The sequence below is a fragment of the uncultured Bacteroides sp. genome (assembly GCF_902491285.1).
Lineage (GTDB): Bacteria > Bacteroidota > Bacteroidia > Bacteroidales > Bacteroidaceae > Bacteroides.
Window position 1 is genome coordinate 1 of sequence record NZ_CABUHK010000028.1, and the last position, 55,918, is coordinate 55,918.

47 protein-coding genes, 1 tRNA gene, 2 pseudogenes and 1 riboswitch are annotated in these 55,918 nt (G+C 41.4%); of the genes and pseudogenes, 15 read left to right on the top strand and 35 right to left on the bottom strand.

Annotated features, from left to right (window positions below):
• Positions 1 to 2: 2 nt before the first annotated feature.
• Positions 3 to 75: transfer RNA gene (locus RDN93_RS09410), tRNA-Gly, on the bottom strand.
• A gap of 118 nt (positions 76 to 193) precedes the next feature.
• Positions 194 to 1,333, bottom strand: coding sequence for a carboxynorspermidine decarboxylase (gene nspC / locus RDN93_RS09415; RefSeq protein ID WP_308745273.1), 1,140 nt, complete (start codon positions 1,331 to 1,333; stop codon positions 194 to 196).
• Positions 1,334 to 1,511: 178 nt separating this feature from the next.
• On the opposite strand from nspC, the gene RDN93_RS09420 reads away from it, so the two are divergent.
• The gene (locus RDN93_RS09420; protein WP_308745274.1) at positions 1,512 to 2,069 is read left to right on the top strand and encodes an NAD(P)H-dependent oxidoreductase; all 558 of its coding nucleotides are present in this window, start codon (positions 1,512 to 1,514) and stop codon (positions 2,067 to 2,069) included.
• A 50-nt stretch (positions 2,070 to 2,119) separates the two neighbouring features.
• Here RDN93_RS09420 and RDN93_RS09425 read toward each other — a convergent pair whose 3' ends face one another.
• From RDN93_RS09425 to RDN93_RS09560, 28 genes are all read right to left on the bottom strand, one after another.
• Complete coding sequence (locus RDN93_RS09425; protein ID WP_308745314.1) at positions 2,120 to 5,365, bottom strand: efflux RND transporter permease subunit; 3,246 nt, start codon at positions 5,363 to 5,365, stop codon at positions 2,120 to 2,122.
• 27 nt (positions 5,366 to 5,392) lie between these two features.
• On the bottom strand, positions 5,393 to 6,892 hold the full coding sequence (locus tag RDN93_RS09430) for a TolC family protein (RefSeq protein ID WP_374047386.1): 1,500 nt from the start codon (positions 6,890 to 6,892) through the stop codon (positions 5,393 to 5,395).
• 18 nt (positions 6,893 to 6,910) lie between these two features.
• Complete coding sequence (locus RDN93_RS09435; protein WP_308745275.1) at positions 6,911 to 10,033, bottom strand: efflux RND transporter permease subunit; 3,123 nt, start codon at positions 10,031 to 10,033, stop codon at positions 6,911 to 6,913.
• Positions 10,034 to 10,133: 100 nt separating this feature from the next.
• Entirely contained in the window at positions 10,134 to 11,228 is a 1,095-nt protein-coding gene (locus RDN93_RS09440) for an efflux RND transporter periplasmic adaptor subunit (protein ID WP_308745276.1), read from the bottom strand.
• A 34-nt stretch (positions 11,229 to 11,262) separates the two neighbouring features.
• Positions 11,263 to 12,411: a hypothetical protein gene (locus RDN93_RS09445; RefSeq protein WP_308745277.1), complete on the bottom strand. Its 1,149-nt coding sequence runs from the start codon at positions 12,409 to 12,411 to the stop codon at positions 11,263 to 11,265.
• A gap of 148 nt (positions 12,412 to 12,559) precedes the next feature.
• Positions 12,560 to 14,179, bottom strand: a complete 1,620-nt coding sequence (locus tag RDN93_RS09450) for an O-antigen ligase family protein (protein WP_374047387.1) — start codon at positions 14,177 to 14,179, stop codon at positions 12,560 to 12,562.
• Between the two features lie 30 nt (positions 14,180 to 14,209).
• Positions 14,210 to 15,085, bottom strand: coding sequence for a signal peptidase I (gene lepB, locus RDN93_RS09455; protein ID WP_308745279.1), 876 nt, complete (start codon positions 15,083 to 15,085; stop codon positions 14,210 to 14,212).
• Positions 15,082 to 16,962 carry a glutaminase domain-containing protein gene (locus tag RDN93_RS09460; RefSeq protein ID WP_308745280.1) on the bottom strand — a complete coding sequence of 627 codons (1,881 nt, stop codon included), beginning with the start codon at positions 16,960 to 16,962 and terminating at the stop codon, positions 15,082 to 15,084. The genes lepB and RDN93_RS09460 overlap by 4 nt, the downstream gene beginning before the upstream one ends.
• Complete coding sequence (locus tag RDN93_RS09465) at positions 16,953 to 18,908, bottom strand: transglutaminase domain-containing protein (RefSeq protein WP_374047388.1); 1,956 nt, start codon at positions 18,906 to 18,908, stop codon at positions 16,953 to 16,955. Before RDN93_RS09465 ends, RDN93_RS09460 begins: the two co-directional genes overlap by 10 nt.
• A gap of 51 nt (positions 18,909 to 18,959) precedes the next feature.
• Entirely contained in the window at positions 18,960 to 19,835 is an 876-nt protein-coding gene (locus RDN93_RS09470; RefSeq protein WP_308745282.1) for a DUF1573 domain-containing protein, read from the bottom strand.
• A gap of 2 nt (positions 19,836 to 19,837) precedes the next feature.
• Complete coding sequence (locus tag RDN93_RS09475; protein ID WP_308745283.1) at positions 19,838 to 20,845, bottom strand: hypothetical protein; 1,008 nt, start codon at positions 20,843 to 20,845, stop codon at positions 19,838 to 19,840.
• Positions 20,842 to 21,834, bottom strand: coding sequence for a BF3164 family lipoprotein (locus tag RDN93_RS09480; protein WP_308745284.1), 993 nt, complete (start codon positions 21,832 to 21,834; stop codon positions 20,842 to 20,844). The genes RDN93_RS09475 and RDN93_RS09480 overlap by 4 nt, the downstream gene beginning before the upstream one ends.
• Positions 21,835 to 21,911: 77 nt before the next feature.
• Entirely contained in the window at positions 21,912 to 22,175 is a 264-nt protein-coding gene (locus RDN93_RS09485; protein WP_308745285.1) for an NVEALA domain-containing protein, read from the bottom strand.
• Between the two features lie 207 nt (positions 22,176 to 22,382).
• Positions 22,383 to 23,438 (bottom strand): BF3164 family lipoprotein, encoded by a 1,056-nt coding sequence (locus tag RDN93_RS09490; protein WP_308745286.1) that lies wholly within the window; start codon positions 23,436 to 23,438, stop codon positions 22,383 to 22,385.
• A complete protein-coding gene (locus tag RDN93_RS09495) occupies positions 23,428 to 23,661 on the bottom strand; it encodes an NVEALA domain-containing protein (protein ID WP_167965461.1) in 234 nt (77 codons plus the stop codon). Before RDN93_RS09495 ends, RDN93_RS09490 begins: the two co-directional genes overlap by 11 nt.
• Positions 23,662 to 23,821: 160 nt before the next feature.
• Complete coding sequence (locus tag RDN93_RS09500) at positions 23,822 to 24,940, bottom strand: helix-turn-helix domain-containing protein (protein ID WP_308745287.1); 1,119 nt, start codon at positions 24,938 to 24,940, stop codon at positions 23,822 to 23,824.
• 581 nt (positions 24,941 to 25,521) lie between these two features.
• Entirely contained in the window at positions 25,522 to 25,962 is a 441-nt protein-coding gene (locus RDN93_RS09505) for a hypothetical protein (RefSeq protein ID WP_308745288.1), read from the bottom strand.
• Positions 25,963 to 26,185: 223 nt separating this feature from the next.
• Complete coding sequence (locus RDN93_RS09510; RefSeq protein ID WP_308745289.1) at positions 26,186 to 26,455, bottom strand: hypothetical protein; 270 nt, start codon at positions 26,453 to 26,455, stop codon at positions 26,186 to 26,188.
• Positions 26,456 to 26,461: 6 nt separating this feature from the next.
• Positions 26,462 to 27,073 carry a DUF1573 domain-containing protein gene (locus RDN93_RS09515; protein ID WP_308745290.1) on the bottom strand — a complete coding sequence of 204 codons (612 nt, stop codon included), beginning with the start codon at positions 27,071 to 27,073 and terminating at the stop codon, positions 26,462 to 26,464.
• Positions 27,074 to 27,336: 263 nt separating this feature from the next.
• Positions 27,337 to 28,392, bottom strand: coding sequence for a BF3164 family lipoprotein (locus tag RDN93_RS09520; protein WP_308745291.1), 1,056 nt, complete (start codon positions 28,390 to 28,392; stop codon positions 27,337 to 27,339).
• Between the two features lie 167 nt (positions 28,393 to 28,559).
• Entirely contained in the window at positions 28,560 to 28,799 is a 240-nt protein-coding gene (locus RDN93_RS09525) for an NVEALA domain-containing protein (protein ID WP_024988901.1), read from the bottom strand.
• Between the two features lie 155 nt (positions 28,800 to 28,954).
• The gene (locus RDN93_RS09530; RefSeq protein ID WP_308745292.1) at positions 28,955 to 29,998 is read right to left on the bottom strand and encodes a helix-turn-helix domain-containing protein; all 1,044 of its coding nucleotides are present in this window, start codon (positions 29,996 to 29,998) and stop codon (positions 28,955 to 28,957) included.
• 723 nt (positions 29,999 to 30,721) lie between these two features.
• Positions 30,722 to 31,645, bottom strand: coding sequence for an Rpn family recombination-promoting nuclease/putative transposase (locus RDN93_RS09535; protein WP_308745293.1), 924 nt, complete (start codon positions 31,643 to 31,645; stop codon positions 30,722 to 30,724).
• 61 nt (positions 31,646 to 31,706) lie between these two features.
• Positions 31,707 to 33,269, bottom strand: a complete 1,563-nt coding sequence (locus tag RDN93_RS09540; protein ID WP_308745295.1) for an ATP-binding protein — start codon at positions 33,267 to 33,269, stop codon at positions 31,707 to 31,709.
• 276 nt (positions 33,270 to 33,545) lie between these two features.
• Positions 33,546 to 33,893 carry a type II toxin-antitoxin system HicB family antitoxin gene (locus tag RDN93_RS09545; RefSeq protein ID WP_308745296.1) on the bottom strand — a complete coding sequence of 116 codons (348 nt, stop codon included), beginning with the start codon at positions 33,891 to 33,893 and terminating at the stop codon, positions 33,546 to 33,548.
• Between the two features lie 2 nt (positions 33,894 to 33,895).
• Positions 33,896 to 34,189, bottom strand: coding sequence for a type II toxin-antitoxin system HicA family toxin (locus RDN93_RS09550; protein WP_308745297.1), 294 nt, complete (start codon positions 34,187 to 34,189; stop codon positions 33,896 to 33,898).
• Between the two features lie 464 nt (positions 34,190 to 34,653).
• Positions 34,654 to 35,349, bottom strand: coding sequence for a glycine zipper family protein (locus tag RDN93_RS09555; RefSeq protein WP_308745298.1), 696 nt, complete (start codon positions 35,347 to 35,349; stop codon positions 34,654 to 34,656).
• Positions 35,350 to 35,376: 27 nt separating this feature from the next.
• Entirely contained in the window at positions 35,377 to 37,758 is a 2,382-nt protein-coding gene (locus tag RDN93_RS09560; protein WP_308745299.1) for a UvrD-helicase domain-containing protein, read from the bottom strand.
• A gap of 147 nt (positions 37,759 to 37,905) precedes the next feature.
• Here RDN93_RS09560 and RDN93_RS09565 point away from each other — a divergent pair, with 147 nt between their 5' ends.
• From RDN93_RS09565 to RDN93_RS09605, 9 genes are all read left to right on the top strand, one after another.
• Entirely contained in the window at positions 37,906 to 39,645 is a 1,740-nt protein-coding gene (locus RDN93_RS09565) for an RHS repeat protein (protein ID WP_308745300.1), read from the top strand.
• 75 nt (positions 39,646 to 39,720) lie between these two features.
• Positions 39,721 to 40,338: a superoxide dismutase gene (locus RDN93_RS09570; protein ID WP_308745301.1), complete on the top strand. Its 618-nt coding sequence runs from the start codon at positions 39,721 to 39,723 to the stop codon at positions 40,336 to 40,338.
• Between the two features lie 217 nt (positions 40,339 to 40,555).
• A riboswitch (TPP riboswitch) is annotated at positions 40,556 to 40,649 on the top strand.
• A 60-nt stretch (positions 40,650 to 40,709) separates the two neighbouring features.
• Positions 40,710 to 40,910: a sulfur carrier protein ThiS gene (gene thiS / locus RDN93_RS09575; RefSeq protein ID WP_308745302.1), complete on the top strand. Its 201-nt coding sequence runs from the start codon at positions 40,710 to 40,712 to the stop codon at positions 40,908 to 40,910.
• Between the two features lie 4 nt (positions 40,911 to 40,914).
• The gene (locus tag RDN93_RS09580; RefSeq protein WP_308745303.1) at positions 40,915 to 41,532 is read left to right on the top strand and encodes a thiamine phosphate synthase; all 618 of its coding nucleotides are present in this window, start codon (positions 40,915 to 40,917) and stop codon (positions 41,530 to 41,532) included.
• A gap of 33 nt (positions 41,533 to 41,565) precedes the next feature.
• Complete coding sequence (locus RDN93_RS09585; protein ID WP_308745304.1) at positions 41,566 to 42,342, top strand: thiazole synthase; 777 nt, start codon at positions 41,566 to 41,568, stop codon at positions 42,340 to 42,342.
• A gap of 34 nt (positions 42,343 to 42,376) precedes the next feature.
• Positions 42,377 to 44,071, top strand: coding sequence for a phosphomethylpyrimidine synthase ThiC (gene thiC, locus RDN93_RS09590; RefSeq protein WP_308745305.1), 1,695 nt, complete (start codon positions 42,377 to 42,379; stop codon positions 44,069 to 44,071).
• Positions 44,072 to 44,075: 4 nt separating this feature from the next.
• On the top strand, positions 44,076 to 45,200 hold the full coding sequence (gene thiH, locus RDN93_RS09595; protein ID WP_308745316.1) for a 2-iminoacetate synthase ThiH: 1,125 nt from the start codon (positions 44,076 to 44,078) through the stop codon (positions 45,198 to 45,200).
• 4 nt (positions 45,201 to 45,204) lie between these two features.
• The gene (locus RDN93_RS09600; protein WP_308745306.1) at positions 45,205 to 45,897 is read left to right on the top strand and encodes a HesA/MoeB/ThiF family protein; all 693 of its coding nucleotides are present in this window, start codon (positions 45,205 to 45,207) and stop codon (positions 45,895 to 45,897) included.
• A gap of 61 nt (positions 45,898 to 45,958) precedes the next feature.
• Positions 45,959 to 46,567, top strand: coding sequence for a thiamine phosphate synthase (locus tag RDN93_RS09605; RefSeq protein ID WP_308745307.1), 609 nt, complete (start codon positions 45,959 to 45,961; stop codon positions 46,565 to 46,567).
• Between the two features lie 89 nt (positions 46,568 to 46,656).
• Here RDN93_RS09605 and RDN93_RS09610 read toward each other — a convergent pair whose 3' ends face one another.
• Both RDN93_RS09610 and ppdK read right to left on the bottom strand, forming a co-directional pair.
• Entirely contained in the window at positions 46,657 to 47,169 is a 513-nt protein-coding gene (locus RDN93_RS09610) for an outer membrane beta-barrel protein (protein ID WP_308745308.1), read from the bottom strand.
• Between the two features lie 222 nt (positions 47,170 to 47,391).
• Positions 47,392 to 50,112, bottom strand: coding sequence for a pyruvate, phosphate dikinase (gene ppdK, locus RDN93_RS09615; RefSeq protein WP_308745309.1), 2,721 nt, complete (start codon positions 50,110 to 50,112; stop codon positions 47,392 to 47,394).
• Between the two features lie 247 nt (positions 50,113 to 50,359).
• On the opposite strand from ppdK, the gene rlmD reads away from it, so the two are divergent.
• Together rlmD and RDN93_RS09625 are read left to right on the top strand one after the other, a co-directional pair.
• Positions 50,360 to 51,730 carry a 23S rRNA (uracil(1939)-C(5))-methyltransferase RlmD gene (gene rlmD / locus RDN93_RS09620; RefSeq protein WP_308745317.1) on the top strand — a complete coding sequence of 457 codons (1,371 nt, stop codon included), beginning with the start codon at positions 50,360 to 50,362 and terminating at the stop codon, positions 51,728 to 51,730.
• 12 nt (positions 51,731 to 51,742) lie between these two features.
• Positions 51,743 to 52,663 carry an RluA family pseudouridine synthase gene (locus tag RDN93_RS09625; RefSeq protein WP_308745310.1) on the top strand — a complete coding sequence of 307 codons (921 nt, stop codon included), beginning with the start codon at positions 51,743 to 51,745 and terminating at the stop codon, positions 52,661 to 52,663.
• A 66-nt stretch (positions 52,664 to 52,729) separates the two neighbouring features.
• On the opposite strand, the gene RDN93_RS09630 is transcribed toward RDN93_RS09625, so the two are convergent.
• The gene (locus RDN93_RS09630; protein ID WP_308745318.1) at positions 52,730 to 53,128 is read right to left on the bottom strand and encodes a hypothetical protein; all 399 of its coding nucleotides are present in this window, start codon (positions 53,126 to 53,128) and stop codon (positions 52,730 to 52,732) included.
• Between the two features lie 120 nt (positions 53,129 to 53,248).
• Between RDN93_RS09630 and RDN93_RS09635 the strand changes: the two genes are divergently transcribed.
• Entirely contained in the window at positions 53,249 to 54,889 is a 1,641-nt protein-coding gene (locus RDN93_RS09635) for a DUF4080 domain-containing protein (protein WP_308745311.1), read from the top strand.
• A 34-nt stretch (positions 54,890 to 54,923) separates the two neighbouring features.
• Here RDN93_RS09635 and RDN93_RS09640 read toward each other — a convergent pair whose 3' ends face one another.
• Both RDN93_RS09640 and RDN93_RS09645 read right to left on the bottom strand, forming a co-directional pair.
• Positions 54,924 to 55,226 carry a hypothetical protein gene (locus RDN93_RS09640; protein ID WP_308745312.1) on the bottom strand — a complete coding sequence of 101 codons (303 nt, stop codon included), beginning with the start codon at positions 55,224 to 55,226 and terminating at the stop codon, positions 54,924 to 54,926.
• Positions 55,223 to 55,486: a hypothetical protein gene (locus RDN93_RS09645; protein WP_308745313.1), complete on the bottom strand. Its 264-nt coding sequence runs from the start codon at positions 55,484 to 55,486 to the stop codon at positions 55,223 to 55,225. Before RDN93_RS09645 ends, RDN93_RS09640 begins: the two co-directional genes overlap by 4 nt.
• Positions 55,487 to 55,679: 193 nt before the next feature.
• Here RDN93_RS09645 and RDN93_RS09650 point away from each other — a divergent pair.
• Positions 55,680 to 55,778: pseudogene (locus RDN93_RS09650) on the top strand (DUF4858 domain-containing protein); the annotation flags it as partial.
• Between the two features lie 52 nt (positions 55,779 to 55,830).
• A pseudogene (locus tag RDN93_RS09655) lies at positions 55,831 to 55,918 on the top strand (methionine aminopeptidase); the annotation flags it as partial.

Genomic DNA, 55,918 nt, shown 5'->3' on the forward strand with positions numbered 1-55,918 from the left:
TGAGCGGAAAACGAGACTCGAACTCGCGACCCTAACCTTGGCAAGGTTATGCTCTACCAACTGAGCTATTTCCGCATTTTTTCGTTTGCGGTTGCAAAGGTAGGGATTTTCCGTAAACCTGCAAACATTCTGCGCACTTTTTTTTAAGAAATCTGCACACTCTGCCCCCGCCACGAAACAATCTTTTTGATTATCAACTCATTCGGTTACGATAATCTTCGTAAGAAAACTGCTTGTAAATTTCAGCTTTTCCCTCTTTTGTCCACAAAGCGATGGCAGGATGATGGATTCCGTTAAACATATTCGTCTTTACCATCGTATAATGAATCATATCTTCAAATACTATCCGCTCTCCGATTTGCAGCTCGTGGTCGAAACTCCACAGCCCCATATAGTCGCCGCTCAAACAGGAGTTTCCCCCGAGACGGTAAATGTATTTCCCTTCATTTCCCATCTCCGCACCCCGAACGGCAGGCTGATAAGGCATCTCCAGACAATCGGGCATATGGCAGGTAAAGCTGACATTCAAGATGGCTGTCCTGATTCCACGGCTCTCTACAATATCCACGACTTCGGAAACCAATACTCCCGTCTGCCAGGTAAAAGCCGAACCGGGCTCCAGGATAATCTGCAAATGCGGATAACGTGCTTTCAATCCTTGCAACAGCTTTATCAGATGTTCCGTATCATAATCTTTACGGGTCATCAGATGTCCGCCACCAAGATTCAACCATTTAATCTGCGGGAACCAGCGGGCAAACTTTTCTTCCAAGTGTTCTAAAGTACGCTCCAGTTCATAAGAAGAAGATTCGCAATGGCAATGGCAGTGAAAGCCTTCAATTCCTTGCGGCAGCGTCTCCGGCAACCAATCAGCCGTTATGCCGAAACGGGTGCCGGGAGCGCACGGATTATAAAGCTCCGTCTCCACCTCCGAATATTCGGGATTCACACGGACACCACAGGAAATACCGCTTCCTCCAGCTACCGTCATCGGATAGAAACGTTCAAACTGCGCCATTGAGTTGAACGTGATATGGCTGCTGCAACGCATGATTTCCGGAAAATCCTGTTCTGTATAGGCAGGAGAATAGGTATGCGCCTTACTACCGAATTCTTCCAATGCCAGGCGGGCTTCATATACCGAACTGGCTGTTGAATGATTGATATATTCGCGGAATATAGGGAAAGAGCGCCACATGGCGAACGACTTGAAAGCCAGGATAATCTCCACTCCCGCCCTGTCGGCTACGCTTTTTATCAAACTCAGGTTCTTTCTTAAAAGTTCTTCTTCCATAATGTAGCAGGGAGAAGGAAACCGGGTAAAATCTATCATATACAATCTTATTATCTAAAGTAACGTTTTACGAACGTGGATGCAAAAATACAAATTCAAAAGCAAAGAGGGATTGTTTTATTTTTAATTAAGATATTGCTTTTCGAGAACTTTTTCCTATTTTTAAACCTTATTATATAATACACGTAATTGTTTCATCCTAAATACCTGATTGAATATGAATAAAGATTTAAGAAAAGTAGTGATTTTGCTGGCACACCCCAACATGAAAGAATCACAGGCAAACAAAGCATTAATCGACGCTGTAAGTGACATTGAAGGGGTGGCGGTTTTCAACCTTTACGAACTGTCGGAGGAAATCGCCTTCAATGTGGACGAATGGAGTAAAATCATTTCTGATGCTTCGGCTGTCATCTATCAGTTTCCTTTCTATTGGATGGCTGCCCCGTCATTACTGAAGAAATGGCAGGACGAAGTATTCACTTACTTGTCCAAGACTCCGGCTGTTGCGGGCAAGCCGCTGGCAGTAGTAACAACTACCGGTTCCGAATACGATGCTTATCGCAGCGGCGGACGAAACAAGTTCACAATCGACGAACTTCTGCGTCCGTATCAGGGCAGTGCGATTCATTCGGGTATGGCGTGGCAGACTCCCATTGTCATTTACGGAATGGGAACCGCAGAGGCAGGAAAGAATATTGCCGAAGGAGCGAACTTATACAAACAACGGATAGAAATGCTTGTCAATAGCAGTAATGCAGGTAATAATTGGTAAGACAATGAAAAGCGTAGCTTTAGACCGGATAAAGCTACGCTTTAGCATCCTTAAAGCATAGCTTTAGATGTCGCAAAGCTATGCTTCTTCAACGTCAGCACCGGCAGGAAAATAAATACCCCGATTACAGACATTATCAATCCCCCGATAGTGCCTGCCGCCAATGGAAACCAGAAACCTTCTTTCTCCGCTCCCACCATGAAAGGGATAAAGCCCAGGATAGTGGAAGCCACCGTCAGGAAAATAGGAATCACTTTCGTATTCCAAGCCTTCACATAAGCCCGGAGCGGCGATAGACGCGGGAAACGCTTGCGAACGGAATTATATTCATTCAGGATATAGATACTCGCATTCACCGTAATGCCGCAAAGCAGGACAAAGGAAGCAAAACCGCCCTGGTCGAAGTTCAGTTTGAACCAGTAGAATGTAAGGAACACGCCGATATAGGATACCGGAATCACAAAGATTATTGCCAACGGCTGTTTCAGAGAATTGAACAGGATACTTGTGATAAAGAAGATGATGGCAATCACTATCAGGAGCAGACGATACTGCTTGTTGGCCTTTCCACCCCATGACCAGTTGTTTTCTTCCGATTTGGCGGTATATCCCATCGGAAGAAGTTCGTTAAACTCTTCCAGGTCTTTCTTCAACAGTTTGTTTCCCTGTTCCGAAGAGCCGATATACTCATATTGCAGGCATAATCGGTACTGCTGGTTCTCCTTCGCCACTTCCTGCGGCATCTGTCCTTTCTCTACCGTTGCCAGTTCCGAGAGCTTATATTCCTTACCGCCCGCCTCGAAAGGATAATACTGCATCGCCCATACATCCCTCTCTTCCGACTGCCGCGAAGAAAGTTTTATCTTTTCCGTACCCTCTTCCGTCACCACCGAACCGATTTCCATATTCCGCCCGTATACCGGACGGATAGCGGAAAACAGTCTCCCGGCTCCAATTCCTTCCTCTGCCATCCGTCGTTTATCCAGGTTGAAATAGAATTCCATATAATCATCCTTCCACCAGGAGAAATCGGAACCGATGGTCACTTCTCGGATACGGCGGTGGGACAACAACTTTTCTTTCAACTTTTCCGCTTGTGCATACAATTCATCATAATTGTACCCGTACATCTTCACCCGGAAAGAGCCCGCATTCTCACGTACATTATTGCTGAATCCCTGGTCCTGCAATCCGTATATGCTCCAGTCACCGCCGCCCAGTTGGAGTGCCTTGCCAATCATATTGGCTTTCAGCGTATAAGGAAAACCGCTTTTCTGATGTTCTTTCGTGAAATAAATATGAATGGATGCCCTGCGGGCGCTTTCCACAGAAGTCTGAAACTGCTTGATTTCCTTAAATCCGCTCAGATAAGTTTCCATCTTCTTAACCAGTGTGTTCATCTGTTCCAGTGTACTTCCATTCGGCAGATTGGCATTGGCATGGAGCACCACCTCTTCATTACGGGTAAAGTAACTCCCCTCATATACCTTCTGTACAAACAGCCTTAAAGTTCCCCCCAACGCCTTGTCCACCACCGGTTTCACTTTTTCCTTATAAGTGGAAGTGCCCAGCGTCTTATTATATGCTTCCGCCCACTTGTCATCCCCTTTCATCTTTTCCGGCAACAGGAACACCGGTAATCCGAAAGCCAGCAATAACAGTATGCAGACCGCCACTCTCCAACGACAGAGAATCCGTACCAGCCACCCGTAAAAACGGCTGAAATAAACCGGAACACGCCGCATCTTAGAACGTATCCACATAAAGGAACGCACGCTCCCCATCCGCCTTCCCGGTTTTGAGAGAGACGTTTTCTTCCGACGTTTCAGCCCGATTTTGTCAATCAGGGAAGGGACAAAAAACAGGGCGACCAGCAAGGAAACTCCCAGATTAATAATTACCACAGCAGCAAAATCCTGCAAATTGAGACGTATCTTCTCATCCAGAAAGAAGATGATAGCCAGTGCCCCTATCGTCGTCAGCGTAGCTGCCAGCACGGACATGAACGCTTTCCGGTTCCCGCGCCTCAGATAGTGGTCGCTCATCACAATAGTATTGTCAATCACAAGATTCAAAGAGACGGTGATGCCTGCCAAAGAGTACAATTGCATTTCCAACCCGAACGCATAATAAAAAATAACGGCTATCGCCATATTGACGGACAGGCTGACTACAATCAAAAACAGATATTTGGGACTGAAAGTAATCAGCAACACAAACAGCAGCAGAATGGCTACTGTCACTCCCGTACGCAGATAAATCTTGTCTAGTTCTTCCTGAATAAACTCCGTCGCGTCATAACTGGTGTGAATCTCATACCCTGCCGGAAGCAGCGACCGGATACCATCCATATACGCTTTCACTTCCTTGCTCAATGCCAACTGGTTGGCCGTTTCTTCCGCCACGATCGACAGATAAATCGAGTTCAGCCCGTTAATCCGGTAGTAGCTCTGCGGCTGCTCTTCCACACGGGAAACCTTCACCAGTTCATTCAGGCCGATAATTCTCCCGTCTTTCATCTTTACCTGTATCCGTGTTGCGTCAAACTCACGGCTCTCATATTCGGGAACCAGTGCCAGACGTATCCACTGCTTGTCCAAAGCACCCTGCTCTACATCGTAAGTACCCATGAACTCTTTCTGATAATGCAACCGGACTGCCTCACGGATATCATCCGTACTTATCCCGAGCGTGCGCAACTGTTCGGAATCATACTCCAACCGCCACTCCATCGGGGTAGCACCGCTGAGGTTAATCTTATAAATCCCCGGAAGTTGTGCCAGGCGTGTTTTTATATGTTCTTCCGCGTACTGCTGAATCAATACAGGCGTAGCAGGCGCATTAATTGTAAACGCCATGAAAGGAGACTGGCTGCTCTGTCCGGGACTCTGCATCTGAATATATGGATAGCTCACCCCGTCCGGCAACTCCGGCCACGTCTGGCGGATAATGGTGGAAGCCTCGAAACGGGCGACCGCCGCATCCACATGCTTGTCCAGGTTCACGCTGATACTTCCCCACCCGTTTCCCGAAGTGGAGTAAATTCCCCGAATCCCCTTTACGCGGGCAAGCATCGCTTCCAGTTTGCTGGTAGCCGTCATCTCCACCACACGTGCCGAAGTGCCGGGCATACTGAAACGCACCGTGAAGCCGGGCAGCGTCCGTGACGGGTTCAGTTTGACAGGCAACAGAGGAACAAGTGCCAGCCCGACCAACGCCACACAGACAAAAGCCACAATCAGCGTAAAAGCGGAAGCCTTCGGAGATTTATTTATTTCAGAATCCATACTTTGCATTATCATCATTCATATAAACGGGAATCATCATTTAACCAACTTCCCCCCATTAAAATCGAACCTATCCGAAAGAGAAAGCTTCGCAGCGAAATCGAACAAGGTAAGCCGGCGTATCTTATAATAATTCAGCCAGTAGTTCTGCAAGGCTGAAATATAATTCCGTTGTGCCTGCTGCTGCCTGTTGAGTGAAAGTGTCAGGCTGTTTATATCCGCCTTGCCGATGATAAAACGCTGTTTCGTCTCATTATAAGCAAGTACGGACAAATCCAGCGCCTCTTCCGCGCTTGCTATCAACTGCTGCTGGATATTGAAATCGCTCACTGTCATAATCACTTCTTCCTCAATACTTATCTCGTCCTGACGTGCCGAAATCTTCACCACGTTCAGATTATTGCAAGCCATATTATACTTGCCCTTGCGGACACCCCAGTCCAGTAACGGGATGGAAACACTGACCGCCACCAAGTCCTGCTGCATCGGCTTATGATAGACGTCCCCGAAATTATCCGCCACCTGGTTAAAACCGATGCTCGCATTCACACTGGCGTTGAAACGGGATTCTTTCTTAGTCTTGTCCACATTCCGTTCCGCTTCCAATACATTCTGCTTCAATTCCAGTAATTGTGGATTGTTGCTTCTTCCCCAACTCAAAGCCTCATCCACCGGAATATCCATCATGCCCGGACGGGAAGGGAGTTTCAGCTCGATTTGCGTATTCTTATCCAGATTGAGGAAGGACGCTAAAGAGAACATCGCCCGTTTCAGGTCGCTTGCCTTGTTCTGTAAAGTGTTCTGCGCGTTTACACGGTCCAGTTTCAACGTCAGCAGGTCGGCTTGTGAGATGGCGGCTATCCGGTGGCGTTGCTGCCCGATACGGTAAAGCGTATCCGTGGAAGCCAGATTGTCCTTTGCCAGTTTATACTCAGCTTGTGCCATGGCAAGGGAAAAGAAATAATTCGTGGCCGTTTCCGAGACTTTCTCCACGTTATAAAGGAACTCCTTCTTCACACGCTCGTATTTCAACGGTTCTATTTTCCGCTCCCACTTGAAAGGGTTGTAGCCTACCAGGCTCTGCGAATATCCAAGCCTTATCGGGACACTGGTGAGTTGTGTCGCGCTATTATCCCCGAAGTTGCGCATATAGGCAAGATTCGATTCCAGATAGAATGTACCCCCGGTCAGGTCGAGGTTCTGTCTCACGCTCAGTCCGCCGTAGGCATAATAAGATTGCTGCGTGCGGTACACGTCCAGGTTGGAGCCCGAATCATAACGTTTCGTGATATCCCGGTTATATTGCGCCGGGGTAAGGTCCAGCGTCAGGCTGGGCAGGCGGTTCGCCTTGTATGTCCGGTATTCCCAGTAACCGGAGAGATACATATTCTGTGTGCGGAATGATTCCAGCGAACTGTCGTTAGCCAAAGCAATCGTCTGATTCAAGTCCAGTATCAGATGTTTCTGTGCGTACAGCGGGGAGAAACATACGCCCGACATTGCCGCCACTATAAAAAGAGTAGATAGTTTCTTCATAACTCAACTTGTTTTCGTTCAATCTGTTGTTGTCATCTGTTTGTTTCCTGCCGCTTTCCTGCCGCCTTCTTTTTCCCGGTAAATGAACCAGTAAAGCAACGGTATGATAAACAGGCTCACTGCCGTGCCTATCGACATCGTCCCTATCATGGCAATGGACAACGGCTTTTGCAGTTCCGAACCCATATCCGAAGAGAACAAGAGCGGAACCATGGCGAAAATCGTAGTCAGCGAGGTCATGATAATGGGACGCAGGCGCCTGCGTCCGGCCTCATGGATGGCTTCCAACAAAGGGACGCCTGCCTTGCGCAGTTCATTGATTGCGTCCAGTTTCAGGATAGAGTCATTGATTACGATACCGCAGGTGACGATAAGCCCGATGGCTGACATCAGGTTCAGCGTATGCCCGCAAATCCAAAGCAGCAAAAGCGCGAATGCCACGTCTATCGGAATTTCCGCCAGGACAAGCAGGGGTTGCAGAAAGCTCTCGAACTGTGCCGCAAGGATGAAATACATCAGCAACAGGGAAATCAGAAGTATCACTACCAGTTCGTCCAGCATTTCCCGGTTCGAGAAGAAGCTGCCGGAAAAGCCGGCATCCCACTCCCCTGTATTTCCGACTACCTGCTTCACGTCTTTTACCAGCCTGTCCGCATCCCGCACTCCATAAAAATCGAAAGGCACAAACTCCCCGTTACGCCCGGCGGTAATACTTTTCAGGTCTTCGGCAGGAGTCACCTTTACCAGTTCCCGGAGCGGGATATATTCTATATTGCCTTGGTTATCCGGCTGTGTCTGTACCAATGTCTCCTGCAAGACCCTGTTCACTGTTTTCTCATTCCCCGCAATATTAATCGGAAGATACTGCTGGTAGGAATGTAGCATAGTCACGCTGTTTTCGCGGAAAGCCGTTTTCAGGACACGGTAAAGTTCATTATAGGATACACGGTAAAGCAACAGTTTTTCCTTGCTGATGCTCAGGTTCAACTGATTTTCAAAAGCGATGCCCGTAGGATTGATTCCGGTTTCTACTGCCAGTTCATGTTCCAGTTTGCGAATCGTTTCCGCAACAGGAGCCTGTGCCCTGTTGCGGGCATAAAATTCGGCTACGATATCCGGCTCGCCCGTTACAAAAAGTTTCTCGAATACAGTCTCCGGCGGAGAGAAAGAAATGACGGAGAGCGGATAACGTTCTTTCAGCCGTCGGTATGTCTCCTGTTCCAATGGGGCAATCTCTCCGGAAGTTTCCGTCCGGAAATAAAGTTCCGCTTCGGAAGAGGAAAGCTCCCTCTCCCGGTTCAGGATAAAATCCTGCCTGCCGACAGAAGCCGTCTGTTCCAGAGAGCGGCCGTCCAGTTCCTTAAAAAGTGCGTCCACACGCTTCCTGTTTTCATCCACGTGGATATTCTCATTCCATTCTATGCGGACAATCAGTTCGTTTTCTTCGATATCGGGCATCCGCTCTTTGTCTATAAAGAAAAAGAAGAATACGCAGAGCGGAATGGAAATGGCGCAAAACAATACACTGAACGTTTTATGACGGAATACCCAGTCTACTCCAGCGTCATAGAAACGGTCCAGTGTATGGTCTTTTATCGGGTTATTGAACTTAAAGGAGAGCCACTTCCATTTCCGGGTGTGGATACCTGCACGGTAGACCAGCAGATAAAGGACGGGAAGCAGCATGATACCGGTAAAATAAGACACCATCAGCCCTACCGTGACGGAGAAAGCCTGGTCGTAGAAGATGGCTCCGGCAATGCCGCTCATAAAAATCAGGGGAGCGAATACGGCGATGGTGGTCAGCGAAGAGCTCAGCATGGGCGTCACCACTTCACTTGTCCCTGTGATACAGGCACGTCGCAGGAAATATCCCCGTCCGCGGTATTGCGAAATATTCTCGGTCACGATAATCGAGCTGTCAATCATCATTCCCAGAGCCAGAATCAACCCGGCAAGGGAAATGATATTCAGTGACATATTACAAAAGTAGAAGAATACGAAACTGATGACGATGGAAACCACCATGCTGAGCCCGATGACCAACGGGGATTTCACGTCACCCAGGAACAGGACTGCTACCAGGCAGATAAAGAGGAATCCTAAAGAAAGGTTCTGCTGCAGATTGGAAATCGTGAAGTCCAGCAGTTCCGTCTGGTTACGGCTGATACTGAAATCAATATCCGGATAGACCCGCTGGAAATACTCCATCGTTCCTACCAGCGAGTTCTTCATCTTGTCCATATTCTCATCCGCCTGCTTGATGACAGCCAGTGTCACCGCACGCTTTCCGTTCGACAAGGACACGCCCTTTTCTTTCACGGGCACGATATTGACCTTGCAGAAATCCTTTAACTGTACAATGCGGTCGCCCTTACGCAGATAGATATTTTCCACATCTTCCGCCGTACGCAGCAATGTCGAGAATTTGATATTATATTCGTAATACCCGTCACGTACTGTCATACTGCCCGGTTCTACATTGTTGGACGACAGGGCGGATTCAATATCCTCGATGGCAAGTCCCATCATGGCAAGCTTGTCCTCATCGGGCACAATCTGTACCTGGCGTTCCACCAGTCCGGTCACGTCCACCATAGCCACTTCTTCAAGCTGCTCTATCCTGCGCTTGATAACCGATTCGGCAAATTCACACAAGTCAAGAAAGGATTGCTGTCCCGTGGTAGTAGTACTATAAGCACTGTCATTCTTCAAGGTCAGATTCAAGTAGAACACGGGAATATCCGTCGCGCTCGCCTTGATAACTTTCGGACGTTCCGTTTCTTTGGGAAGATAGTTCATTGCGGCGTCTATCTTCTCATTGACCTCAATAAAAGCAAGGTCCGTATTAGTGCCGAACTCAAAAGACAGGCGGATGATACCCGCCCCGTCCCTCGATTCGCTATGAATGTCCTTCAAGGTGGAAACTTGAATCAGTTGGCTGCGCAAAGGTTTCACAATCGTGTTTTCCAGTTCGCGGGCGGATGTATTGGCGGCAGAAACCTGTACGGTAATCTCCGGAATGGCGATATTCGGAAGCAGCGATATCGGCAATGTGGAATAGGTAACCAGGCCGATTATAAAACAGGCGGTGAACGCCATCAACACGGCGATAGGACGCTGGATTAAAAATTTTATCATGCTTACTTTAGTTTTAGGCACGGATTACACGGATTACGCTGTTGCTTTATGCTATCACAATTCTAAAACCGTGAAATCCGTGTAATCCGTGCCTTTTTGATTATCTTACATTTACTTCCGCTTCATGCGCCAGATTCAGATTCCCGGCCACAATAACCGTGTCTCCTTCCAACAGACCGTCTTCAACTCCTTTCCGGGATTTATCAGAAACAATGTATTCCGTCGCATTCTCCAGTCCCGTATGCACATAGTTCCACATGGCCTTGCCTTTTTCCAATGTAAACACCACCTGCTTGCCGGAGCGCAGTACCACAGCCGTCTTGGGAATCACCAACTGTTCACCCAGGTTCCGTCTGACACTGACCCGCACATTCATACCGCTGAACAGCTTGCCTTCACCGTTTACGTCAGCCTTTACCTTTACCATTCCATTGGTATCCACCAACGGATTGATTTCGGATACGCTGCCTTCAAAAGAACTTCCCCCGGCATAAGGAATAACCGTCACCTTATCACCTTTTTTAATAAAGGCAAGTTCATTCTCCAATACGGTAAATTCTGCCTCCATTCCTTTCGTATCAAGAATAGTACAGAACACTTCCGAGGTATTAGCCGGATTATAAGGTTTTGAAAAAAGATTAGCCACCACCCCGTCAAAAGGCGCGGTAAGCGTTGCATGTTCCGTCTCTCTTTTTGTCAGTTCGTATTGTGACTTCGACTGCTCATAACCGCTCTTCACTTTCGCAAGTTTCATTGTCTCCACAGGAACCTTACTGAAATCATCCGGCGTATATCCCTGCCCGATAAGCACATCTTTCAATTCGAGTTCAGCTTTCAACAAAGCGTCTTCCGCCTGGGACAATTTCTGCTCCAAACGGAATTTATCCAATTCAGCCAGTTTTTGTCCTTTATATACACGGTCGCCATTCTTCACGTAAATACGGGCAATGACTTCACTTGTCTCAAAACGCAAATCAGCTTTGCTACGAGCATTCACCTTTCCGTTGCTTACCAGTTCATGGTCAAAATTCCGCTTCTTCAGAATTTGAGTGGTAACTTCATTCTTTATGTCAGGAAGAACGGTGGAGACACCTTTTTCCTGTTCATCGGCACTATTTTTCTTATCAGAGCATGAGGTTGTCCCCCCACAAGCCAAACAACATAACAGTACCCATATACAATTGTATTTTTTCATAATAATATCTATATTGCTATCAATTACACATCATTTATTTAGGATAAACAAAGTCCATAGTCAGCTCATCCGTATCATTCTCAGTATCCAGTATATTATCTACAAAAAGAACAATGCCGCCATAAGAGACACCCCAACCTGTAAAATAATTATATCTATGCTTTGCCAACTTTACTTCACACATTTTTTTCATCTCATCATTGAACAACATTAAATATAAATCACGGTCATTTATCAACTTCTCAATCCCCCTATCGACATCAAACTCTACTTTATCAATATGCAAACGAGCATACATCTTATATTTGGGAATATACATTACATCATAAAAATAAGGATTTTCCAACCTATGCCTTTCCAATGCGGCATAATCTTTTCCTGAAGTACATTTTTCCACCATATTTGAGGTATAGCCACTTTCTGCCGTAACAGAGTTTCGTTCATTAGTAAGTATATTCAAAGTATAGATGGAAGATTCAGCCGGATAATTATAGATAATATTTTCGCCTGCATAATTGACATTAGGACAAGACATATAAGAATATCCCTCGCTCATATCAGGAATAATATTGGATGGTGACAATTTATAGTTAACAGCTTCTTTCTTTTGATTAATAAACACTTCCTTGACCGCAAATGCCTTGGAAGACAAATTCTGCGTCAAAAACATCAAAGACTGACGGTTCTTATTATAATATAGACGTGAAGTATGAATGGCATAATTAGTGTTTATCAATAGTTGCTCTGTATTATCCAAATACTCTCTCAAATCCACAATACAATTTACAGTTCCCCTACTATCAACCAGAAAAACATGTTCGGAATCATCAGACACCCACACCGAATCTAATGAATGTGCATATATGCCGGATAAACGGGATATGGCATAAGGACCTTTGGCAGGCAACGCTACTTGAATTACCCGTTTTGATTCCAAATCCAGATAATCTAATGCATGTAATCTATAATTATATCCTATAAGAATATTCACAGAATCCCCATGGACAGGAGAAGACAAATAATAAGACTTTAGTTGCAGCACATCCTGTTGAGGAAAATGTATTTCTTCCGTTTGCAGCTCAACTTCGTTATTTACTGTTGTTCCATCCGATTTTTTCCCGATGCAAGATACTGATATTATACAAGACAGGAAAAATATCAAAATAACTTCTACTATTCTCATTGCGTTTTTACTTTATGTTTATGCAACTACAAAAGTAACATAATTGAAATACCATTATCCTGATTATCAGTAATAATTTTCTGATAAGAGTAAGATGCAACCATTCTTAACTGTAAGCAATTATATTTCATCATATTTATAGATTCATTTATTTCAATAATTTCCTGACTTCCTCCCTCATCTCTTTTACTGCCGTCGATTGCACCTTTGGTTCTTTTGTCAATACAACCTCTGCGGCATGCTTTAACTTTTCCGACTGACAATATTCCGGTTCCGCATAAAGTTTCACCAACAGATAATACGGATAAATTCGTCCCGGAAGCCGATGTGTAGAGCGAATTAAATATTCTTCGGCTTTCTCATACGCTCCTAATGCCTGATAATTCTTGCCGATAATATTCAGAATCATAGGATCATTGCTATGCGCCATCGCTTCTTCCAATACCCTTGTCGAGTTATCATATTCTTTCAATTTATGAAGAGAATATCCGTATTCAAAGAGAAATGCCCCACGATTCGCTAATTCCGGATATAGCTTCCCATAGTCTTCTTTAGCAGACTGGTAAGCCCCTATATTATAAAGCATCTTACCACGATACCAGTCCTTGCATGCAACATATTGATTGTTTTTCCAATAATACGTTCCTAATAGAACCATCATCGAAATAAAAAGGAATAATATTACTTTAGAACGCCCGATAACACAAGCCGCCAACAGTAAATAAAATGTCACTGCAAATCCGGGAATCTGCATCGGATAAGAAGAAAAGGCAAATACCAAAAATGAAATTACTCCGCCACAAAGACCTATTCTTCCTTCACTACTCCCTTTCCATAGACAAAACGCAATTACCAACGAGACAACCAATAAAAAAGGAATCCCATATTCCATCGCTACTTGCAGATATTCATTAAAAGCATACTCCGGACTTCCTGCCACCAACTCTTCCGTCTCCGAAAATTCCCCATTTGCAAAATAGTTTTCTTGCGCTCTGCCATAAGCTGAAACAAAGTTCCCTGTGCCATGTCCTATAAGCGGACTTTCGGCAATAGCCATACTACTAATTTTCCACATGAACAAGCGTCCATTGGCAGAGGTTGCTTTTAGCTGAAAAAGAGCATAACCTGCCACTATGATTATAACGCTGCCTGCAATGCAAGCCAGTACTAGTTTTTTCTTATATTTTCGTCCAAATTCCTTTAGTTTGCTTCCCCATGAAACATGCATCCCATACACCCATATACCCGATATTGCGGCAGCAATCCAAGCCGAACGGCTCATTCCGGCAGGTAGTACACAAAGAATCAACAGCATAACTCCTAATGCCACATAATATTTTCCCTGTTCTACCCATGTACGTTCTGTTTTTTCTTTCAAGTTTAGCCATTCATACAAGCAAAGCGGGAATATCATCGCCAAATATCCCGAATAAGGTCCCGGATTATAGAAAGAGCCCGTAAGTGCATATAAAGAGTGATTGGAAACAGCCAAGCCGTATATCTGCCTCAACCCCCAGATAGCTTCCATTCCACCCAGGACAATCAATACCCACGTCACAATGGTTGGAAAAGACAAATAGTTTTTTCTATTCAGACAAAAGGATAATAGACAACAAGCGACAAAAACAAAAGTCATGCGTCCCAACCATAGTTTTTGATATGCCATTTCACCGACAGGAATATCATTCGAAGTAGCAAAAACTACTACGCTCAAGATTGCCGCAACTCCTGTAAGAGTTATTACATCCGCCATATTCTTCTGTGTCATCCGCATCAATTCCAACTTTATTTTCGTTCTTTATTTGATTTTCTTCATGATTCTATTCCAACGAGGTTTCTCCGTAAATTTATCTTCCGAATACCATATACGGGAAGCTTTACCTACAATGTACTCTTCCGGCAACATCCCCCAATATCTCGAGTCCTGCGAATTAGCCATATTATCACCGGAAACAAAATAATAGTTCTTTTTAAAGCGATATTGGGTAATAACGCTGTCCCCCAATACTATCTGTCCGTCTTTTATACGTAGTTTCTGCTTCTGTTCCCAACCTATCAACTGCCTGTACAAAAGGCAGTTCGTACGGTTCATCATTACTATCTGACCTTTCTTGGGAATCGGCAAAGGTCCGAACTCACGGATAGTCCAACCTATTTGTTTATCATACGGAAATGTACCTACTACAATGCCATGCTGTTCCGGATGCTGTAATCCAGCGAGATATTGTTGAGCCTTATAGTTTCCCAACTGTTCGTCACAACCACGTATTTTATAAAATCCTCCCCGAATCTCCAACGTATCTCCCGGCAGAGCAATACAACGCTTTACATAATACTGCATTACATCCATCCGAACGCTATCCCAACGATTCATTTGATAAGGGAAGTTGAAAACCAGTATATCATTTCTCTTGAAATTCCCAAATCCGGGCGTTCGGTGAATAACAACATCCTCATTATTCAAAGCTGCAAACACATCGAACAAACGGGCCCCCTTTATCATCTTATTAACTAATATCCGGTCGCCATCCTTCAACGCCGGTTCCATAGAATCCGAAGGTATCCTGAATGAAGTAAAGCAGAACAGTTGCATCAAGAATAGAATTACCACCATACAGAATATGAAGAATGCCAAATTCTCCAATATTGCCAAAATTCTCTTCGCTTTGTTCATAAGCTTTCCTTTAATTGAACCAATTTACGATAAGCCATCAGCCCTAACACACATTTCACACGTTCGTCATCATTATCCAATAATCCAACAGATGGAAAAGTCATATTCTTCATTCTTTCCTGCAAATAATCCGCCCACAAGCACAACTGTTTCCAATGCATATCAGCGTAACCGAAATCCTGTTCCGCTTCCACAATAGCAGTCGTCATCATCAACATATTGGCAGCCGCTTCTACGGCACAGTCTTCCAGTTTCACTTGTTTACTGGCAATGGGATACAAACCTATATCGTAAGGCGGATACTTTTTCACCCAATGAATACCTTCACAATATGCAAATACTGGATTCAACAAACCTTTCATCCAGTCGGTACGGTTAAAAAACAACAACGTTGGAAAATTTTCATAAGCTTCTCTGACATTACCCAAAGTATCACCAAAACAAAAAAGCTTATTATCCGAGGATGACACAAACCTATGAGAAGATATAAAATTACGATAAGCAGGAAGCATTTGTTCGGCAAAAGTTTTATTCCCTGCTTGAAACGCCTTGATATTCCACCGATAATCCAATTTACTACATTCTGCTTTCAACTCCTGATATCTGTCTCCTACAGACATCATCAATTCTTTTATTTCTCTTGTTCTATCCTTATTCCAAAGTGGGCGTAAACTCTCACCACTATACTGGAAAGTTTTCCCTTCTTCATATCCGAGAAGTAATACCCCTTTATTCTCATTTCCCGCATACAATTTTTGAGATAGAATAACATGATTATCTTCGCATGAAAAGGTTGTTTCATCAGCTACCATAGCCAAATACAAACTATCGGACTTCGTAAAACGCCAATCCTTATCGACCCAACTATCTATTTTCCTTTTACCAAACATCCATTCCGTATCCACGTCGAACAAAACTTCCACTGTATGTTCCTTTCCGCTTTTCGTACGAACCTGATAGGTAAGAAAACCGACAGGCCAGCCTGCCATATCCCATTTTTCCGACAAGGAAGGTGAAACAAAGTCAATCTGAAGTTCCACATCTCCACATTGGAAAATAAATTGAGTCTGCGTGGCTTGCACATTCATCTTTTTCAAAGTTGCCGGTTCCGCTTCAGCATAAGTTTTATTTTCGATGTACAAACCAAAATCCAACAAGCCGGCACCTCCCGTATTACGACAATATGCAGCCAGAATATTATCTCCATCAATTATTTGGTTAACAGCTTCATCAGTCAAGCGCTGACATTTCGTTAGATGCGTAAATCCATTCTCTAACAGAAATTCCCCATTACAAAAAAGTTTTATCCGGTCGTCGCATACATAGCGGGCATACACTTTATGATTCTTCAAAACATCTTTATTATCTACCTTGACATGCCTGCGGACATAAATATTCTCCGCTCCCCACAAGGTATGAGCCGGATAATAATATCCCTTTGTCGGACCAAAAGCTCCGTTACCTTCATCCCACAAAGAATCATCATATTCTCTCAGTTCCCATCCTTTTCCCGGATACAAAAAAGAGTATTTCCCTGTCCATCCGATAGTATCCTCCGAAAGAGGAGCTAAAGGAGATATACGCAAAGAATCGTCTCCCATGAAACGATAAACTTTACCGTCTACACGTAAAATACCTGTTATCGGAAATGTCTTTCCGGTTCTCAACTGCGGATAACTTTTGTTTAGCGAATCGCCTATTACTTTGATACCAACATCGGGAGCAATCGCCAATAACGTATGTTCAGAAGGAGCAATACCGGAAAGATGCGAAATCTTCTTCTCCGAATAAGAACAAGCATATATCAGAGAAATAATACCCGAGATTATAATTATTCTCCATGCCACGACAAGCCTGATATGAGTTCTTATTTCCATAGTTGAGTTCCGTTTTCATAAATAAAGATTCTTTCATCCAGTCCGCGCGTATGATTTCTCAGAAGTAACAGCGTATTTACAGGAATATCCCGAAATACCAGTGAATCGGCAGTTGCCTTTATTTTTCCGGCAGACTTCCAATCCCTGTCGCAATAGAATAACTCATAAACATCATCAGGGCGAACATAATTATCCCGATTGCGCGGAGTATAGACAATGCGGTCTACACGGACTTTTCGGCCTAAATCAAGCCCCGCCCATCCTCCGGTAGGCTTAAAATAGTCGAAAGAAGTCCATGTTTTCCCATCAAAGACATTGGTATATTCATGCGTTCCGTCATGTTGATAGCATCCGGGAGTCCCTATCACTTTCCCTGACAAAGCAACAGTATCATTCTTCTCATAAAAAGCGACTTCCGAAATATTACAGAAACCTTTAGCCGGACCAAAATACCTAAGATAACGATATTCTTTATCAGACCAACTCTTTACAGTCGTATTCAAACGATTAGGTCTGCCCTGTATAATAAACAAAGTGTCTTTTTCCAGAAAGTCAGGATGGTTGCTCCCTTCAAAAACTCCTCCTATCATTTTATTTCTGAACCTGTTTTCTATTTCGATATTACATTTTGCATATAATACCACATCCTCCTTCTCTTTCCCAGCAGGATAATAACAAATCTCATTACTCTGTTTATCAACATAAAAAGGATCGGTCAAAAAGCATAACTCTCCATTCTCATAAGTAGCCACTCTCATAAACGAACCATTCCGTACATACTGAAACACTAGACGACCAGCATCAAATTCAGTCCAATCAACAGGAGTCCAACGATCTCTATCACTGACACATAGATAAGCAATTTTCCCACTCCGTCTCGTTTTATACAGTTTTTCCAAAGGAATAACCAATTCTTTCTTTAAATTATAGCCATATCCATAAGTTACATCCGTAAATTTCGGCAAACGCCAAAATGGATATACTTCTTCACCATATTCTGCCATTTGCTCGTACAGTTCCCTGTTCGCACTAAAAGTATATCTATACACTTTGGAACTGTCATCCCACCGATACCACCAGTTCTTCCGTACAGGTCGCAATTTTTGTGGGAAGTCAGTCATATACTCTTCTCCCTCCTTATTCCACGTTGTCAGCCAAAAATGCCCGGCATTTACATAACTACGTACAGGAACAAAGTCTATGGCACAAGGAATACCCAAAGCTCTAAATAAATACACACCAAAATCAGTCACTTCCCTACATGTACCGGATAAGTATTGTACATATTCCGGTCCTATATGTCCAAATGGATATGGCGTTACAGAAGTATAATAATAGCTCTTATCAGGCAATTTACCTATTAGATAATTAGCGGCAACTACCGGATCCTCAATATCTAATGAATCAGACATACGCAATGAATCCAACAACGAATTATATTTTTCATAGTACATTTCACGCCAATAAGTTAATGGTTCATCCCCTATTCGGTAAGGTAGTAAGTACTCACAAAATGTTTCAAATGAGATATTCTTTCCCCAAGGTTGTTCCTGCCAGACTTTGAATGCCCAATCAATGTTATGGCATAGATAAGCGGAATCTATCTCCATAATATCTCGCTTCTTACTGGGCTCTTTCATAGGACCATATATTTTCTTTATAGAATCAACTACTTGTTGCGGTGTTTTACCTTTACTCTTTTTCAACCATGTATAGTAAGATTTATAATTTTCTAATTGTTCTCCATCAGAATAAGTATAAAAAGGAATATTTTCTATTAGAAAACAGGCTGCTTTATATTTTAGACTGTCTGACAAATTTATTCGATAATAATGAAGCACCTTTTCCAATTCTTGTCTATTTTCACCAGCCACTTGTAACACTGTTTCCAAAGAAGTAACATTCTCTTTTCTAAGAGAGTTTATTATTACTTTTCCAACTAACATGATAACAAGTACAATAACTAAAGTATATTTAAAATTCCTGTTCATACACTTTTAATGGGCATTTCCAGTAACTTTCACTCGTAATGGTGCATTAGATGCATTACAATAAACTGTAATAGTCTTATCAAAACGTTCCAGGCGCTCTGATTTATAAATTATTTTCATCTTTGCTATTTCATGAGGGTTAAATGGTTTCTTAACGTATTTTGCAGTAACACAACCACAAGACGTAATCACATCATTAATTACTAATGGGATTTCTCCAGTATTGCAGATTTCGAATTCTACCTCTTGCTCCTTCTCCCAAGAAAAATTACCCATTTCTATTTGAGACGAAGAAAGTGAAACAGTAGTTAGCGGTTGATTATCCAACAAAGATGAATCTAGTCTGCCTGAAATTATATTCCAATAAAGTTCTTTAATACGAGGATTCTGTATCGGATTACCAATTGCCATAACTTTATTATTTTTATCTAATAAAAAAGTCTGGTATTGCATATCAGAAGGAAAGTGATTTATTTTATTTAAGACATCCAATGTATCAATACAAATTGGATATATGAATCTTTCCACTCTTAAGGTAAGGTATATATCACGTCCATTTTTGGGAAAAAAGAAAAATAAAAACTGAACTTTATTAGGATAAATAGAATCAATATTATTAATATAATTGTTCCATTCAGATAAATGTAACTTACAACTGGTACACCCCATAGAGTCTACATATGCTACTATCTTAAATTCACTATCATGTATAGCAAAATTCGAAGCTCTTTCACTTCCTTGAATACTAAAATGAAGATTTTCAGGAAAAACAATCTCTTTATCTATCCATTTCTTTAATATTCTCTCAGCTTGTATACTCTTTTCATTTTGACAAGAGAATATACAAATGGAAAGAAAAATTATATACACAATATATTTCATAATCAATTCTTGCTTAATTTTAACTTATAAAAATGATAGGGATCATTAGAGTTTACACCATAAAAGCAATTCAATAACTCATCTATAAAAAAATAAGATATAGTTTGCCCTAAATGATATATAGCTTTAAATTCTCCATCCCAATTTGCAACTAGTAAACTGGAAGGTGAGTTTGCTTCTTTTGTATCCGGACACAACAAATAAATCATATTATTAGTAACATATGCATCTCTTATATGCAAGAATCGTCTCTTTATATCAGTATCTATAATAGTCTGGCAAGGTTCGTAATTCAACAAAATGTCACGAAGTAATACACCGTTTGGGTTATAAATACGACAACGCCGTGTCCTATAGTAAAACACCAATAAACGGCTTCCATCAGGCTTTGCTATAATTTCGTGAGCATAAGCTGATTTAAAATCACTGATAGAACTAAAATTTACATGTGTATCTGGATATACGCCTTTAGGTTCCTTTTGTTTTTGAGATAAATTTATCATAAAAAATTCGTTCATTCCTTTATCAAAACAATTGTTAGTATAAGCATACAAATTATCATTCAGCTTAGCAACTCCTAACATTTGTTGCCCCATTATATTACAAAAAAAAGAGGTTGAAGATAACTTCAATGAGTCACCTTCAATCCATTTATAAAAATATAATGAATCATTACGAACCAAATAAAGTTCATCATTAAACTGCTCCAAAGGCACAATAAACTCAGATTGTTCACCACAATATGATAAATGTTTCATTTCTGGATAAGAAAATACAGAATAGACAGCATTATCCAAAGTTGAAGTACGTACTAGAATTCTCTCATTACTCAACAAGATACACCGAGGATTAAATTGAGCAGGATACATCGGCACTTTTTCTAAAATGACAGTAGTATCTTTAGGAAAGATGTTGCTGTATACAAGTGGCACCACTGTAGATGAAGATGGAACACAACCCATCAAACAAATCTCTCCCCAAATCACTATAGTCAACAATCTAATTCTCATAATTCACATTTAGCTAATACATAATCAGGATTACCACCTATCATATATAGTATATTACTATTTCTATTGGCTGCTATTCGCATGATAGGCATCCCGACATCTACAATCCTTAATAAACGTCCCGCATAATCATACAAAAACACAGTATGAGGACATTTACTTATATCTCGACGAACTGTTGTTTCATCCATAGGATCTTTTTCACGATCACGCTCCAAAGTAATAATATAGTCTTTACTCATGCATACATCACGTACTCCCTTTATTTTTCTATCAAAGACGATTTTCTCATTTGTAATGATATAATTTTCTTCATCTGATTTATGCTCCCATTGTAAAGTAAAAGTTGATTTTTCTCTCTTATATAAAGCTAAATACGGGAAATTAAAAGAAGAAAAAACAAATAATCCTTCCACTGGATCGTAAGATTTATAACTGCCAATATGTTCTTTCATTTCAGGTATTGGATAAACGCCCCAAAATGACTTTTGCCCATCTATTATTGTTCGAAAATATGCATCTGAACCATTATCAGTAGATTTAATATACAAATCATGATCCATTTTTTCCATCTTCATCTCGTTTTCTTTATCTGTTACCTCGCAAAATGGCTCTTTACCATTTATCAAACTATCAATAGACAAGTAACCAATTGTCTTTCCATTAGCATCTACTGCGAAAATTTGATGATTTACACAATATCTATTAATTACGGGCGTAACAAATTCTTTAGGTCCTTCTCCTATCTTTCCCATTACCCCTAATTCTTCACCAGTTAATGAACTATGTACATGCAAGAAATAATCTCGAGCAAATGGATCAGACCAAACTAAATAATTGTCAACCAAGAGCAAATCTCCAGGCATCATAGTGAATATTTCATCATTCAGCACTTGTGATTGCAAGTTAATTCTTTGAACATCAGTTCTTTTTAAAGCACAAGAACTAATTAAAAAGAATACAATAATTATAATTATATTTTTATACATAGTAATATTTATAAAAGCCACCTTAACAGATAAATACTGATGATTTTCTTATAAGGTAGCTTAATTCAACTCAATTATTACCAGTGACTACAGTCACTTTGTGTATCGCAGCTTCTATTAACAGAAGCCTGATAAGTATAGTGAACGCCATTACAGACACAACATTCCTGACTATCTGAGGGCTCACAATTTCCTCCTGAGGATTCGCCTTGAGCTAACGCCTCCATATTTACCATAACTAAACTAGACAGCTTCACATCATTTGGTGAAGTAAACATATTGTATCCCGCGATAGCAGCAATAGCAACGACAGCTATAAGCCCCATTATTTTCTTTTTCATTTTGTAGTTTTTTAATTTGTACTTTTTCGTTTTTCTTCCGTATCTATCATTTCAACAGAATAGCAATAGTTTGCTACATTAATTTTTTATTCTTATGTTTGCATCGGAATCTTTTTTAAAGGTTTAGGAGCAGATGATATGTAAGCAAATCCGGCAAGATGAACAAACTCATCATTCTGCTCCTTTTAATCAGGTTAATTATCTCATTCAACCAAAGCTAAATTTCAGTATTGGCTGATCGTTATTTACATCTGTCGCCATTATTGTTTTAGTAGCTTCATCTACCCAAATACCATATATATAATGGTCGAGTACATATTTACACATCGGTTCTCCTTTCAAACTAAATACATAAATGTATTTTCCTCCGTCAGGAAGTTTTCCACTTTGTCTCGCTATCTCCTTAAAAGGCGTTCCATGAAACACCGCGTAAATGGCACTATTAGTTACTTGCACATCGCTAAAACCCATAATACCCGTCGGTATACCATATCCGTCTGATATTTTAAATTCAGGTTCGTCATGCTCACCGATACGAATTACATGAGTACTATCTTTTAAATTATAAACTTCAACCACTTCTCCCAACTGAGTAACAGCAGCCAAAATACTATTATGAGGATTATAATCTAAAAAGCTACGCCATGCCTGTGCTAATGCTGGACGAGCTTCTTGCAAGGCTTTCTCATTTGTTGTTGGTATAGCTCCTATTTTCTCGATTAGCTTACCCTCACAACTAACCTTCAAAAAACGGCTCTCACCTGAATAGTCAGGAATGACAAATGTCGTATCATTATATATGGCAAAATCAAGTGGTCGAAGTATATCTTCATCCAATGTTACCGTTTCCTCACGAAGCAGTGAATCACCGGATGAAGAAAAATCTAACCTAGTTAATTCGCTTTTGTTAGCATCTAAAGTCCATAATTCATGGTTATACAAACGGAAGTTTTCCATCGACAACATTTCTATGGGAGAATCGCCTCGTCTACCAAAAGAAGATAGATACCGGAAACTTGGGTATTGGAATAAATGCCCATAATAATCGGAACCATGTAAATCCATCACAATGGCTTTATCCCCTTCTATCCGTATCCGAAAAGGATAACGGAACAAGGCTGTATCAAGCTCTATTACTTCTCCTTTCAATTCTTTTTCTTGCGGAAATCTGGAATAAGGTAATACATTGTCTGCATATTCCTTATATTTCGTTTTGCAAGAAATAAAGAGAAATAAAAAAAGAAGAAGAATACTATTCTTCAAGGCTATATCCTCCAAAAATATATTCAACCTTTTTATGAGATACAGGACAATCTAAGGAACCAGTTCCATAACAACGAGTAATGGCCGCGTGCTCACCAGCAGCTAACGCTTCAACATTATATAATAGAAAAGTATTATGCACTTTACTATTACTATGTGAAACAAAATATTTAGTAGACAAAGCAGCTACCATACACAATAACAAAACTATTAATTTCTTCATACTATCTTTGTGTTATAAGATTAATTATGGCAACAAAAATAGTAGTGAAAAAACAGATTAGCAAACTATGCTGCTGACCATTTCGGACATGGCAATATTTTTTTCTCTAATAATCAAATGCAAATTAAAATATTCCCATTTCATCGATATTTTAGCTGTCTTACTCAAAAGAAGGATTCTCTGAAATAATTAGTTGATATGCACCAACTTTCCTTAATATATTTAATGAAGGATCTATTCCATTGATAAATGAACGTAAACGTCCAACCGCTTTATGCATTCGTTTGTCATTACCTGAACCATCAGACCACAATGTATCTATAATTATATTATCTTTTAGAATATAGTCATTATTACTTGCATTTAGAAATAATTCCAAAAGCAAACAAGCTTGAGCCTGATTTTTTTTCTCAATGCCATCTACCATTACAACATTACGGTCTGCATAAAATATTATATGTTCACCCAATTTGTATGAGCGTATGGGAGTAGTACTCACTTTCTGAACTTCTTCGATTACATGAATTTCTACAGGAACTTCCTTTATCACTTCAACAGGAACCTCATTTATAATTTCCACTATCTCTTTACTATGAAATGAATGTATCTTGCGACGAAGAGCAATAAAAGACTTATAAAATCCATATCCCAAAATCAAATATAATGATAAATACAATAGTATCTCTTTATAAATCATACTCCATATAGAATAATATAAGTAACCCTTTACTTCTATCTCACAAGCATAACCTATATATCGGGTAAATACTATATTGGAAGAGTTACACCATTCGCTCTGATATGTATTTTGCAATTTTACACCACCATCAGTGCTCGTTAAGGATATGCACAAAGCTGATTTTAAAATAATAGTTGATAATTCCAATTGTGTTCTCCATCTAACATTCAAAGAATCAGGTTGAAGTGGTTTCTTTTTAAATGCAACAGAATGCAAAAGACGTACATTAGTATCATCAGTTATATTCAGGGTACTTTTCTCTATATCAAGCAAATACTCATGTCTTCCTGACTCATCTTCCCAATAAACAATACTCGAAACATCATCAGTCACTGTAGCTAGATTAAAATTAAGCGAAATATCACCCTTCAAATTCCTGTTTATCAGCTCCTGATTTATTGCCTCATCAAAGGCTACTTCCGCTTTCTTCTTAAGTTCTGATAATTTCGATTCATAAGTGTACTTGCAAGCAAAGAAGAATATAACTCCACCAATACAAACAGAAATGGCTAACAGAATAATATTATAAGTCCTCATCATGTTTCATTTTACATTATTTTTGACCACAAAGATAATATTATTTATACCAATCAACGAATAAGCCAAGCAATATCATAGTATAAAAAAGCACTATTTTAGCAGTTTCATGGCAGAATGAAGTGCCAGCTATGTCCCTCATAATAAGAGATTCTGTTCTATTTTTAAGATTTCTCCTTTTAATATTCAATTCAGAATCGAGCAAATAGAAAAATAAATGCATAAACAAATGTAAGAATATGCTATTTATGAGCTAAAAACTGCATAAATGAGGAATAAAAAACGGGGTATTCTCCCCTAACTAAGCTCCGTTCTTTTAAAAGGAACACATCGTTGCTCGGTGAGGATCGATACTTTTCTCACCGACCAACGATGTGTTCATCGGTATGGCTCGATATAGCCCGTATATTTCCGGCTATTTCATGCCTTATTCTGCAAAAACAGATATAGCAAAATATTATATAGATTCCCAATCTTCCGACAGATATATACAATTAGGGCATTATTGCAAACAACAGGTACCATAATAATATATAAATAGAAGCACCACAGATTTCCATAATACCTGATTGCTCACATATTTACTAGCACACCATGTTCTTTTCCAGAAAGTCAGGATGGTTACTCCCTTCAAAAACTCCTCCTATCATTTTATTTCTGAACCTGTTTTCTATTTCGATATTACATTTTGCATATAATACCACATCCTCCTTCTCTTTCCCAGCAGGATAATAACAAATCTCATTACTCTGTTTATCAACATAAAAAGGATCGGTCAAAAAGCATAACTCTCCATTCTCATAAGTAGCCACTCTCATAAACGAACCATTCCGTACATACTGAAACACTAGACAACCTGCATCATATTCAGCCCAGTCAACGGGAGTCCAACGATCTCTATCACTGACACATAGATAAGCTATTTTTCCACTCCGTTTCGTTTTATACTGTTTGTCTAAAGGAATAACTAACTTTTTTTTAAAGCTATAGCCATATTCATGAGTTACGTCCGTAAATTTCGGCAAACGCCAAAATGGATATACTTCTTCACCATTTGCTCATACAGTTCTCTGTTCACACTAAAAGTATATCTATACACTTTGGAACTGTCATCCCACCGATACCACCAGTTCTTCCGTACAGGTCGCAATTTTTGTGGGAAGTCAGTCATATACTCCTCTCCATCCTTATTCCATATTGTCAACCAAAAATACCCGGCATTTATATAACTTCGTACAGGAACAAAGTCTATGGCACAAGGAATTGTTCTCTATCAGAATAAGTATAAAAAGGAATATTTTCGATTAGAAAATTGGCTGCTTTATATTTTAGACTGTCTGGCAAATTTATTCGATAATAATGAAGCACCTTTTCCAATTCTTGTCTATTTTCACCAGCCACTTGTAACACTGTTTCCAAAGAAGTAACATTCTCTTTTCTAAGAGAGTTTATTATTACTTTTCCAACTAACATGATAACAAGTACAATAACTAAAGTATATTTAAAATTCCTGTTCATACACTTTTAATGGGCATTTCCAGTAACTTTCACTCGTAATGGTGCATTAGATGCATTACAATAAACTGTAATAGTCTTATCAAAACGTTCCAGGCGCTCTGATTTATAAATTATTTTCATCTTTGCTATTTCATGAGGGTTAAATGGTTTCTTAACGTATTTTGCAGTAACACAACCACAAGACGTAATCACATCATTAATTACTAATGGGATTTCTCCAGTATTGCAGATTTCGAATTCTACCTCTTGCTCCTTCTCCCAAGAAAAATTACCCATTTCTATTTGAGACGAAGAAAGTGAAACAGTAGTTAGCGGTTGATTATCCAACAAAGATGAATCTAGTCTGCCTGAAATTATATTCCAATAAAGTTCTTTAATACGAGGATTCTGTATCGGATTACCAATTGCCATAACTTTATTATTTCTATCCAATAAGAATGTATGAAACCTTGAATCAGAAGGAAAATTATTAAGTTTTGTAATACTATCCAGATCATCCACACATACTGGATAGTTAAAATTGGAGGTCAATATAGCATGATGAATTTCTTTAATTCTATGAGGAGAAAAAATAAAATTCACCTTATCAACATATAAAGAATCAATTTCTTTAATCAATATATCCCATGCCGGTAATTGCAGTTTACAACTAGTACATCCTATTGAATCAACATACGTCAATATCTTATATTCACAGTTAAGATTATAATATATAGTATCCCTCAACATTGTTGTAAAATATATTTTTTTTAGGGAACAGAATTTCTTTCTGTTCCCACTCTTTCAAAAGAGAAGTTATATTACTATCATTTCTATTTGAACATGATATCAATATTAATAGCAATAATATGAAAATTCCACCTTTCATTACTGTCCGATTATTAAAATGAAAATTCCACGACATGAAATTCAGGCGAGCTACTAATTCCATAAATCTTTTTATGGATTTTGTCAACAGCAAAATTTATAATTCCTTGATCTAAAGAGTATATTTTTTGAGGAGAGCCATCCCATCCAAAAACCAATATACGATCCGGTAATTCCGCTTCCTTTGCATCCGGATTCCAAGGCTTACCATTAAATAATACAAAAAAATCATCTCCAACATTATATGGAAAAAAATATGCATCTTTGTTATCTTTATCAGGAGTAGCGGCAATAGCATTACCATTATGGAATTCCTTAAAACGCGCATACGATTGCTCAGGTCCATGAATTCTTTTTTTCAATTGCCCGTTTTGATCATAGATATCAATTAAATCTGTCCATTTATAACAAACAGCAATCCTATCTTTCATATTAGTTACAAAAGAAAATTTAAAAGCCTCCAATTTTTCATCATCAGTATATGACAAGCCTGCCACTTCTGGATAATAACCGAATTCACTGACTTTATTTCCTGCATTATTAAATTTTATAAATTGGTTCTTTGGATTATAAGTCGACCCTATAAAACAATCAGAAAGTAAACCAACTTCACCATATGCCTGTAATTCTAATGTTTTTCTTTCTATAGGAAGTGTATTTTCATTTGAAATAAAATCTGTTGTATCATATGTGAATAACGTAAAGGTGGCAACATCGAATATTATGATTTGATTCTCATCAAATTTTATAATAGAAGGACGAATCATTTCGTTCGGTCCTTGTCCTAAAGAAATCCGCTGACCTATTTTTCTTTTAGAATTTAAATCAAAAAGATGAAACAATTTCTTCTCCATTGGATTCATTGTTACTAAAATAGTATCACAGACATAAACACGCATAGGTTTTAATACTTCTTTATCTGATAAAAATACTTTCCCTGTCAATTTTTGGATAGATGTAAAATCCTTATATTCAATAGTAATTGCATCTTGATAGTTACTTCCATCCTTATCTGAACAAGCAACCAATACTATAAAAAACAGTATTATATATGATTTATGGATATTCATTGTATTATTATATATTTATTATTAGGCTATATAAAAACATATTAACAATGTCTCTACATATCAATTCTTTTTCTTGCAGGAATCCAGAATAGGGAAATACATTTTTTCCATATTCCTTATGGCTATTATTACAAGAAAACAGAAATAAAAGACAAAGAAACAGGAAGCTAACGCCACTTTTCAAGGCTGTATCCTTCGGCAACATAATCAACTTTATCATGCGATGCAGGACAATCTATGGATCCTCTACCCAAACATCTAACCGGTCGCATAGTTTCACCAGCAGCTAATGCTTCAATATTATATAAAAGTAATGAACTCACTTTATCTTGATGAGAACTTTGCTTTTTAATGGCTGCAATAGCCACTATACATAATAAAAATAAAAAAACAGATAACTTTTTCATTGTACTTTTTTATAGAATTAATTATGTGAGCAAAAGTAGAAGATTGGTAGGATATAGACAAAAAAAGCAGCGGACCATTTCGGACCAACTGCATTTTTTCAAAAAACACCGATTTCATCGGCACTTATAATCTTCTAATTTATTCGCTAAAATGACTAAAGAATCAATTGATAAGTTTCAACTCCTCTCTTTATGTCAATATCAGAGTCTAGTTTATGAAGTATATTACGTAAACGACCTACCGCTTTATGAACATTTTCCACACGCTCCTTCCTATTAGGCCACAATTTACTCATTATTTCATCATCTTTTAAAATATAATGCTTTTCTTTATTATTCAAAAACAACTCCAACAATTCATTAGCCTGAGGGGAAAGTCTTGTTTTTATCCCTCTGAATTCTATAGTCTTTTTCTCCGCATAAAATATCATATCCTTTTTTAACATATAGGAACGTACAGGAGTACTATCTATCTCTTTCACTATTTTTAAGACTTCTATAGTATTCTTTTGTTGCATTAAAACGAGCTTTTTCCGAACTAAGATCCAAGTTTTATACATTCCATAAACAATAAAAATACACAGTAATAAATAGAGTAAAAGTTCAAAATGTATTATACTCCATATGGAATAATAGATATACCCTTTCACTTCTATTTCACAAGCATAACCAATATAAACTGTAAATACTATATTTGAGAAATTACACCATTCACATTGTGTTTTATTACAAGATTTTACTTTTCCCTTTTCATCCGTTACTGAAACAGACAAAGCAGATTCAACAGGAAGATGAGCTTCCAACAAATATTCTCTCCAAATAATATTTAATGAATCTGCAATAATAGGGTGCTTCCCAAAGGTGTAACTATGCAAAGCACGTAAATCTCTATTGCTTGTTATATTCATATAATGCTTATTCCGATCTAAAGGATACTCATGTATCCCCAAAGAATCTCTAATACAAACAGAATCCGGTACATCAGCAGCTACATATTTTGGATCAAAATATGATACCAAAGGACCTTCCACATTCCGTCTTTTCACTTCCTGATCAACAGCCTCAATAAAAGTGCTTTTTGCCTTTTGTTTAAAAACAGATAGCTTGGACTCATAAGTGTATTTACAAGCAAAGAAAAATACAACTCCACCAATGCAGGCAACAATAAACAACAAAATAACATTATAAGTTCTCATCATGTTTCATTTTAGTTCCTTTTCAACCACAAAGATAACATTATTTAATTAAATTCACGAATAAGCCAAACAATATCTATAGTGAGAAAAGCAAGATTCTTGCAGTCTCAACAGAGCATGGAATGTCAACCGTGTCTCTCAGAATAAGAGATTCTGTTCTATTTTTAAGATTCTCCCTTTTAATATTCAACTCAAAATCGAGCAAATAGAAAAATAAATGCATAAATTAATGCAAGAATATGCTATTCATGAGCTAAAAACTGCATAAATGAGGAATAAAAACAAGTTATTCTCTCTTGATTAAGCTCCGTTCCTTTAAAAGGAACGCATCGTTGGTCGGTGAGGATCAATGCTTTTCTCACCGACCAACGATGTATTCATCGGTGTGACTCTAAACAACCTGCATATTTTCAGCTATTCCATGCTTTTTACTACAATAAACTGATGTAGCAAAATACGATATAGCCCCACAATTCTCTGACGAAATATCATAATTAGCACTTTATTACAAACTATATGCACCACAATAACATATAAGCAGAAGCAATACAGATTTTCATAATGCCTGATTACTCGCATATTTGCTTGCGCGCCATGCACTGTTCAGATTTCAAGCAAGAGAAACGCATACAGTATCCTATTTTTATGAATAAAAAAACGCTCCCAGTATAAATGGAAGCGTTGTCTTTATCATTTTAAAATTCACAATTTTCTGTGGCAATCCTACTACAAACTTTTTATTTCTTCAATGGATAGTCCTGTAACTTGAGAAATGGTATCAAGTGGAATATTCAAAGATTTCATATTATGTACCATTTCTCTTTTTTCTTCCATGCGACCCTCCATAAGTCCCTCTGCACGACCTTCCATACGTCCTTCCATGCGACCTTCCGCACGCTCGGTATATATATTGTCACGTAGAATCACTATATTATCCAAATGACGATAATATGCATTTAATTCTTCTTTAGTCATCTTATCCAGTTTCAGGCGTTGACGAGCCTCATCCAACCCCGGCGCTGTCGCACTATCAGGTATATCACCAGTATTCATATAATAAATCCATTCTTCCAATGGACTCCGGGCCACTTGATTAAAATCATTGACCTTCAAAATATAATATTCGGGATAAAGCTGACTGACACTATCTACTTTGAACGTCTGTTTCTGGAAAGGAGTCAATTCCAAAACATCTCCCTGATGGATTCCGCGGAATTCAGTTTTTCCATGATATACAATATCCTTTCCACTCCCTAAAGAGAAATATACAATATTGACACTATATACTTTCCTTACTTTGTCATACCCTTCCCCGCGGTTTATGTATTCGGTCACCAATTTCGAAGTGCCGAATAACATACGTTGGAAATACGCATACTCATTATTATTTTGAACTTCAATCAAAATAAGTTCACCCTTTGAGTTTTCCGCAAGCATATCCACCCGATTATACTTGTCAAACTCATCCTCTTGATTGCTCTCACTTTCCAACAGCTTCTGAATGACTATCTTTTCATTTAGAAGAGTGGTAAGAAAGCCCTCGAGAACTGCAAAATTGGCTTTATTACGCAACAAGCGTTTCATTGCCCAATCGAAACGAATATAATTACTTGCCATAAGTTCGTCTCCTTTCCCGTTTTCTTTTTTCATGCAAACAAAGGTAAGCAGAAAATGTTTGATTTCAAGTATATATGATTCAATTTATTTCTGTCTAAGAATATTCTATCTCCCACTCTCCCAAAGTCCGCGTTGCGCTATCGAAATTCACTCCAACTTTAACAACCTTGCGATGGTCTATCTCATAAGGGATGGCATATTGTTTACTATTAATTTGCGCCAATGCCTCTCCAGGAGTACCATCCACCTTGAATTCAAGTACATAAACCGCGTCAGGCATTTTGATTACCACGTCGGCCCTGCCAATGGCATTCTTTACCTCTACATCCACATATTGCCCCATCAAACGGAACAGCAAGTAAAAGATGGTTTGATAGTGTTTTTCCTGATTATTCTCCAAATCATAAGGAATAGAAGAGAAGAAAGAACGGGTACGAAGCAGACATTGCTCAATATCACCTTTCATCAAATCCCTTACAAAAGAGACTACATAGAAATTACTTTCGCGGGTGGGTTGATTGAGATAGGAAGGGATCAGCGTCTCAATAAAGCCTATTTTAACTTCTTCGTTAGGATAACCTAACGTGTATGTACGGAAAAGAGGTTCATATCCTTTAATAGTCAGATAACCGCTCTGATAAAGTATAGGAATCGGATCGGTGATAACCTCTGTCGCTTTATCAAAGTCCTCATCTTTCACTTCCATCTTCTCCAAGAGATTGAGATTGAAGTCCATTCGCTGTAACATCTCAATCAAGAAAGTGGGTGTGCCGGTAGAGAACCAGAAACTTTTATATTTTCTTTGAGAAAAAGCATTGAAAAGACTGAACGGGTTATAAATATCTTCACAATGTTCACTGAAATGATAACCGTCATATTGCCGTTTCAAATGCTGGCAGGCTTCTTCATAAGTCTCATTGTTCGCTTGGGCTATCCTCTCAATATCCGGTTGCATCTGACTCCGCAATTCCGGCTCTGTAATACCGCAAATAGTACTGTAATCATCACTCATACTGATATTCTGCAGGTTGTTTAACTCACTGAATATGCTCATCTGACTAAATTTACTGATACCTGTCAGAAATAAAAAACGAAGATATTGCCCTTGGGCTTTGAGAGGACTGAAGAATTTACGCATCTCGGTTCGTAATTGTCCTTGTAAAGCAGAGTCACTATTACTATCCAATAAAGGTGCATCATATTCGTCAATCAATACGACAACCTGCTTTCCTGTCTGTTGATAAATTCGTTGAAGCAAACCTGTCAAACGGGCTGCATAACTCGTTTCTTCTTCATTTTTCCCATAAGTCCTCTCCCATCCGCTCAGATAAAGATTCAATTGTTCCTGCAAATCTTCAATAGCGGTATATTTAGTTCTGCTGAAATCAATATGCAACACAGGATAAACAGTCCATTCCTGTTCCAACTGCTCTATTGCCAGTCCTTTAAATAAATCTTTTTTCCCGGAGAAATAGGCTTCCAGAGTAGAGACTAGAAGACTTTTTCCGAAGCGGCGGGGACGATTAAAGAAATAAAACTTTTCAGTATGAACTAACTGATAAACCAATGCTGTTTTATCAATATATACGCAATTTAAGTTACGTAATTGCTCAAAATTCTGTATGCCAATAGGATATCTTCTAAACATCTCTTTCATATAAATCACTTTTATTTCTTCGTGCAAGCAAAGGTAAGCAGAATACTGTTTGATTTCAAATAAAGTGCCCTATTTTAATACATGGTCTTATTTTAATATGAAAGTAGTTTCTCCAACCAAGCCTTCACCTCCTCGGCAGTAGGATGAATAGCCAATTCCAATAAAAGAAAAACAATATCCTATCAAAAATAAGAATGTAATATACTATCTATCAATAAAAAGAAACGCTCCCAGTATGAATGGAAGCGTTGTCTTTATCATGTTTTCAATCAACACTTAAATAGCCAAATCATTTTCTAGCTCTTTTGATACAGCTCTATTAATAAATTCATTAATAGTCGTACCTGCATTGGCTGCTGCCATCGCCACCATTCCATGAAGGTCGGACGGCATACGGACAATGAGTTTCCCACTATAAGGTTTAGCAGGTTCCACTCCACGATCTTTGCAACTTGCAAGATAATCATCAATAGCACCTTCAAAATCACTTTTCAATTCACCGATGGTTTCACCCTCGTAGGTGATGCTATCTTTTCTAAGACCAAGAACCTTGCCGAACAAACAATTATCTTCTTCGCTATATTCCACGCTACCTGAATAGCCTTTGTACTTTAACTGTCCCATAACTACTTTGCTTTTTGTTCTTTACTCTGTTCATACTTCTCAATCAGCTTATTTTCACGAATGTAGACTAGTAATTGCTTCATTACATATCCTTTCATTATGTTTGATGGATGAGGTTTGTGCATAATATATGAATCCTTTCCATCTGAACTGATGAATTCAACACGTGAACCGGACGTACTGCCTTTACTGCCCTCGTTATAGCCAAATAAACCGAACAAACGTTTCACTTCATCATACGTGAAGTCCTTGGGCAGCGTAAGGAAACGTTCTATAAGCTTTTCTTTTGTACCCATATTTCATATTGGTTTACGCGAAGATACTAAATTTAGTATCATATACAAGCTATTATTATGTTTTTTATTCATCAATACCCATATTTAACATACATGCAAAACAAGCGAAAATCATTTGAGTGCAATAGCATTCATTAGTAATGAACGATTTTATATATTTTCGCTCATTACTAATGAGAGCTTTTACTTCTTTCCATTCGTTTCTAATGAAGGTCTCTATATCTTTACAATAAATTTCCGCACTTAATGCCTATAGCCTCACCGAAGGAATAATTCTGACTGATGACGAAACTGAGGAAATAACTATCGACAACAAAAAAATACATGTAATTCCTATATGGAGATGGCTATTAAAATAGTGACGCTATCCCACCAACATAGTGACGGTATGTGCTCAGGATAGCGTCACTATCCCGGGCACATACCGTCACTATATTTAAACCGAATATTTCCGGCTGTTTTCCTTAGTTTCCGCGCTGTGTAGGCAGGGTAAATTCCTGCGAATCGCAAATCATTCCGTTCTCGTCCGCCACTGCTACACGGAAAGTCACTTCACCGTCTTTCAGTCTTTCGCCCGCATGAATCGAGGCAGTGTATCGGATACCTTCGCCCGGAAGGATTTCCTCTATCATCACCGAAGGAGAGATGCCGAGATGTTTCACCTTTCCGACCGTTTCTACGACAGGAACCACATTATATACGGGCTTCCGGCCTTCGTTCATAATTTCAAAGATTATCTTACTGTTCTCCCCTGCATCAATCACATGACTGCGGTTATCATCAATAAAACGAATCCTGCGCAATTTCAGTTGGGTAAGCGGGCGCTGAACCTGCTGCGGCTGTTTCTTGTATTTCTGAACACGGACTTCACGCACCTCAGGAACGTAGGCGTCATCTTCTATCGGGTCTTGTTTAGGTGCAGTCAACGCGCCTCCGATAGCTGCCCCGGCAATGGTTCCTACAATATTTCCGATGGCAGAACCACGGTAACCGCCGCGCCAGCCACGATTATTATCTCCGATAAGTCCACCTATCGAACCACCCAGACTGCCTCCGATAGAAGCACCTGCCATGATAGCTCCCGGATTCCCCATACGCCCCGACGCACATCCGCTCAAAATCAAGGCGGAAAGCAAAATTACTGTTAGTTGTTTCTTCATGAACCTCTCTATTTAGTGTTACTTTTCTTATTCTACCACTTTAAAACGAGCGAAACGCAATAATAGTTGTTTGTCACCCGCATTTTTAAAATGGATGGTGGCTTTCGCATTATCTCCCGTTCCTTCTACTTTCATCACTTCTCCCAGTCCGAAACGTTCGTGCTCTATCATTTGTCCGGCTTGCACTCCTGCCACCGATGCAGAGCCGGAAGACGATACCTGAGTTCCCCCACTGCTACCTACCGCACTTACCTTCTTCAAGTTTCTCGGCACACTGGGAGCTATTATCTGCGTTTTCGGCCGTTCGCGCTGTTCAGAAGAAGAAGAAGAAGTACTTCCAAAAGGTGCACGTGACGGAGAAGCAGAACGGGTAAATCCGCCTTCTATCTCCCTGCGGAAACGTCCCGCACCTTCATCCACCAAGCGGCTGACTCCCGCCTCATGCGGCATCCGCAAATAATGAACATCAATATCACGCAAGAAACGGCTGGGACTTCCAAACTCCATCTTTCCGTAACGGAAACGGGTTTTGGCAAACGACAGATAACAATGTTCTTCCGCACGGGTAATAGCCACATAAAACAAACGACGCTCCTCTTCCAACGCACGTGGCGAATCTCCTACCATGCCGCTAGGGAACAGGTTTTCTTCCAGACCGACCACAAACACGTTCTTAAATTCCAATCCCTTAGCGGAATGAACGGTCATTAAAGTTATCTTTTCCCCGTCATCCGCCTTATCGGAGTCCTGATCGGTAAGCAATGAAATTTCCGAAAGGAAATCAGTTAGGGATATATTCGGATTGCCTTCTTCCTGCCGTAAAGCACAAAAATCGTTCATACCGTTTACCAACTCTTCAATGTTTTCCTTGCGGCTCAAATTCTCAGGAGAAGTGTCTTGACAGACATCATTGATAATGCCGGATTGACGGATAATATCCGTTCCAATCTCGTATGCGTTTTTTTCTGCCTGTTCGGTAATAAAGCCTTCTATCAACTCACGGAAACCTTGAAGTTTCGCATGTGTCCCTTTGTTGATATTCAAACCATAGCTCAACGGCTCACAAAGCGCTGCCCACAGGCTGACTCCATTATCGGTGGCTGCCGATATTATCTTGCCGACGGTAGTATCTCCGATACCGCGGGCAGGATAATTGATGATACGCTTGAACGCTTCTTCGTCATTCGGATTCACCACCAGCCGGAAATAAGCGATAACGTCTTTTATCTCCTTTCGTTGATAGAAGGAAAGTCCACCGTAAATCTTATAAGGCATCGTCCGCTTCCGAAGAGCTTCCTCAAAAATACGGCTTTGCGCATTCGTACGATACAGAATGGCAAAGTCAGCATAACCGTAATCGTGTTCACGGCGCAGTTCGGCTATCTTATTCGCCACAATATCACCCTCTTCGACATCACTGTATGCCTGGAACACACCGATAGCTTCCCCTTTCTCCTTCTCTGAGAATACGGCTTTCCGTATCTGACGTTCGTTCTTCTCAATCAGGCTGTTGGCAGCGCAGACAATGGTCTGTGTGGAACGGTAATTCTGCTCCAGTTTGAAGACTTTCGTATTAGGATAGATTTTCGTAAAATAAAGGATATTGTCGATATCCGCCCCACGGAAAGAATAGATACTTTGCGCGTCATCCCCTACGACACAGACACGCTGGTTCTCTTTGGTCAGTTGCAGGACAATACTATGTTGGGCATAGTTGGTATCCTGATACTCGTCCACGAGCACATAGCGGAACTGCTCCCGATAGCGGGCGAGCACATCCGGAAAATCACGGAACAGAATATAGGTATATACCAGCAAGTCATCGAAATCCATGGCTCCCGCCTGGCGGCATCTTTCCCAATAACGGGTATAAATGTCACGGATAGCGGGCATCTTGGCTGCCATATCGCCTTCGTACGCTTCCTTATTGGCAGCATATCCCGTCGGAGTGACCAGGTGGTTCTTGGCATTGGAGATGCGGGATTGCACGACTCCCGGCTTATAGGTCTTTTCGTCAAGCCCCATTTCCTTGATGATGGAACGGAGCAGACTCTTACTATCAGCGGTATCATAAATAGTAAACTGGGAAGTAAATCCGATATACTGCGCTTCGGCACGAAGGATACGGGAGAAAATGGAATGGAAAGTCCCCATCCACAAATAACGTGCCCGCTCCATACCTACCTGGCGGGCAATACGTTCTTTCATCTCACGGGCTGCCTTATTGGTAAAGGTCAGCGCAAGGATGTTCCACGGATTGTAACCGTTCTCCAGCAAATAGGCAATTTTATAAGTCAATACGCGCGTCTTCCCCGAACCCGCACCGGCTATCACCAGTGAAGGCCCGTCGTTGTAAGTCACTGCTGCACACTGACTCTCATTCAATTCCTCTATATAATTGGTATTCATAAACAGCATTATAAAAACAATGTAGTTTTTTAACAAACTCTTGGCGTTCAATTTTGTTCTCAATACAAAAGTATAATATTCATTCGAGAATGAAGGTATTTTTACGATTTTTCATCACTAACTATTTTAACCTAACCCCCAAAAGCAATGAAAAGAGGTATATTTTTATCGATTATTTTGAGTTTAGCCCTGGTCGCCTGTATTCCACAGGCCATGGCACAGAAGCAGAGCCGCATGGAAAAGCTGCTCAGATATCTGAATGATAACGACGCTGACAAATGGCAGAAAAACCGAGAAAAGGTAGACGATGAAACGCAGGCATATTATGCTGAGGAACTGGAACTGCTGGATGTCCTCAACGAACTGTGGAACAACCAAAGCGAACAGGCTGCTACCAATTATTTCGGATGCTACGAGAAGGCAGCCAAATCCTACTTCCCCAACATCTGTGAAGAGGAGAAAATTCAGATTTCCAACGTACAGGACAAAGCGGAGCAATCTATTATCTACATATTAGAGGCTTCGAAAGACCGGATTCCGTTCAGCCGGACATTAATGGACAGTATCCGTTCAAGCGGCTATCCGGCAGACTCCGCCCTGACGCAGAAGATACGGGATATCCGCGAAATGGCATTACTGGAAGGCATGCTGAAAGCACCTGCACCCGGCATTTATCAGATGTATATGGCGGAATATCCGAACGGGAAGTTCGTCTCCCAAATCAATGCCGCCGAAAACAAACGGCTCTACCAGATTGTGAAAAGCAATCCTACACCGGAGAATTTCAAGGCTTTCTTTGATAATCCCGCCATGCAGAAATTCTTCACGGACAAGGATACCCGTCCATTCCTGGCTGAAGTCCAAGCGTTATATGACAATTACCTGTTCCATAGCATCGACAGCCTGCGGGAAGGAGGAAATGCGACCGCCATCCGGCAAATTATTGACGACTACAAACGTACTCCTTATCTGGATGCCACGGCGCGCAAGCATCTGAATGACCTAGAGTATCTCAGTGAGAAAGCGGATTTTGAGCTTTTGAAGCCGGCTATCGTCAGTTCCGAATCTTTGGATCTGCTGCAGGAATTTCTGAGTACGCATAAATACAAAGAATTCCGCGACCAAGCCAATGCGTTGCGGACGCCGTTTATCCTGCAAGCAATCGTCTCCACTCCTACATCTGTGAAATATTATAACGCGGGACGACTGATAAAGTCTGCCGAAAACGACAGCACAGGAAATATTTCGACCACTTATTCGTACGACGATAAAGGGCAGCTCGTCTCCACCCTCGCACTGACCATGAAAAACGGGCAGGCAAGCAATGAGATACAAACAAACAGATTATATGACCCGCAGGGGCATTGTATCTTTGAAGTGCAGACGAATCCGAAAACCAAGACGGACATTTACCGACGGACACGCCGCATCGGTACCGATGGAAGCATCGAGAGCGATTCCCTTAAATATACGGACGGAAGACTTATTATCAGCACTTATGACAAGCAAGGATTACTGACCGAAGCCAAAGAATACAACAAAAACGGGGAACTCCAGACATACACTGCGAACAAATATGATGACAAAGGCAGACTGGTCGCATCGCAACATCAGAACCTGCTTTTCGCCAACTCCCCCGACCAGATTATCTCACAAAAAGAGGCTTACGAGTATGATAAATACGGTTATCTGACACAGATTGTCTACCAGCGGATTATGGGCAACAACCAGAAAACGTCCGGCTGCCTGACCTGCCTGTACGATAAATACGGGAACCGTATTGATGGAAATTCTTACTACGAATATGACAATACGGGACAATGGATTTGCCGCACGAACCGCGACAACCCGCAAGCAGTGGAACGGATACAGTATATTTATAAATAAAATAAGATACTGTGAACATTTTGCAGAAGGCTTCTGTTATTATAGTATAACAAGCCAATTAAAACTTGTAACATTATGAATACTATATTAATGTCTTTAATTATGATGACCATGACTTACGAAATGCCTAAACTTCCTTACGCAAACAATGCGTTGGAACCTGTAATCAGTCAGCAAACAATAGATTTCCATTACGGAAAACATCTACAAACGTATGTAAATAATCTGAATAGCCTCGTGCCCGGAACAGAATATGAAGGTAAAACGGTAGAAGAAATCGTTGCAGCCGCACCGGATGGAGCTATATTCAATAACGCCGGACAAGTATTGAACCACAACCTGTATTTCCTGCAATTTGCACCGAAACCCTCAAAGAAGGAACCGACAGGCAAACTGGGAGAAGCTATCAAACGCGACTTCGGCAGCTTTGAAAACTTCAAGAAAGAGTTCAACGCAGCAGCAGTAGGATTGTTCGGTTCGGGATGGGCATGGCTGTCCGTTGATAAGAACGGCAAACTGCACATCACCAAAGAAGGAAACGGCAGCAATCCTGTACGTGCCGGATTGAAACCGCTTCTCGGATTCGATGTGTGGGAACACTCTTATTATCTGGATTACCAAAACCGCCGTGCCGACCACGTCAACGCGCTGTGGAATATCATCGACTGGGATGTGGTTGAAAAAAGGATGTAACCGGATTGACTGACTAAACTATACTAATGAAAAGGTCGTTGTGAAAATCACAGCGGCCTTTTTTTTGTATAAGAATAAATATATGGATTGACAAAGACCATAAGAATGGCGCGCGATTTGTTTTTTCATCCAATCAAAAAAAGGGAACCGGAAGAAAAATGAAAAAAAATCTGCTGATTTAGTGTTTTTCTGTTTCTTTTTCGCTTACTTTGCTCCCGTAAAGACAAAGGGGTGCCCCATGAGGGGCTGAGATTATACCCTAGGAACCTGAGGCAGTTAGCACTGACGTAGGGATTGTGTTTCTTCTTATCGCCTTTCTATAAAAGCACGCTCTTTGTATTTACTTTCAACTTATTTATTCTGATAGGACAATGAAAGTACAAGTGAACAACAAAGAGGTGGAAACGACTCCCGGCTCTACCCTTACACAACTGACAGCGCAACTCGAATTTCCGGTTCAAGGCATCGCTATCGCCGTAAACAACAAAATGATTCCCCGCACCGAGTGGGAACGTTTCACGCTTCATGAGAACGATAACCTGGTAATTATCAAAGCTGCTTGCGGGGGATAACGGAATGGTCAGTCTACAATTTATCACGCATCAGACCGAACGGTATTCGTACCTCGAATCGGCACGCATGGCTCTCGAAGGTGGATGCAAATGGATTCAACTACGCATGAAGGAAGCTCCTCTCGAAGAGGTGGAAGCTGTAGCCCTGCAACTGAAGCCGCTCTGCAAGGAGCACGAAGCCGTCTTAATTCTCGATGACCACGTCGAACTGGCAAAGAAGCTGGAAGTGGACGGTGTGCATCTGGGTAAGAAAGACATGCCCATCGACCAGGCACGACAAGTACTCGGAGAAGCCTTTATCATCGGCGGCACGGCAAATACATTCGAAGATGTCGTACAGCATTACCGCGCCGGAGCCGATTATCTCGGCATCGGCCCTTTCCGGTTTACCACCACCAAAAAGAACCTTAGCCCTGTACTGGGCTTGGAAGGCTATGCCTCTATCATGTCGCAGATGAAAGAAGTGAATATCGAACTGCCCGTAGTGGCCATCGGTGGAATTACCGCTGAGGATATTCCCGCTATCCTCCGTACAGGAGTCAACGGGATTGCCATGTCCGGCACGATTCTTCGGGCGGAGAATCCGGTAGCGGAAACACGCAGAATTTTAAGTAACTCATAAATAAAAAACTATCATTCTAAAATTCCCAAAGACATGGAAAAGTTAGTAATTGCAGGACGCGAGTTTAACTCCCGCCTTTTCCTGGGAACAGGAAAATTCAATTCCAATGAAGTAATGGAACAGTCCATCCTGGCATCTGGCACAGAGATGGTTACGGTTGCCATGAAACGTATCGACATGGACAACAAAGAGGACGACATGCTGAAACATATTATCCATCCGAATATCCAGTTATTGCCCAATACTTCCGGTGTGCGTGATGCGGAAGAAGCTGTATTCGCCGCACAACTGGCTCGTGAAGCCTTTGGAACAAACTGGCTGAAACTGGAAATACATCCTGACCCCCGCTATCTGCTCCCCGACTCCATCGAGACATTGAAAGCTACGGAAGAGCTGGTGAAACTGGGCTTTGTCGTGTTGCCTTATTGCCAGGCTGACCCTGTGCTCTGCAAGCGCCTGGAAGAAGCCGGCGCAGCTACCGTCATGCCGCTCGGTGCGCCGATTGGCACGAACAAAGGCCTGCAAACCAAAGAATTCCTGCAAATCATTATCGAACAGGCGGGTATTCCCGTTGTAGTGGATGCCGGTATCGGTGCGCCAAGCCATGCTGCCGAAGCGATGGAACTGGGAGCTTCTGCCGTATTGGTGAACACGGCAATCGCCGTTGCCGGAAACCCGGTAGAGATGGCAAAGGCTTTCAAAGCTGCCACCGAAGCCGGAAGACAGGCTTACGAAGCGGGATTAGGACTGCAAGCCGATAATTTTATAGCGGAGGCGAGTTCACCTTTAACTGCTTTTCTGGATAAATAATTATGAACAAGTAGTTGACTATAAAACAACAATTATGGAACAAAGAATAAAATTCCCCCGCTCTCAGAAAGTATATTTACCCGGCAAACTTTTTCCGAATATCCGTGTGGCCATGCGGAAAGTGGAACAAGTGCCCAGTGTCAGTTTTGAAGGCGAAGAAAAGATAGCGACACCGAATCCTGAGGTATATGTATACGACACCAGCGGGCCCTTCAGTGATACAGAGATGAATATCGACCTTAAAAAGGGATTGCCGCGAATGCGCGAAGAATGGATTGTCAGTCGCGGTGATGTGGAACAGCTTCCTGAAATCACCTCTGAATACGGACGGATGAGACGGGATGACAAAAGTCTCGACCATCTGCGTTTTGAACATATCGCCCTGCCCTATCGTGCGAAAAAGGGAGAAGCCATCACACAAATGGCGTATGCGAAAAGAGGTATCATAACTCCCGAAATGGAATACGTAGCCATCCGCGAAAATATGAATTGCGAGGAATTGGGAATCAAGACGCATATCACTCCCGAATTCGTCCGCCAGGAAATAGCTGAAGGCCGTGCCGTACTGCCTGCCAACATCAACCATCCAGAAGCGGAACCAATGATTATCGGACGTAACTTCCTGGTAAAAATCAATACGAATATCGGCAACTCGGCTACTACTTCGAGCATTGACGAAGAGGTGGAAAAAGCACTGTGGAGCTGCAAATGGGGCGGTGACACTTTGATGGATCTCTCCACAGGAGAGAATATCCATGAGACACGCGAGTGGATTATCCGCAACTGTCCTGTTCCGGTCGGCACGGTTCCTATCTATCAGGCGCTCGAAAAAGTGAACGGTGTAGTGGAAGACCTGACTTGGGAAATCTACCGGGATACCTTGATTGAGCAATGTGAGCAAGGAGTGGATTATTTTACGATTCATGCAGGTATCCGTCGCCACAATGTGCACCTTGCCGACAAGCGGTTGTGCGGTATCGTCAGCCGTGGGGGAAGTATCATGAGCAAATGGTGTCTGGTTCACGACCGGGAAAGTTTCCTGTACGAGCACTTTGACGATATTTGTGATATTCTGGCGGAATATGATGTAGCGGTATCTTTAGGTGACGGACTGCGTCCGGGTTCCATCTACGATGCCAACGATGAAGCCCAGTTTGCAGAACTGGATACAATGGGAGAACTCGTACTCCGTGCTTGGGACAAGAATGTACAGGCATTTATCGAAGGCCCCGGCCATGTGCCGATGCACAAGATTAAGGAGAATATGGAACGCCAGATTGAGAAGTGCCATGACGCGCCATTCTACACGCTCGGCCCGTTGGTGACGGACATTGCCCCGGGATACGACCATATCACTTCCGCTATCGGTGCAGCGCAGATAGGCTGGCTGGGTACGGCAATGCTGTGTTATGTAACTCCGAAAGAGCATCTTGCCCTGCCGGACAAAGAGGACGTACGCGTAGGAGTTATCACCTATAAAATTGCCGCTCACGCCGCCGACCTTGCCAAAGGGCATCCGGGCGCACAGGTACGAGACAATGCATTGAGCAAAGCACGTTATGAATTCCGCTGGAAAGACCAGTTCGACTTGTCCCTCGACCCGGAACGGGCACAGACGTATTTCCGTGCCGGACATCATATCGACGGTGAATATTGCACGATGTGCGGCCCTAACTTCTGTGCGATGCGGTTATCACGTGATTTAAAAAAGAGTAAAAAAAATGATTAATACAATGTTCTCAGACGAATTAGAAAAAATATCCTGGGAAGAGACGACAAAAGCCATCTATTCCAAAACAGATGCCGACGTACGCCGTGCGCTAGGCAAGAAAGAGCATTTGGACGTCAACGACTTTATGGCGCTGATTTCACCTGCCGCCGCTCCCTATCTGGAAGTGATGGCACGTCTCAGCCAAAAATACACGATGGAACGGTTCGGCAAAACAATCTCGATGTTTGTCCCGCTCTACCTGACTAATTCATGCACTAATTCCTGTGTCTATTGCGGTTTCCACATCAGTAACCCGATGAAGAGGACAATACTGACAGAGGAAGAGATTATCAATGAATACAAGGCTATCAAGCGGTTGGCTCCTTTTGAGAATCTTCTGCTCGTGACGGGCGAGAACCCTGCGGCAGCCGGAGTTCCGTATATCGCCCGTGCGCTGGATTTGGCAAAACCTTATTTCAGTAATCTGCAAATCGAGGTAATGCCGCTGAAAGCGGAAGAGTATAAGGAACTGACGGAGCATGGACTGAACGGCGTAATCTGTTTTCAGGAAACTTACAACAAGGCAAACTACAAGACGTACCATCCAAGAGGCATGAAGTCTAAATTTGAATGGCGCGTCAATGGTTTTGACCGCATGGGACAGGCAGGTGTACATAAAATCGGCATGGGTGTCCTGATAGGCCTGGAAGAATGGCGGACAGATGTAACGATGATGGCGTATCATCTGCGTTATCTTCAAAAGCACTACTGGAAAACCAAATATAGCGTAAACTTCCCCCGTATGCGTCCGTCGGAGAATGGCGGTTTCCAACCGAATGTTATCATGAACGACCGGGAACTGGCGCAACTGACATTCGCCATGCGTATCTTCGACCATGATGTAGACATCTCCTATTCTACCCGTGAAAGTGCAGAAATCCGGAACAATATGGCAACACTGGGTGTTACGACCATGAGTGCGGAAAGCAAGACAGAGCCGGGAGGATATTACAGTTATCCCCAGACATTGGAGCAATTCCATGTCAGTGACGAACGGAAAGCGGTTGAAGTGGAACGTGATTTGAAGAAATTAGGCCGTGAACCCATCTGGAAGGATTGGGATCAGTCATTCGATTTCAAAAGATAAGCGGATGCGGTACGACAGGCAAATAATTCTTCCCGAAATCGGAGAAGAAGGTCAAAGAGAACTGCAAGAAGCCAAAGTGCTTATTGTAGGCGTGGGAGGGCTGGGCTCTCCCATAGCCCTTTACCTGGCGGGTGCCGGTGTGGGATATATCGGGCTGGTAGATGATGACAAGGTAAGCATCAGCAATCTGCAACGGCAAGTGCTTTATTCCGAAAAAGAGCTGGACAGGCCTAAGGCAGTTTGTGCGGCGGAACGGCTCTCTGCCCTTAACAGTGAAATCAAGGTACACCACTACCCCACCCGGCTGACAGAGGAGAATGCCCGCGACATTATCCGGGAATACGACATGGTTGTGGATGGCTGCGACAACTTCGCCACACGTTATCTGATTAATGATATTTGTATCGAACAGGGAAAGCCGTACGTATACGGTGCTATCTGTGGTTTCGAAGGACAAGTTTCGGTATTCAATTATGGAAACCGGAAGAAAAGTTACCGCGACCTTTATCCCGATGAAGAAGAAATGAAGCGGATGCCACCGCCACCTAAAGGCGTAATGGGAATAACTCCCGCTGTCGTAGGAAGCATTGAAGCTACAGAAGTCCTGAAAATAATCTGTGGTTTTGGCAACGTTTTAGCGGGCGAGCTATGGACTATTGACTTGCGGACATTGCAATCTAACAAATTTTCACTATAAACGTTGGTTTGTGATATAGTTAATTACTAACTTTGCTAAACAATCCAAGTTAACAAAGGAAATGAAATTAATTGTAGTCACCACACCCACTTTCTTCGTTGAAGAAGATAAGATTATTACTGCTCTTTTCGAAGAGGGACTGGACATTCTACATCTTAGGAAACCGGAGACTCCGGCCATGTATTCAGAACGGTTACTGACGCTTATCCCTGAAAAATATCACCGTCGCATTGTCACACACGAGCACTTTTACTTGAAAGAAGAATTCAACCTGATGGGGATTCATCTGAATGCACGTAATCCGAAAGAGCCGCATGACTATGCGGGGCACGTCAGTTGTTCCTGCCATTCTGTCGAAGAAGTGAAAAATAGAAAGCATTTCTATGATTATGTTTTCATGAGTCCTATCTATGACAGCATCTCCAAGGTGAACTACTATTCTACATATACCGCCGAAGAATTGCGTGAGGCTCAAAAAGCCAGAATCATTGACTCCAAAGTAATGGCATTGGGCGGTATCAACGAAGATAACTTACTCGAAATTAAAGATTTCGGTTTTGGTGGGGCTGTCGTACTGGGTGACCTTTGGAATAGGTTCGATGCTTGCTCGGATCAAGATTATCTGGCTGTGATTGAGCATTTCAAGAAGTTGAAGAAGTTGTCGGATTAAAATAAATGCGTAACTTAGTTTATAATAAAGAAAGGGAATCCCCTATTTTTAAGGGACTCCCTTTCCTGTTTTTTGTTCGTTTCTCCTTATCAGAATTCGTAGTGGAAGCCAAATGACAAGTCCTCGCTGCCAAATGAAAATCCGTAACCGTTAGTGCCATACACATAATCATCCCTATATCCTAGAAAACCACATTTGGTCACCAAGCTGAAATGATCGTTCAATTTTATAGCAAGTCCCGGCTTGATACCTAATTCAAAACCACCTTCAGATTCTCCATCCCACTTTACAGAGGAAACTCCGATACCACCATCCAAAAACAGGCGTACCACTTTATTTTCATAATATGAATAGCGAACGTAAGGAGCAAAACTGAAAGCATTTTTGAAGCCGGCCGTCTCTTCGCTGTTATGTGCAAATCCCAATGTAGCCCCGACTGCCCATTGCTCACTCAAATTATATCCAAGCTCCGGCTCTATCAAAAAAGAAGTATTATCAGCATCATCATTATGCCACAATGCAACATTACCACCTACATAGAATTGAGCCTTGGCAGACAATGCTACCATTACCACAAAAAACAAAATTACAATCTTTTTCATTTTATCGTTGTCTTTAATTAAACACTACGGGGCAATCCCCGAAATACCTTATTATTTTTCGGGGTGCAAAAGTATAATCCTTTTCTTGATAAAACAACTTTTTAGTTAGTTTTTTATAAAATACACAGTTTATCAGCTCACAAAAAAAATAGACTGCAAATACTTTCTCAAGTATTTACAGCCTATTTATCAGATAGTTAAGTACCTAACCAGTGTATTCAACTACCCTTCTATTGCTGCTTGCGCCGCAGCCAATCTTGCGATAGGCACGCGGAATGGAGAACAACTAACGTAGTTTAATCCTACTCTGTGACAGAATTTCACTGAAGAAGGTTCGCCACCATGTTCACCGCAAATACCGCATTTCAAATCCGGACGGATAGCACGGCCTTTTTCTGTTGCCATACGAACCAATTGTCCCACACCATTCTGGTCGAGCACCTGGAACGGGTCTACTTTCAAAATCTTCTTTTCCAGATAAACAGGAAGGAAAGAAGCAATATCATCACGAGAATAACCAAAGGTCATCTGCGTCAAGTCATTTGTACCGAATGAGAAGAATTCAGCAGAAGAAGCAATACGATCGGCTGTCAAAGCTGCACGCGGAATTTCGATCATTGTACCTACCTTGAAGTCAATGCTGTCTCCCAGTTCTTCAAACAGCTTCGCTGCTTCCGTACGAATCACACTTTCCTGTTCCTTGAATTCATACAAGATACCGGTCAACGGAACCATGATTTCCGGATGAGTCTCCACTCCTTCTTTCTTCAGTTCCAATGCAGCACCCAGGATAGCACGTGTCTGCATCTGAGTAATTTCAGGATATGTATTTCCCAGACGGCAACCACGGTGACCCAACATCGGGTTGTGTTCACACAGTGATTCTACACGTTGCTGGATATACTGCAAACTTACACCCATGGTATCCGCCATCTCCTGCTGTCCTTTCAGATCGTGGGGAACGAACTCGTGCAAAGGAGGATCGAGCAGACGTACAGTCACCGGACAACCTGCCATTGCCTTAAAGATACCCTTAAAGTCTGCCTGCTGGTACGGAAGAATCTTAGCCAATGCCTTGCGACGTCCTTCGGCATCTTCTGCCAGAATCATTTCACGCATTGCCTTAATCTTCTCACCTTCAAAGAACATATGTTCCGTACGGCAAAGACCGATACCTACCGCACCGAAGTTACGGGCCACTTCCGCATCATGAGGAGTATCCGCATTGGTACGTACCTGCAGACGGGTATATTTATCGGCAAGTGTCATCAATTCGGCAAAGTCGCCGGAAAGCTCGGCAGCTTTCGTCTCTACCTTACCATTATATACCACACCCGTACTTCCGTTCAGAGAGATGTAATCGCCTTCTTTCAGCACCACACCATCAATTTCCACCGTACGTGCCTTATAGTCAATATTCAGAGCACCTGCACCCGATACACAGCATTTACCCATACCGCGGGCTACTACGGCAGCATGAGAAGTCATACCGCCACGGGCTGTAAGGATCCCTTCGGCAACAGCCATACCTGCCAAGTCCTCAGGAGAAGTTTCGATACGAACCATCACCACACGTTTTCCGGCAGCATGCCATTCGGCAGCGTCCTCAGCGAAGAATACAATCTGGCCTGTCGCAGCACCCGGAGAAGCCGGCAAACCGCGGGTCAATACTTTTGCCTTCTTCAAAGCATCCTTGTCAAATACAGGGTGAAGCAGTTCGTCCAACTTATTCGGTTCTACGCGCATCAAAGCTGTCTTTTCGTCAATCATGCCCTGACGAAGCAAATCCATAGCAATCTTCACCATGGCAGCCCCCGTACGTTTACCGTTACGTGTCTGAAGGAACCAGAGTTTACCTTCCTGTACGGTGAACTCCATGTCCTGCATATCTTTATAGTGGTTTTCCAGTTTCGTCTGAAGCTCATCCAGTTCTTTATAGATTTCCGGCATAGCCTCTTCCATAGAAGGATATTTCGCAGCGCGTTCCTCTTCGCTTACACCGGCCAGTTGAGCCCAGCGTTGAGAACCGATCTTGGTAATCTGTTGCGGAGTACGGATACCGGCTACTACGTCTTCACCTTGCGCGTTAATCAAGTACTCACCATTGAAAAGGTCTTCACCCGTACCGGCGTCACGTGAGAAACAAACACCGGTTGCGGAAGTATCTCCCATATTACCGAATACCATTGCCTGTACGTTTACGGCTGTTCCCCATTCGTCAGGAATACTTTCCATCTTACGGTAGAGGATAGCACGTTCATTCATCCACGAATCAAATACAGCGCAGATGGCTCCCCAAAGTTGTTCGTATGCACAAGTCGGGAAATCTTTTCCGGTCTGTTCTTTTACGGCAGCCTTAAATTTCTTCACGAGTTCTTTCAGGTCTTCCACTTCCAGCTCGTTATCAAGTTTCACCCCTTTCGCTTCTTTCACCTCTTCGATAATTTCTTCGAACGGGTCGATGTCATCCTTATTAGTAGGCTTCATTCCCAAAACCACATCACCGTACATTTGTACAAAACGACGGTAAGAATCCCATGCAAAACGTGCATTGCCTGTCTTGCGGATAATTCCTTCCACCACTTCGTCATTCAAACCAAGGTTGAGGATAGTATCCATCATACCCGGCATGGATGCGCGGGCGCCGGAACGTACAGACACCAACAAAGGATTTTCAATGTCACCAAATTTTGATTTCATCAAGCCTTCTACATTAGAGATAGCCTTAACGACTTCATCTTTCAGCAATTCAACCACTTTATCACGTCCTAACGTGTTGTATTCCGTACAAACATCTGTAGTTATTGTGAATCCGGGAGGGACTGGAATTCCGATTAAATTCATTTCGGCAAGGTTTGCACCTTTACCACCCAGCAAATTCTTCATGTCGGCTTTTCCTTCCGCCTGACCATTTCCAAAGGTATAAACTCTTTTTTTATCCATAATATTGTGTTTAAAGTTACATTATGACTTTTTTCTGTTCGCAAATCTAAGGATATTTCGCAAACCAGAAAACTTTTTGCGAAAAAACTTTCTATCAAAATGCAATTTCGACATTACAATCTGGATTATTTCAACAGACACGAAAATTTTCCAAAAAAAATACCTACTTTTGCAAAGTAATTATTAGACTGGTGTAAAAGTGGCAAGAAAGAAAAAAGAGCTTCCCTTATTGGAGAAGGTAACAATCATGGATGTGGCTGCCGAAGGAAAAGCCATCGCAAAAGTAAACGACCTGGTGATTTTTGTTCCCTACGTAGTGCCGGGTGATGTCGTAGACCTTCAGATCAAGCGTAAGAAGAATAAATATGCCGAAGCAGAAGCGGTGAAGTTTCATGAACTGTCGCCCGACCGCGCCGTTCCTTTCTGCCAGCACTATGGCGTATGCGGCGGCTGTAAGTGGCAGGTGCTCCCCTATCCGGAGCAAATCAGATATAAGCAGAAACAAGTGGAAGATAACCTGAGACGTATCGGCAAGATCGAACTTCCCGAAATTTCCCCTATTCTCGGTTCGGCAAAAACCGAATGGTACAGGAACAAGTTGGAGTTCACATTCTCCAATAAACGTTGGCTGACCAACGAGGAAGTCCGTCAGGATGTGAAGTATGACCAGATGAATGCTGTCGGTTTCCATATTCCGGGAGCGTTCGACAAGGTACTGGCTATCGAGAAATGCTGGTTGCAGGACGATATATCCAACCGTATCCGTAACGCGATACGCGATTATGCTTACGAGCACGATTATTCTTTTATTAATCTGCGCACGCAGGAAGGCATGTTGCGGAACATGATTGTCCGTACTTCCTCGACAGGTGAGCTGATGGTAATCATCATTTGCAAAATCACGGAAGACCACGAGATGGAACTGTTCAAGCAACTGCTTCAGTTCGTTGCCGACTCTTTCCCGGAAATTACTTCTCTATTATACATTATTAATAATAAGTGCAACGACACCATCAACGATTTGGATGTGCACGTATTCAAAGGCAAGGATCATATCTTTGAGGAGATGGAAGGACTGCGTTTCAAGGTAGGCCCGAAATCGTTCTATCAGACTAATTCGGAACAGGCATATAACCTGTATAAGATAGCCCGCGACTTTGCCGGACTGACCGGAAACGAGCTGGTGTATGACCTTTATACCGGAACAGGAACGATTGCCAATTTCGTCTCACGCCAGGCTCGTCAGGTGATTGGCATCGAGTATGTGCCGGAAGCTATCGAAGACGCAAAAGTAAATGCGGAAATCAATGATATCAAGAACACTTTGTTCTATGCCGGCGACATGAAGGATATGCTGACTCAGGAATTCATCAATCAGCACGGACGTCCGGATGTCATCATCACAGACCCGCCTCGTGCGGGTATGCATCAGGATGTGGTTGATGTCATTTTGTTTGCCGAGCCCAAACGTATTGTTTATGTAAGTTGTAATCCTGCTACCCAGGCACGCGATTTGCAGTTGCTGGATGGTAAATACAAGGTGAAGGCAGTGCAGCCGGTAGATATGTTCCCTCACACTCATCATGTGGAGAATGTAGTACTGCTAGAACTTCGATAAAAGAAAAAAGAAATGGAAAAAAGACCAAGAAAGACGCCTGCTGAAAAAGCACGTGCCCAATATACGAATTATGCAGTCAGAGAACCGATGGAACTCATGGACTTTCTGGCTGCCAAGATGCCGGACGCAAGCCGCACAAAGCTGAAATCTTTGTTAAGCAAGCGGGTGGTATTTGTTGATAATGTGATTACTACACAATTCAACTTCCCCCTTCAACCGGGAATGAAGGTGAAAATCAGCAAGCAAAAAGGAAAGAAAGAGTTTAACAACAGATTGCTGAAAATCGTGTATGAAGACGCTTATATCATTGTTGTCGAGAAGATGCAAGGACTCTTGTCTGTCAATACGGAGCGTCAGAAAGAGCGTACCGCTTATACAATACTTAATGAATATGTACAACGTTCGGGACGTCAGTTTCGCGTATTCGTCGTTCACCGCCTGGACAGGGACACTTCCGGCTTGATGATGTTTGCCAAAGACGAGAAGACCCAGCGGGTTCTGCGTGATAACTGGCACGAAATAGTGACCGACCGCAGATACGTAGCCGTAGTGGAAGGAACTATGGAAAAAGATTATGATACGGTAGTATCCTGGTTGACCGACAAGACTTTGTATGTAAGTTCCAGCGAATATGATGATGGCGGTTCAAAATCAATCACCCATTATAGAACAATCAAACGTGCGAACGGGTATTCTCTTATGGAACTCGACCTGGAGACAGGACGCAAGAATCAGATTCGTGTACATATGCAGGATTTGGGTCATCCGATTGTCGGTGATGGAAGATATGGCGGAGAAAACTATTCGAATCCTATCGGACGGTTAGCCCTTCATGCCTTCAAGCTTTGTTTTTATCATCCGGTAACGGGAGATTTAATGGAGTTTGAGACACCTTATCCGGGAGATTTCAAGAAGTTGTTTCTGAAGAAATAAAAAATAAAAGCGGAACTCTTTAAAAAAGAGACTTCCGCTTTTTATTTATATTAAAATATTCATCTTCTATTGCATTTCCAATGTAAAAGGGAAACCCTCTGAATCTCCTGTCAAATAAAAAATTCCAGTCATTAACCCCCGACGTATGTTCACATCATCCATGTAGGAGATTCCATTTCTACCATAATCCAAAATAAGGTTATTACTGTAACGTTCCTCCCAATACCACTGAAAACGAAAATGATCATATAGTTCACCGTTACGATAATATTGATATTCTTCACCAAAACCATCCGGATCAAAAGTAAACTCACTATATATATACCTTCCATTGGCAGCACTCATGCCGACATCTCCTGTCCATATCCTGCCGAACATCTGCTCTTCTAAATCTTCATCGTCCTCGCACGAAGCAAAGCCAACCAATAAAGTCAGCATCATTAAGATACCTGCATATCTCTTAATCATTTTCATAATTTTCCAGTTTATTGCGTTTATAAATACAAATTTAGCGTTTTTATTTTACTATACGCTTCAAGCCATAAGTTTTTTGTACCTTTGCCCCGATAATATTAAAAAAATTACATGAAACTTCTTTGGCTCGATTTAAATAGCTCCTATGCCCACTCCTCATTGGCACTCCCTGCACTCCATGCTCAAATAGCAGATGATACTACTATCGAATGGTGTGTAGTCTCTGCCACAATCAATGAAAATACCGGTAGCGTTGTCAATCAAATCTACCGTCACCGGCCGGATATCATTGCAGCCACAAACTGGTTATTCAATCACGAGCAACTATTACACATCGTTTCACGTGCAAAAGCATTATTACCTCATTGCTGCATCATACTCGGCGGTCCCGAGTTTTTAGGAGACAACGAAGCTTTCTTATATAAGAACAAATTTGTAAGCGGAGTGTTTCGCGGAGAAGGCGAAGAAGTATTCCCTTTATGGCTAAAAGTGTGGAATCACCCAAAAGAAGAGTGGAAATCAATAACAGGCCTCTGTTATCTTGATGAAAACAATCAATATCAAGACAACGGCATCGCCCGCGTCATGAATTTCTCCCAGCTCATATCCCCTGAAAAGAGCTGTTTCTTCAATTGGAGCAAGCCCTTTGTCCAACTAGAGACAACCCGGGGATGTTTCAACACATGTGCCTTTTGCGTCAGCGGCGGTGAAAAGCCCGTCCGCACCATCCCTTTGGAAGCTATCCGTGAACGTCTGAATGACATTCACCAGCATGGAATCAAGAATGTACGTGTCCTCGACCGTACCTTTAATTACAACAATAAGCGGGCAAAAGAATTACTCGACCTATTCCGCAACTATCCGGACATCTGTTTCCATCTTGAAATCCATCCGGCTCTCCTTTCCGAAGAACTTAAAAAGGAGTTATCTGTTCTCCCTAAAGGTTTATTACACCTGGAAGCCGGAATCCAGAGTTTAAAAGAACCGGTTCTACAACAAAGCCGACGCATCGGAAAGCTATCCGACGCTCTTGAAGGATTAAAATACCTCTGCTCTCTAAAAAATATGGAGACACATGCCGACCTGATAGCAGGACTCCCACTCTATCACTTATCCGAGATATTCGAAGATGTCCGCACCTTGGCAGAATATGGCGCAGGAGAAATCCAACTGGAATCCCTAAAGCTGCTTCCCGGCACGGAAATGCGAAGAAGAGCAGAGGAATTAGGCATCCAATACTCACCGCTCCCACCGTACGAAGTGTTACAGACCCGTGAAATATCAGTAGACGAACTGCAAACGGCCCATTACCTATCCCGTATGTTAGACGGATTCTACAATACTTCTACCTGGCAAAAAATTACCCGGACACTAATTTTGGAGAATCCTTCTTTCTTACATGAATTCCTTGACCATTTGGTGCAAACAGATGTCATCGATACTCCTTTAAGTTTAGAAAGAAGAGGATTGATTCTATACGATTTCTGTAAAAATCATTATCCGGATTACCTGACGCAAGTCAGCATCGCATGGATAGAAGCAGGTATGTCGCTTAAAAAAGCTCCAGCAGAAAGAGTAAGGACAAAAAGACAAGTTCCCCCTGAAAAATGGGAAGTGGAATATGGCTCGTATCGTGAGAATCTACGATTATGTTTTCTTCCCGTTGACGAAGAAGGGCATGGATACTGGTTCGGCTTTGAATCGGAGATTCAGAAGATACAACCGGTATTTAAAGCTAATAAATTATTCTAGATATAGTTCTAATAGTTACAGAAAGAGCATTTAATCATCTATCTTTTAGTCTCAAACTTTCTTCATTCTTTTTACTATATGCTTCCCCTCTTGATAACAAATATTGAAACAAGACAACATCGTCTTTTATTTGTACATGAAAAATAAAGAAAGCCCGATAACTTCCTATACGAATCCGATAGATATAATCGAAATCTACCATTTTTTTGCAGTCGGTAATCTTGTTGATATTATCCGCTTGTTCAACTTCTAAAATAGCTTTCTGAAGAGATTCTTTTGTTTTACCAGATAATTTACTTGCAGCTTTAATGAAAGTCTTAGAAAATTCCACTTTCATATTCCAAGCCATTTACGAAATTCTTCCTGCTCTACATCACTAGCAGGTGTAAGCCCTTCCGGCTCGTTTTTTGAAAGCAATCTATATGCTTCATTATCATCCATATTTTCTATCATACTTTCCACATCTTTCACAAGCAACCCTTCAATATACTTTTTCAAATTCGTACCTTTAGCTGCTGCCTTAATAGACAAGTAGCGGAAAATATCATCCGGAATGTCTATCACTTTTCTTTTTGTATTTTTAATCGTTGCGTCCATAAGTCATTGTTGTTATCTAGCAAATATATATGATATATATGATATATACAAATTATGAAGTTCTTTTTTACGGATATTCTACCAACTCAAACAATGCAAACATAAAAAAAGGAAAGTATCCCCATCTTTTGTGAAATAATCACTATTCATTTATCATTTGTAGCAGCATTTCCTATTCTCCATCGTCCATACAGAAAACTGGAAGATTAAAACCGGTATGCAATATCAATACAATGCCCTACGAAAAAGATGGGAATGGATACCACAAGTTAGTGTTTCATATGAATGGTAAATTCCATTAATTCTCGTACCTTTGTAATACGATTAAAAAACATCCTATAATAATGAAGAACTTTATCAAGGGATTCCGGTTTACTCCCTCCAATTATCCGGCTGAAGTAGAAGCGAAAATACAGAAATACAGAAAACAAG

Bases quoted from the DNA above. Each gene is read 5' to 3' on its own strand.
- RDN93_RS09440 (WP_308745276.1), bottom strand. From the start codon at position 11,228: ATGAAAAAATACAATTGTATATGGGTACTGTTATGTTGTTTGGCTTGT.
- RDN93_RS09460 (WP_308745280.1), bottom strand. From the start codon at position 16,962: ATGGAAATAAGAACTCATATCAGGCTTGTCGTGGCATGGAGAATAATT.
- RDN93_RS09450 (WP_374047387.1), bottom strand. From the start codon at position 14,179: ATGACACAGAAGAATATGGCGGATGTAATAACTCTTACAGGAGTTGCG.
- RDN93_RS09605 (WP_308745307.1), top strand. From the start codon at position 45,959: ATGAAATTAATTGTAGTCACCACACCCACTTTCTTCGTTGAAGAAGAT.
- RDN93_RS09535 (WP_308745293.1), bottom strand. From the start codon at position 31,645: ATGAAAAAAGAAAACGGGAAAGGAGACGAACTTATGGCAAGTAATTAT.
- RDN93_RS09565 (WP_308745300.1), top strand. From the start codon at position 37,906: ATGAAAAGAGGTATATTTTTATCGATTATTTTGAGTTTAGCCCTGGTC.
- RDN93_RS09475 (WP_308745283.1), bottom strand. From the start codon at position 20,845: ATGAGAATTAGATTGTTGACTATAGTGATTTGGGGAGAGATTTGTTTG.
- RDN93_RS09635 (WP_308745311.1), top strand. From the start codon at position 53,249: ATGAAACTTCTTTGGCTCGATTTAAATAGCTCCTATGCCCACTCCTCA.
- RDN93_RS09485 (WP_308745285.1), bottom strand. From the start codon at position 22,175: ATGAAAAAGAAAATAATGGGGCTTATAGCTGTCGTTGCTATTGCTGCT.
- RDN93_RS09600 (WP_308745306.1), top strand. From the start codon at position 45,205: ATGCGGTACGACAGGCAAATAATTCTTCCCGAAATCGGAGAAGAAGGT.
- RDN93_RS09425 (WP_308745314.1), bottom strand. From the start codon at position 5,365: ATGCAAAGTATGGATTCTGAAATAAATAAATCTCCGAAGGCTTCCGCT.
- RDN93_RS09495 (WP_167965461.1), bottom strand. From the start codon at position 23,661: ATGAAGAAATTAATAGTTTTGTTATTGTGTATGGTAGCTGCTTTGTCT.
- RDN93_RS09610 (WP_308745308.1), bottom strand. From the start codon at position 47,169: ATGAAAAAGATTGTAATTTTGTTTTTTGTGGTAATGGTAGCATTGTCT.
- RDN93_RS09500 (WP_308745287.1), bottom strand. From the start codon at position 24,940: ATGATGAGGACTTATAATATTATTCTGTTAGCCATTTCTGTTTGTATT.
- lepB (WP_308745279.1), bottom strand. From the start codon at position 15,085: ATGAACAAAGCGAAGAGAATTTTGGCAATATTGGAGAATTTGGCATTC.
- ppdK (WP_308745309.1), bottom strand. From the start codon at position 50,112: ATGGATAAAAAAAGAGTTTATACCTTTGGAAATGGTCAGGCGGAAGGA.
- RDN93_RS09435 (WP_308745275.1), bottom strand. From the start codon at position 10,033: ATGATAAAATTTTTAATCCAGCGTCCTATCGCCGTGTTGATGGCGTTC.
- RDN93_RS09420 (WP_308745274.1), top strand. From the start codon at position 1,512: ATGAATAAAGATTTAAGAAAAGTAGTGATTTTGCTGGCACACCCCAAC.
- RDN93_RS09585 (WP_308745304.1), top strand. From the start codon at position 41,566: ATGGAAAAGTTAGTAATTGCAGGACGCGAGTTTAACTCCCGCCTTTTC.
- RDN93_RS09570 (WP_308745301.1), top strand. From the start codon at position 39,721: ATGAATACTATATTAATGTCTTTAATTATGATGACCATGACTTACGAA.
- RDN93_RS09625 (WP_308745310.1), top strand. From the start codon at position 51,743: ATGGAAAAAAGACCAAGAAAGACGCCTGCTGAAAAAGCACGTGCCCAA.
- RDN93_RS09580 (WP_308745303.1), top strand. From the start codon at position 40,915: ATGGTCAGTCTACAATTTATCACGCATCAGACCGAACGGTATTCGTAC.
- RDN93_RS09430 (WP_374047386.1), bottom strand. From the start codon at position 6,892: ATGAAGAAACTATCTACTCTTTTTATAGTGGCGGCAATGTCGGGCGTA.
- RDN93_RS09445 (WP_308745277.1), bottom strand. From the start codon at position 12,411: ATGAGAATAGTAGAAGTTATTTTGATATTTTTCCTGTCTTGTATAATA.
- RDN93_RS09480 (WP_308745284.1), bottom strand. From the start codon at position 21,834: ATGTATAAAAATATAATTATAATTATTGTATTCTTTTTAATTAGTTCT.
- RDN93_RS09465 (WP_374047388.1), bottom strand. From the start codon at position 18,908: ATGTTAGTTGGAAAAGTAATAATAAACTCTCTTAGAAAAGAGAATGTT.
- RDN93_RS09560 (WP_308745299.1), bottom strand. From the start codon at position 37,758: ATGAATACCAATTATATAGAGGAATTGAATGAGAGTCAGTGTGCAGCA.
- RDN93_RS09550 (WP_308745297.1), bottom strand. From the start codon at position 34,189: ATGGGTACAAAAGAAAAGCTTATAGAACGTTTCCTTACGCTGCCCAAG.
- RDN93_RS09645 (WP_308745313.1), bottom strand. From the start codon at position 55,486: ATGGACGCAACGATTAAAAATACAAAAAGAAAAGTGATAGACATTCCG.
- RDN93_RS09640 (WP_308745312.1), bottom strand. From the start codon at position 55,226: ATGAAAGTGGAATTTTCTAAGACTTTCATTAAAGCTGCAAGTAAATTA.
- RDN93_RS09470 (WP_308745282.1), bottom strand. From the start codon at position 19,835: ATGAAATATATTGTGTATATAATTTTTCTTTCCATTTGTATATTCTCT.
- nspC (WP_308745273.1), bottom strand. From the start codon at position 1,333: ATGATAGATTTTACCCGGTTTCCTTCTCCCTGCTACATTATGGAAGAA.
- RDN93_RS09545 (WP_308745296.1), bottom strand. From the start codon at position 33,893: ATGGGACAGTTAAAGTACAAAGGCTATTCAGGTAGCGTGGAATATAGC.
- RDN93_RS09540 (WP_308745295.1), bottom strand. From the start codon at position 33,269: ATGAAAGAGATGTTTAGAAGATATCCTATTGGCATACAGAATTTTGAG.
- thiS (WP_308745302.1), top strand. From the start codon at position 40,710: ATGAAAGTACAAGTGAACAACAAAGAGGTGGAAACGACTCCCGGCTCT.
- RDN93_RS09520 (WP_308745291.1), bottom strand. From the start codon at position 28,392: ATGAATATCCATAAATCATATATAATACTGTTTTTTATAGTATTGGTT.
- rlmD (WP_308745317.1), top strand. From the start codon at position 50,360: ATGGATGTGGCTGCCGAAGGAAAAGCCATCGCAAAAGTAAACGACCTG.
- RDN93_RS09510 (WP_308745289.1), bottom strand. From the start codon at position 26,455: ATGAACAGGAATTTTAAATATACTTTAGTTATTGTACTTGTTATCATG.
- thiH (WP_308745316.1), top strand. From the start codon at position 44,076: ATGTTCTCAGACGAATTAGAAAAAATATCCTGGGAAGAGACGACAAAA.
- thiC (WP_308745305.1), top strand. From the start codon at position 42,377: ATGGAACAAAGAATAAAATTCCCCCGCTCTCAGAAAGTATATTTACCC.
- RDN93_RS09530 (WP_308745292.1), bottom strand. From the start codon at position 29,998: ATGATGAGAACTTATAATGTTATTTTGTTGTTTATTGTTGCCTGCATT.
- RDN93_RS09555 (WP_308745298.1), bottom strand. From the start codon at position 35,349: ATGAAGAAACAACTAACAGTAATTTTGCTTTCCGCCTTGATTTTGAGC.
- RDN93_RS09525 (WP_024988901.1), bottom strand. From the start codon at position 28,799: ATGAAAAAGTTATCTGTTTTTTTATTTTTATTATGTATAGTGGCTATT.